The organism is Amycolatopsis alba DSM 44262, assembly GCF_000384215.1.
GTDB lineage: Bacteria > Actinomycetota > Actinomycetes > Mycobacteriales > Pseudonocardiaceae > Amycolatopsis > Amycolatopsis alba.
Genome location: NZ_KB913032.1, coordinates 2,187,665 through 2,243,085, shown reverse-complemented (window position 1 = coordinate 2,243,085; position 55,421 = coordinate 2,187,665). Strand labels below are relative to the sequence as shown.

At 68.9% G+C, this 55,421-nt stretch carries 55 protein-coding genes (1 of these 55 cut by a window edge); 28 read left to right on the top strand and 27 right to left on the bottom strand.

The genetic code is table 11. The features are described 5' to 3' along the window. Positions 1-417, top strand: partial view of an amidase gene (locus tag AMYAL_RS0110485; protein ID WP_020631261.1) — the 3' end only. The gene continues 960 nt to the left of window position 1, outside the view; the window shows 417 of its 1,377 coding nt (coding positions 961-1,377); its start codon lies off the left edge, out of view; its stop codon occupies positions 415-417. 42 nt (positions 418-459) lie between these two features. Here the strand turns inward: AMYAL_RS0110485 and AMYAL_RS0110480 are convergent, their stop codons facing one another. Next, positions 460-1,680, bottom strand: a complete 1,221-nt coding sequence (locus AMYAL_RS0110480) for an MFS transporter (protein WP_020631260.1) — start codon at positions 1,678-1,680, stop codon at positions 460-462. Next, entirely contained in the window at positions 1,677-2,195 is a 519-nt protein-coding gene (locus AMYAL_RS0110475; RefSeq protein ID WP_020631259.1) for a helix-turn-helix domain-containing protein, read from the bottom strand. The genes AMYAL_RS0110480 and AMYAL_RS0110475 overlap by 4 nt, the downstream gene beginning before the upstream one ends. A 109-nt stretch (positions 2,196-2,304) precedes the next feature. On the opposite strand from AMYAL_RS0110475, the gene AMYAL_RS0110470 reads away from it, so the two are divergent. Continuing rightward, positions 2,305-3,279 (top strand): aldo/keto reductase, encoded by a 975-nt coding sequence (locus AMYAL_RS0110470; protein ID WP_051137517.1) that lies wholly within the window; start codon positions 2,305-2,307, stop codon positions 3,277-3,279. Here the strand turns inward: AMYAL_RS0110470 and pqqB are convergent. From pqqB to pqqA, 5 genes are all read right to left on the bottom strand, one after another. Then, positions 3,276-4,139 carry a pyrroloquinoline quinone biosynthesis protein PqqB gene (gene pqqB / locus AMYAL_RS0110465; RefSeq protein ID WP_020631257.1) on the bottom strand — a complete coding sequence of 288 codons (864 nt, stop codon included), beginning with the start codon at positions 4,137-4,139 and terminating at the stop codon, positions 3,276-3,278. The genes AMYAL_RS0110470 and pqqB overlap by 4 nt on opposite strands. Beyond that, complete coding sequence (pqqE, locus tag AMYAL_RS0110460; RefSeq protein WP_020631256.1) at positions 4,136-5,224, bottom strand: pyrroloquinoline quinone biosynthesis protein PqqE; 1,089 nt, start codon at positions 5,222-5,224, stop codon at positions 4,136-4,138. Before pqqE ends, pqqB begins: the two co-directional genes overlap by 4 nt. Then, a complete protein-coding gene (gene pqqD / locus AMYAL_RS0110455) occupies positions 5,215-5,487 on the bottom strand; it encodes a pyrroloquinoline quinone biosynthesis peptide chaperone PqqD (RefSeq protein ID WP_020631255.1) in 273 nt (90 codons plus the stop codon). Before pqqD ends, pqqE begins: the two co-directional genes overlap by 10 nt. A gap of 2 nt (positions 5,488-5,489) precedes the next feature. Next, entirely contained in the window at positions 5,490-6,170 is a 681-nt protein-coding gene (pqqC, locus tag AMYAL_RS0110450) for a pyrroloquinoline-quinone synthase PqqC (RefSeq protein ID WP_020631254.1), read from the bottom strand. Between the two features lie 104 nt (positions 6,171-6,274). Further along, positions 6,275-6,370: a pyrroloquinoline quinone precursor peptide PqqA gene (pqqA, locus tag AMYAL_RS0110445; protein ID WP_007033797.1), complete on the bottom strand. Its 96-nt coding sequence runs from the start codon at positions 6,368-6,370 to the stop codon at positions 6,275-6,277. A 313-nt stretch (positions 6,371-6,683) separates the two neighbouring features. On the opposite strand from pqqA, the gene AMYAL_RS0110440 reads away from it, so the two are divergent. Then, positions 6,684-7,670: a PQQ-dependent sugar dehydrogenase gene (locus AMYAL_RS0110440; protein WP_020631253.1), complete on the top strand. Its 987-nt coding sequence runs from the start codon at positions 6,684-6,686 to the stop codon at positions 7,668-7,670. A 152-nt stretch (positions 7,671-7,822) separates the two neighbouring features. Here the strand turns inward: AMYAL_RS0110440 and AMYAL_RS0110435 are convergent, their stop codons facing one another. Next, positions 7,823-9,199, bottom strand: a complete 1,377-nt coding sequence (locus AMYAL_RS0110435; protein ID WP_020631252.1) for a WS/DGAT/MGAT family O-acyltransferase — start codon at positions 9,197-9,199, stop codon at positions 7,823-7,825. 96 nt (positions 9,200-9,295) lie between these two features. Here AMYAL_RS0110435 and AMYAL_RS0110430 point away from each other — a divergent pair, with 96 nt between their 5' ends. From AMYAL_RS0110430 to AMYAL_RS0110395, 8 genes are read left to right on the top strand one after another with little or no spacing between them, the layout of a single operon-like run. Continuing rightward, positions 9,296-10,309 (top strand): glutathione S-transferase family protein, encoded by a 1,014-nt coding sequence (locus AMYAL_RS0110430; RefSeq protein ID WP_020631251.1) that lies wholly within the window; start codon positions 9,296-9,298, stop codon positions 10,307-10,309. Further along, a complete protein-coding gene (locus tag AMYAL_RS0110425) occupies positions 10,293-11,450 on the top strand; it encodes an NAD(P)/FAD-dependent oxidoreductase (protein ID WP_020631250.1) in 1,158 nt (385 codons plus the stop codon). Before AMYAL_RS0110430 ends, AMYAL_RS0110425 begins: the two co-directional genes overlap by 17 nt. Further along, the gene (locus AMYAL_RS0110420) at positions 11,443-12,069 is read left to right on the top strand and encodes a pyridoxamine 5'-phosphate oxidase family protein (protein ID WP_020631249.1); all 627 of its coding nucleotides are present in this window, start codon (positions 11,443-11,445) and stop codon (positions 12,067-12,069) included. The genes AMYAL_RS0110425 and AMYAL_RS0110420 overlap by 8 nt, the downstream gene beginning before the upstream one ends. A 48-nt stretch (positions 12,070-12,117) precedes the next feature. Beyond that, complete coding sequence (locus AMYAL_RS0110415; RefSeq protein ID WP_020631248.1) at positions 12,118-13,749, top strand: thiamine pyrophosphate-binding protein; 1,632 nt, start codon at positions 12,118-12,120, stop codon at positions 13,747-13,749. Then, positions 13,746-15,806: a hydantoinase/oxoprolinase family protein gene (locus AMYAL_RS0110410; protein ID WP_020631247.1), complete on the top strand. Its 2,061-nt coding sequence runs from the start codon at positions 13,746-13,748 to the stop codon at positions 15,804-15,806. Before AMYAL_RS0110415 ends, AMYAL_RS0110410 begins: the two co-directional genes overlap by 4 nt. Further along, a complete protein-coding gene (locus AMYAL_RS0110405; protein WP_020631246.1) occupies positions 15,803-17,512 on the top strand; it encodes a hydantoinase B/oxoprolinase family protein in 1,710 nt (569 codons plus the stop codon). The genes AMYAL_RS0110410 and AMYAL_RS0110405 overlap by 4 nt, the downstream gene beginning before the upstream one ends. A 2-nt stretch (positions 17,513-17,514) precedes the next feature. After that, entirely contained in the window at positions 17,515-18,300 is a 786-nt protein-coding gene (locus tag AMYAL_RS0110400) for an SDR family NAD(P)-dependent oxidoreductase (RefSeq protein WP_020631245.1), read from the top strand. A 4-nt stretch (positions 18,301-18,304) separates the two neighbouring features. Next, a complete protein-coding gene (locus tag AMYAL_RS0110395; protein WP_020631244.1) occupies positions 18,305-19,000 on the top strand; it encodes a GntR family transcriptional regulator in 696 nt (231 codons plus the stop codon). Positions 19,001-19,165: 165 nt separating this feature from the next. Here AMYAL_RS0110395 and AMYAL_RS0110390 read toward each other — a convergent pair whose 3' ends face one another. Next, on the bottom strand, positions 19,166-21,118 hold the full coding sequence (locus AMYAL_RS0110390; protein WP_020631243.1) for an NPCBM/NEW2 domain-containing protein: 1,953 nt from the start codon (positions 21,116-21,118) through the stop codon (positions 19,166-19,168). 216 nt (positions 21,119-21,334) lie between these two features. Between AMYAL_RS0110390 and AMYAL_RS0110385 the strand changes: the two genes are divergently transcribed. Continuing rightward, positions 21,335-22,600, top strand: a complete 1,266-nt coding sequence (locus AMYAL_RS0110385; protein ID WP_020631242.1) for an aminotransferase family protein — start codon at positions 21,335-21,337, stop codon at positions 22,598-22,600. Here the strand turns inward: AMYAL_RS0110385 and AMYAL_RS0110380 are convergent. Further along, a complete protein-coding gene (locus tag AMYAL_RS0110380) occupies positions 22,597-23,778 on the bottom strand; it encodes an alpha/beta hydrolase fold domain-containing protein (RefSeq protein WP_020631241.1) in 1,182 nt (393 codons plus the stop codon). The genes AMYAL_RS0110385 and AMYAL_RS0110380 overlap by 4 nt on opposite strands. Positions 23,779-23,885: 107 nt before the next feature. On the opposite strand from AMYAL_RS0110380, the gene AMYAL_RS0110375 reads away from it, so the two are divergent. From AMYAL_RS0110375 to AMYAL_RS0110365, 3 genes are read left to right on the top strand one after another with little or no spacing between them, the layout of a single operon-like run. Continuing rightward, on the top strand, positions 23,886-24,296 hold the full coding sequence (locus AMYAL_RS0110375) for an alpha/beta hydrolase family protein (protein WP_039793915.1): 411 nt from the start codon (positions 23,886-23,888) through the stop codon (positions 24,294-24,296). Between the two features lies 1 nt (position 24,297). Beyond that, on the top strand, positions 24,298-24,918 hold the full coding sequence (locus tag AMYAL_RS0110370; RefSeq protein ID WP_020631239.1) for a dihydrofolate reductase family protein: 621 nt from the start codon (positions 24,298-24,300) through the stop codon (positions 24,916-24,918). Further along, positions 24,915-25,823, top strand: coding sequence for an NAD-dependent epimerase/dehydratase family protein (locus AMYAL_RS0110365; RefSeq protein WP_020631238.1), 909 nt, complete (start codon positions 24,915-24,917; stop codon positions 25,821-25,823). Before AMYAL_RS0110370 ends, AMYAL_RS0110365 begins: the two co-directional genes overlap by 4 nt. 159 nt (positions 25,824-25,982) lie before the next feature. On the opposite strand, the gene AMYAL_RS0110360 is transcribed toward AMYAL_RS0110365, so the two are convergent. The 4 genes from AMYAL_RS0110360 to AMYAL_RS0110345 form a co-directional block, all read right to left on the bottom strand. Beyond that, a complete protein-coding gene (locus tag AMYAL_RS0110360) occupies positions 25,983-26,405 on the bottom strand; it encodes a VOC family protein (protein WP_026466934.1) in 423 nt (140 codons plus the stop codon). Beyond that, the gene (locus AMYAL_RS0110355) at positions 26,384-26,578 is read right to left on the bottom strand and encodes a hypothetical protein (RefSeq protein ID WP_020631236.1); all 195 of its coding nucleotides are present in this window, start codon (positions 26,576-26,578) and stop codon (positions 26,384-26,386) included. The genes AMYAL_RS0110360 and AMYAL_RS0110355 overlap by 22 nt, the downstream gene beginning before the upstream one ends. 111 nt (positions 26,579-26,689) lie before the next feature. Then, on the bottom strand, positions 26,690-27,184 hold the full coding sequence (locus tag AMYAL_RS0110350; RefSeq protein ID WP_020631235.1) for a GNAT family N-acetyltransferase: 495 nt from the start codon (positions 27,182-27,184) through the stop codon (positions 26,690-26,692). Positions 27,185-27,225: 41 nt separating this feature from the next. Next, on the bottom strand, positions 27,226-28,005 hold the full coding sequence (locus AMYAL_RS0110345) for an IclR family transcriptional regulator (RefSeq protein WP_020631234.1): 780 nt from the start codon (positions 28,003-28,005) through the stop codon (positions 27,226-27,228). A gap of 112 nt (positions 28,006-28,117) precedes the next feature. Between AMYAL_RS0110345 and AMYAL_RS0110340 the strand changes: the two genes are divergently transcribed. Next, positions 28,118-29,026, top strand: a complete 909-nt coding sequence (locus AMYAL_RS0110340) for an SDR family oxidoreductase (RefSeq protein WP_026466933.1) — start codon at positions 28,118-28,120, stop codon at positions 29,024-29,026. On the opposite strand, the gene AMYAL_RS0110335 is transcribed toward AMYAL_RS0110340, so the two are convergent. Both AMYAL_RS0110335 and AMYAL_RS0110330 read right to left on the bottom strand, forming a co-directional pair. After that, the gene (locus tag AMYAL_RS0110335) at positions 29,017-30,540 is read right to left on the bottom strand and encodes a PH domain-containing protein (RefSeq protein ID WP_020631232.1); all 1,524 of its coding nucleotides are present in this window, start codon (positions 30,538-30,540) and stop codon (positions 29,017-29,019) included. The genes AMYAL_RS0110340 and AMYAL_RS0110335 overlap by 10 nt on opposite strands. Continuing rightward, positions 30,537-31,091: a PH domain-containing protein gene (locus tag AMYAL_RS0110330; RefSeq protein WP_020631231.1), complete on the bottom strand. Its 555-nt coding sequence runs from the start codon at positions 31,089-31,091 to the stop codon at positions 30,537-30,539. The genes AMYAL_RS0110335 and AMYAL_RS0110330 overlap by 4 nt, the downstream gene beginning before the upstream one ends. A 105-nt stretch (positions 31,092-31,196) precedes the next feature. On the opposite strand from AMYAL_RS0110330, the gene AMYAL_RS0110325 reads away from it, so the two are divergent. Beyond that, positions 31,197-32,117: a proteasome assembly chaperone family protein gene (locus AMYAL_RS0110325; RefSeq protein WP_020631230.1), complete on the top strand. Its 921-nt coding sequence runs from the start codon at positions 31,197-31,199 to the stop codon at positions 32,115-32,117. A gap of 79 nt (positions 32,118-32,196) precedes the next feature. Here AMYAL_RS0110325 and AMYAL_RS0110320 read toward each other — a convergent pair whose 3' ends face one another. Then, positions 32,197-33,408 carry a hypothetical protein gene (locus AMYAL_RS0110320; RefSeq protein ID WP_026466932.1) on the bottom strand — a complete coding sequence of 404 codons (1,212 nt, stop codon included), beginning with the start codon at positions 33,406-33,408 and terminating at the stop codon, positions 32,197-32,199. 71 nt (positions 33,409-33,479) lie between these two features. After that, positions 33,480-34,133, bottom strand: coding sequence for an NAD(P)-dependent oxidoreductase (locus AMYAL_RS0110315; RefSeq protein WP_020631228.1), 654 nt, complete (start codon positions 34,131-34,133; stop codon positions 33,480-33,482). Positions 34,134-34,272: 139 nt separating this feature from the next. Here AMYAL_RS0110315 and AMYAL_RS0110310 point away from each other — a divergent pair, with 139 nt between their 5' ends. Then, positions 34,273-35,100, top strand: coding sequence for a class I SAM-dependent methyltransferase (locus AMYAL_RS0110310; RefSeq protein WP_245192866.1), 828 nt, complete (start codon positions 34,273-34,275; stop codon positions 35,098-35,100). Here AMYAL_RS0110310 and AMYAL_RS45825 read toward each other — a convergent pair. After that, positions 35,097-35,303: a YciI family protein gene (locus tag AMYAL_RS45825; RefSeq protein WP_020631226.1), complete on the bottom strand. Its 207-nt coding sequence runs from the start codon at positions 35,301-35,303 to the stop codon at positions 35,097-35,099. The two genes, AMYAL_RS0110310 and AMYAL_RS45825, sit on opposite strands and share 4 nt — an antisense overlap. A 72-nt stretch (positions 35,304-35,375) precedes the next feature. Next, positions 35,376-35,810 carry a MarR family winged helix-turn-helix transcriptional regulator gene (locus tag AMYAL_RS0110300; protein WP_020631225.1) on the bottom strand — a complete coding sequence of 145 codons (435 nt, stop codon included), beginning with the start codon at positions 35,808-35,810 and terminating at the stop codon, positions 35,376-35,378. Positions 35,811-35,920: 110 nt separating this feature from the next. Here AMYAL_RS0110300 and AMYAL_RS0110295 point away from each other — a divergent pair, with 110 nt between their 5' ends. Further along, complete coding sequence (locus AMYAL_RS0110295) at positions 35,921-36,613, top strand: nitroreductase/quinone reductase family protein (RefSeq protein WP_020631224.1); 693 nt, start codon at positions 35,921-35,923, stop codon at positions 36,611-36,613. 163 nt (positions 36,614-36,776) lie between these two features. Continuing rightward, on the top strand, positions 36,777-37,604 hold the full coding sequence (locus tag AMYAL_RS0110290; protein WP_020631223.1) for a CARDB domain-containing protein: 828 nt from the start codon (positions 36,777-36,779) through the stop codon (positions 37,602-37,604). A gap of 58 nt (positions 37,605-37,662) precedes the next feature. Here the strand turns inward: AMYAL_RS0110290 and AMYAL_RS0110285 are convergent, their stop codons facing one another. The 3 genes from AMYAL_RS0110285 to AMYAL_RS0110275 form a co-directional block, all read right to left on the bottom strand. Next, a complete protein-coding gene (locus AMYAL_RS0110285) occupies positions 37,663-38,883 on the bottom strand; it encodes an RNA polymerase sigma factor (protein ID WP_020631222.1) in 1,221 nt (406 codons plus the stop codon). Beyond that, complete coding sequence (locus tag AMYAL_RS0110280; RefSeq protein WP_245193380.1) at positions 38,884-39,279, bottom strand: YciI family protein; 396 nt, start codon at positions 39,277-39,279, stop codon at positions 38,884-38,886. A 105-nt stretch (positions 39,280-39,384) separates the two neighbouring features. After that, positions 39,385-40,365 (bottom strand): isopenicillin N synthase family dioxygenase, encoded by a 981-nt coding sequence (locus AMYAL_RS0110275; protein WP_020631220.1) that lies wholly within the window; start codon positions 40,363-40,365, stop codon positions 39,385-39,387. 113 nt (positions 40,366-40,478) lie between these two features. On the opposite strand from AMYAL_RS0110275, the gene AMYAL_RS0110270 reads away from it, so the two are divergent. From AMYAL_RS0110270 to AMYAL_RS0110245, 6 genes are read left to right on the top strand one after another with little or no spacing between them, the layout of a single operon-like run. Then, complete coding sequence (locus AMYAL_RS0110270) at positions 40,479-41,219, top strand: class I SAM-dependent methyltransferase (RefSeq protein WP_020631219.1); 741 nt, start codon at positions 40,479-40,481, stop codon at positions 41,217-41,219. Continuing rightward, positions 41,200-42,294: a FecCD family ABC transporter permease gene (locus tag AMYAL_RS0110265; RefSeq protein ID WP_020631218.1), complete on the top strand. Its 1,095-nt coding sequence runs from the start codon at positions 41,200-41,202 to the stop codon at positions 42,292-42,294. Before AMYAL_RS0110270 ends, AMYAL_RS0110265 begins: the two co-directional genes overlap by 20 nt. Beyond that, positions 42,294-43,082 (top strand): ABC transporter ATP-binding protein, encoded by a 789-nt coding sequence (locus AMYAL_RS0110260; RefSeq protein WP_020631217.1) that lies wholly within the window; start codon positions 42,294-42,296, stop codon positions 43,080-43,082. Before AMYAL_RS0110265 ends, AMYAL_RS0110260 begins: the two co-directional genes overlap by 1 nt. Then, positions 43,079-44,062 carry an ABC transporter substrate-binding protein gene (locus AMYAL_RS0110255; RefSeq protein ID WP_020631216.1) on the top strand — a complete coding sequence of 328 codons (984 nt, stop codon included), beginning with the start codon at positions 43,079-43,081 and terminating at the stop codon, positions 44,060-44,062. Before AMYAL_RS0110260 ends, AMYAL_RS0110255 begins: the two co-directional genes overlap by 4 nt. Continuing rightward, positions 44,059-45,114 carry a cysteine synthase family protein gene (locus AMYAL_RS0110250; RefSeq protein WP_020631215.1) on the top strand — a complete coding sequence of 352 codons (1,056 nt, stop codon included), beginning with the start codon at positions 44,059-44,061 and terminating at the stop codon, positions 45,112-45,114. Before AMYAL_RS0110255 ends, AMYAL_RS0110250 begins: the two co-directional genes overlap by 4 nt. Beyond that, the gene (locus AMYAL_RS0110245) at positions 45,111-46,301 is read left to right on the top strand and encodes an ATP-grasp domain-containing protein (RefSeq protein WP_020631214.1); all 1,191 of its coding nucleotides are present in this window, start codon (positions 45,111-45,113) and stop codon (positions 46,299-46,301) included. Before AMYAL_RS0110250 ends, AMYAL_RS0110245 begins: the two co-directional genes overlap by 4 nt. A gap of 91 nt (positions 46,302-46,392) precedes the next feature. Here the strand turns inward: AMYAL_RS0110245 and AMYAL_RS0110240 are convergent, their stop codons facing one another. After that, positions 46,393-46,980 (bottom strand): hypothetical protein, encoded by a 588-nt coding sequence (locus AMYAL_RS0110240; RefSeq protein ID WP_020631213.1) that lies wholly within the window; start codon positions 46,978-46,980, stop codon positions 46,393-46,395. A 58-nt stretch (positions 46,981-47,038) separates the two neighbouring features. Further along, positions 47,039-47,644 (bottom strand): TetR/AcrR family transcriptional regulator, encoded by a 606-nt coding sequence (locus tag AMYAL_RS0110235; protein WP_020631212.1) that lies wholly within the window; start codon positions 47,642-47,644, stop codon positions 47,039-47,041. A 93-nt stretch (positions 47,645-47,737) separates the two neighbouring features. Between AMYAL_RS0110235 and AMYAL_RS0110230 the strand changes: the two genes are divergently transcribed. Then, a complete protein-coding gene (locus tag AMYAL_RS0110230; RefSeq protein ID WP_020631211.1) occupies positions 47,738-48,442 on the top strand; it encodes an SDR family NAD(P)-dependent oxidoreductase in 705 nt (234 codons plus the stop codon). Here the strand turns inward: AMYAL_RS0110230 and AMYAL_RS0110225 are convergent, their stop codons facing one another. Then, a complete protein-coding gene (locus AMYAL_RS0110225) occupies positions 48,443-48,820 on the bottom strand; it encodes a RidA family protein (RefSeq protein ID WP_245192862.1) in 378 nt (125 codons plus the stop codon). Between the two features lie 192 nt (positions 48,821-49,012). Here AMYAL_RS0110225 and AMYAL_RS0110220 point away from each other — a divergent pair, with 192 nt between their 5' ends. After that, positions 49,013-54,760 carry a DUF7927 domain-containing protein gene (locus tag AMYAL_RS0110220; RefSeq protein WP_026466927.1) on the top strand — a complete coding sequence of 1,916 codons (5,748 nt, stop codon included), beginning with the start codon at positions 49,013-49,015 and terminating at the stop codon, positions 54,758-54,760. Positions 54,761-54,835: 75 nt separating this feature from the next. On the opposite strand, the gene AMYAL_RS49855 is transcribed toward AMYAL_RS0110220, so the two are convergent. Continuing rightward, a partial coding sequence (locus tag AMYAL_RS49855; RefSeq protein WP_039793913.1) for a hypothetical protein occupies positions 54,836-55,421 on the bottom strand: 586 nt, incomplete at its 5' end.

Here is a 55,421-nt window from a genome sequence, read left to right as displayed (position 1 = left end):
GACACTTTCCCCGCCGGTTCGGAGACCAAGGTCGATCCGGGACTGCGGAAGGTGTGGGAGTCCGGCAAGACCTTCTCGGCGAGCGACTACCTCGGCGCCAACGCCGAACGGGCCGCGCTGGGCATCCTGATGGGTGAGTTCCACACGCGTTACGACGTGCTGATCACGCCGACCCTGCCGATCGCCGCCTTCGAGGCCGGGCACGAGGTGCCGCCGGGCAGCGGGCTGAGCGGCTGGCCGGACTGGACGCCGTTCACCTACCCGTTCAACATGACCCAGCAGCCCGCCATCAGCGTCCCGGCAGGCCGCACCTCCAGCGGGCTCCCGGTCGGTCTGCAGATCGTCGGCCCGCGGCACTCCGATGACCTCGTCCTCGCGGTCGCGAAGCTCCTCGAAGAGGTCCGTCCCTGGCCGTGACCAGCGGAAAGAGAGCAAGGGACCTTTGCTATCGCCTGGCGGTCAGGGGTGGGTGGCGTGGGTTTTCCGGACAAGGCCCCGCACCTGTCCGCTGCACAGGGCGAGACAGGTGGCGGCCACGACCAGCGCGGCGCAAGCGAGCAGGGTCGTGCTGACCCCGAAGTGCTGCGCGGCCGGCCCGGCCGCCATCTGGCCGAGGGGAAGGGCGATGAAGGAACCGAGCATGTCGTAGGAATAGACGCGCGCGAGTTTGTCCTCGGGCACGTTCTCCTGCAGCGAGACGTCCCAGGCCACCACGAACTGCTCGATCGCCAGGCCGGAGACGAACATGGCCGCCAGCAGCAGCGGCAGCCACGGCGCCTGGCCGAGGAGGATCAACGGCGGCGCTTCGAAAAGGATCACCGCGACCCCGACGAACAGCGCGCGCCGCGGCTGCCAGCGGGCAACGAGGATCCCGCCGACGAGCGAGCCGATCGTCTGCGCGGCGAGGGCGAATCCCCAGCCGGAGCGGCCGAAACTGCTGTCGGCGACGACGGGGCCGAGTACCGCGATCCCGCCCGCGATGACGGCGTTCACCACCATGAACTGCACGACCACGACCCACACCCAGGTCCGTGACCGGAACTCGCGCCAGCCTTCAGCGAGTTCCGCCAGCGGGCGGCTGCCGGGGAGCCGTTCGCGGCGGCTGAGCCGGATACGCCGGTAGGACAGGGCGGAGCCCAGGAACAGCAGCGCGTTCCCGCCGAGTGCCCAGCCGGGGCCGACCGCGGTGACCAGGATGCCGCCGAGTCCGGCGCCGGCGATCCTGCCGGAGTTCGAGAGCAGCCTGCCCAGTGCGTTGGCCTGCGCCAGCAGGGTGGCGGGCACCGTCAACGGGGTGAGCGAAGCCGAAGCGGGCGCGGAGATCGCGGCGACGGCGCCGTTGACCACGCTCAGGCCGACCAGCAGCGGGATCGACGCGAATCCGCAAAGGACACTCGCCGCGATGACCGCCTGGGTCAACGTGGCGGCGAGCTCGGTGCCCTGCAGGATCACCGACCGGGGCAGCCGGTCCGCCAGTACCCCGCCGAACAGCAGCAGGACCACGCTCGCCACCGAACGGGCGCCGACGACGATGCCGATGTCCACCGCCGAACCGGTCAGGTCGATCACCGCGAACGCCAGCGCGAGCGGGGCGACGGCGTTGCCGAACTCCCCGAACGTGCGGCCGCCGACCAGCCAGCGGAAGTTATGGTGACGCAGGGGTTCTCGCAGCGAGGTCACCGTCGCCTCATTTCGAACATCGAAACCGTCGCGCTGACCGGGATCGTGCCACGGGTGCGGGGTGGCTTCGCGGCCGAGTGCAGAAGCTCGCCCAGTTCACGAGCTTGCTCGAGCGCCTTCTCCCAGGTCTCGCGATCGACCCAGATCTCCGTGTCGGTCGTCGAACCCCGTTGACCGGGGACGCGGAACTCGCCGCGCCGCTTGAGCTCTTCGGCCATCGTCGCGAGGAGCAGCTGTTCCTCGTGCGGATTCGTCGACGTGAACCACGATCCCGACTCCGGATCGTGCCGGTAGCGTTTCGCCAGCCCGCCCCGGATCCGCACCTCTTCGACGATGTCGAGCAGTCCTGCCTCGTGCAGCCGTCGCAGGTGATAGCTGACATTCGCTTGTGTCTCACCGAGTTCGCGGGCGACCTCGGCCGCGCTCATCGCGACACCGGTCAAAAGCGACAGAACGCGCAACCGGATGGGATGGGCGAGGACGCGCAATCCGTCGAGGGCGGGGGACTCGGACATGCGGCCGAGTATCGACTGCCGGGACGACAACCGTCAAACAGTTATTTGGGGGTTTCGTTGGCCGGGAGATCCGGTGCAATGATCCGATGTCTGTGCTCTGCTGAGAGGTATGCGTACGACGACATTGGGCAGGAGCGGCCTCGAGGTGTCGAGGATCGCCTTCGGCACCTGGCAGCTCGGCGGGGGCTGGGGTTCGTTCGACGAGGACTCGGCGATCGCCGCGATCCACCACGCCCGCGAACTCGGGGCCACCTTCTTCGACACCGCTCAGGCCTACGGTTTCGGGAAATCCGAAGCGCTGCTCGGGAAGGCGTTGCGCGAGGAACTCAAGCGCGACCGCGACAACCTCGTCATTGCAACGAAAGGCGGCACCAAGCCGCGTTCCGAGCGCCCGCGTGACTCCCGCCGCGAATGGCTGACGCAGGGGATTGAGGACAGCCTCCGCTTCCTCGACGTCGACCACATCGACCTCTACCAGATCCACTGGCCCGATCCCGGCACGCCCGCGGAGGAGACCGCGGGCATCCTCCAGGAGTTCGTCGACGCCGGGAAGATCCGGCACATCGGTGTCTCGAACTACGACGCCGCGGCGCTGGCCGACTTCGACAAGACCCGTCCGGTGGAAACCCTCCAGCCGCCGTATCACCTGTTCCGCCGTGACATCGAGATCGACCCGCTGCCGTATGCGCGGGAGAACGACATTGGCGTGCTCGTGTACAGCCCGCTGGGCAGCGGCCTGCTGACCGGGTCCCTCACAGCGGAGACGACGTTCGAGAAGGCCGACTGGCGTTCGCAGTCTTCGGCGTTCACCGGCGAGACCTTCCGGCGCAACCTCGCCATCGTCGACAGGCTCAAGGAATTCGCCGCGGACAAGGGAATCTCGGTCAGCCAGCTCGCGATCGCCTGGACGCTCGCCCGGCCGGGTGTGCACGTCGCGATCGTGGGCGCGCGCAAGGCGGCCAACATCGAAGCCAGTCTCGCCGCCGCCGATATCGACCTGTCCGCGGACGAGCTCGCGGAGATCGACCGCCTCACCGCAGACGCCGTCCCCGTCGCGGGCGCGAGTCCCGAAGGCATCGCCTAGAGCTTGAATTCGCTGCCATCCAAGGGAAGTGAGGCGCCGCCGTCCAGTACGGCGGCGTGCTCCGGCGAAGACGGATCGACCACCGGATTCGTGTTGTTCAGGTGGGTGTACGCCCAACGCGGGCCGGGCCGGAGCTTCGCGAGGCTGCCGGTGATCGGCAAATGTCCCATGGCCAGCTGGGCACCGTCGCCGACCTTGGTCGCGGTGGCGCCCGACATCTCGTCCGGCGCGTAGAAGGTCCCGTCCAGCAACACTAGTCCGGCATCGCGAGTGAAGTCGTCGAATCCGTCCGGCCAGCTCTTCAGACAAGGCGCGTAGACGAGAACACCGCCGGTCTCGACGTCTTCGATCCGGTACGCCACCACCCATGGACCGTCCTCAGCGGACGAGCGCGCGTACTTCGGCCGCTTGTCACTCACGGGAAGCGCGCTCACCCGGAGCCCGTCGATGGAGACCTCCGACGACGGCAGCCAGTCCCAGCCGCCGTAGCCGTCGATGATCGACCGTGCGGGGAACTGCTCGGACAGTGCACCCAGAACGGCGTCCGGCGCCCACACCGGAAGCCCGCCCGCTTCCCGCAGCAGAAGCAGGCCGAGCGAATGATCGAGCTCGGCATCGGTGAGCAGCACCCCGCGCAGCGGGATCTCCCGCGGCCCCGGTCCCGCCCGCAGCGCGGGTGTGGCGAGGATCTGCGCGCGGATGTCCGGTGACGCGTTGAGCAGGTACCAGCCCTTGCCATCCGCGCTCACCGCGACACAGTCCTGCGTCCGCGGCGGCGCGTCCGAAACGCAGAGCGCGCAGGCGCAGTTCCATTGCGGGAATCCGCCGCCCGCCGCGGTGCCGAGCAGGATCACCCTCATCGCGGTCCCCGCATCACGAGCTCGTCCGCTTTCGGGGGTGTGGCGAGGATGAGATCGACGATGCCGCGATCCGGCGAACGTGAGCACACCGGGTCCGTCGCCGAGGCGTCACCGGTGAGCTGGAACGCCTGACACCGGCAGCCGCCGAAGTCGATCGCGCGCCTTTCACAGGTGCCGCAGGTGTCCGACATCCAGTCCTCGCTGCGATAGGCGTTGAAGGAACTGGACTCGTACCAGATCCGCGCCAGCGGCTTGTCCCGGATGTTGTCGAATTCCAGCGTCTCGATCGCCGTCGACGCGGGGCACGGCAGCACGTTCCCGTCGGGCGCCACGGTCAGTTGCCGCGCGCCCCAGCCGTACATGCACGGTTTCGGGTACTGCTCGTAGTAGTCGGCGACGACGTAGATGATCTCCATGCGGCCGCGCAGCCGTTCGGTGGCCGCCCGCACGATCGGCTCGGCCTCGTCGAGTTGCCTCCTGGTCGGCATCAAGGCGTCGCGGTTCCGCAGTGCCCAGCCGTAGTACTGCGTGTTCGCCAGTTCGAGCCGGTCCGCGCCCATCTTCTCGGCCAGGTCGATGATCCCGGCGAGCTGGTCGTGGTTCTGCCGGTGCAGCACGACATTCACCGAAAGCGGCAGGCCTGCCTTCTTGATCAGTCCGGCGACGACCAGCTTCCTGTCGTGGGCCCGTGCACCGGCGAGCCGGTCCGCGCGCTCCGCGGTCGCGCCCTGGACGGACAGCTGGATGTGCGCGATGCCCCGTTCGGCGAGATCGTCCAATCTGGACTCCGTCAGCCCGAGCCCGGACGTCACCAGGTTGACGTAGCAACCCAGTTTCGTGGCGTGCTCGACCAGGATGGGCAGATCCGGCCGGGCGAGCGGTTCGCCGCCGGACATGTGTACCTGAAGCACGCCGAGCTCCCGTGCCTGGGTGAGCACGGACAGCCATTCCTTTGTGGACAGTTCGCCGTCGCGGGCGATCAGCTCGACCGGGTTCGAGCAGTACGGGCAGTGCAGCGGGCAGCGATGGGTCAGTTCGGCCAGCATGCCCAACGGCGGCGCCGCGGTGGAGGTGTTCAGGTCCATTCGACGATCCGCCGATCTCCCAGCCGGGACAGGACATCCAGGATTTCTTCCTCGCGCACACCGGCGTAGCGCTTGCGCAAGGCCGAAGCGATCGCCGCGACGTCTTCGACACCGTCGCAGAGCGTGAGCACGGCCGCGGCGGTCGGATTCGGGACGAGCACGCCTTCGGGGAACAGGAGGACGTGCGTTTCCCTGGTCTGGTCATAGCTCAGCCGGACTCCGCGCCGCAGCCGCGGCACCGAGCCCATCTCGAGGGTGGTCATCGTTACTCCTTGGCCGCGGCGCGCTCGATGGCGTCGAGCATGGACCAGAGCACGTCGGTCTTGAACGACAGCGCGGCGATCGCCTTCTCCTGCTGTTCGCGGGTGACGGCGTGCCGTACGACGATGTCGAGCGTCCCCTTGCCCTCGCCGGAGACCTTGTCGATGCGATTGGTGAAGTAGTCGAGGTCTTCCCGCGCGATCCACGAGTAGTTCGCCAGCATGTCGGCGACCCGCCGCTGCATGAGATGGCCGGCGAACATTTCGGTCAGCCCCGAAGCGACCGCTTCGAGCCAAGGTCTCGTGCGGGCGAAATTCACGTAGGCGTCGACGGCGAACCGTACACCGGGGGCGACGTGCCGCTGATCGAGAACCTCTTCGCGGTCGAGGCCGACCGCGGCGCACAAGCGGAGCCACCGCTCGATTCCGCCGTCCCCGGCCTTCGCCCCGTCGTGATAGACGATGCGGTCGAGCCATTCCCGGCGGATTTCCGGCACCGGGCAGTTGCTGATGATCGCGGCGTCCTTCTGCGGGAGCACACACTGGTAGTACCAGCGGTTCGCGGCCCAGATCTTCAGTTCGTACTCGGACAGTCCGCCGTCGTGCATCCGCCGATGGAACGGATGAGTACCCCAATAGCGGTGGGAAAGTCCACGCAGGGCCGCGACGAATTCCGACGAGGACATCGGTTCGGCGGAAGGGGAAAGGGGCACGGTGCTGCCTCCGGCGGCTCGCTGATCGGGACGGCGGCACGGTGGTGGGGGGACGGCCCCCACCACCGGATGCGAAATCAGTCCTCCATACGGGCCGCGTAAGCGGTGACCTCCATGGGAGTTTCATACTCGACGAAGTCGGGCGTGGTCCAGACCTCGATGGTTTCGATCATTTCTGCTCCTAACGTCCACATGGGAACGAACCGGGACGAGCACCGTCACCCTAGAAGCGGACCGCCGATTCTGGCCAGATGTAAAGCCAGGTTCCCGTGGCATTTTGTAAAGTTTCCTACCTATGGCCGATCGAGCTGCCCCGATCGTCACGCTGGGCGCATATGGCGGTCGTGGGGGGTCGTCTGCGATAGCCCGTCCAGTGGTGTCCGTTTCGTTATTTCGTGTGTTTGTATCCAACTCGACGGGTGTACCCCGACCACCCGCCTATCGCCGCCATCCGAGCTCCAGGGGTGTAGCTGAAGGAGGCGTCCCATGTCCTTACGTCGTACTCTCGCCACCACGTTCGCCGCGGCGACGGCCGTTTCGATCGCGGCCGTTCCGGCGGCCGCCACCGAAGCGCCGTCCGTCCAGGCGATCAAACAGATCGCGAGCGGCCTCAACCAGGCCTGGTCGATCGATTTCCTGCCCGACGGCACCGGTCTCTTCACGCAGAAGGACGCCAAGACGATCAGCAAGATCGACAAGGCGGGCAAGGTCACCACGGTCCAGACCATCGCAGGGGTGAGCGTCACCCCGGAGGCCGGCCTGCTCGGCATCGCCGTCTCGCCGAAATACGCCACCGACCAGACGGTCTTCATCTACTACACGACCAGTTCCGACAACCGGATCGCCAAGCTGAAGCTGGGCCAGACGCCGAAGCCGATCGTCACCGGCATCCCTCGTGGCGCGAATTTCCACCACGGCGGGCGGATCAGGTTCGGCCCTGACGGCTACCTCTACGCGGGTACCGGCGACGGTCAGAACGGCGCCAACGCGCAGAACAAGAACTCACTCGGCGGCAAGGTCCTGCGCGTCACCACCGACGGCGCGCCCGCGCCGGGCAACCCGTTCAACAGCCGTGTCTACTCCTACGGCCACCGCAACGTCCAGGGCCTGACCTGGGTGAACGGGCAGCTGTACGTCTCCGACATCGGCGCGAACAAGCTCGACGAGCTGAACAAGGTCGAGCCCGGCAAGAACTACGGCTGGCCGACCTGCGAAGGCCCGTGCGACACGGCGGGGATGACCAACCCGGTCAAGGCGTGGCCGACGGCGGTGGCGACGCCGAGCGGGCTGGCGGCGTACAAGGGCTCGCTGTACATGGCCTCGCTCAAGGGCGGCACGTTCAAGCTGGACCTGAACGGCAACGGCGACAAGCTCTGGACCAACCTCGGCCGTACGCGCGACGCGACCGCCGGCCCGGACGGGCAGCTGTACACGATCACCCCTGGCGCCATCTACGTCTCCGACGGCAGCTAACGCTCAAGGGTCTCCCCAAGGGCGCTCTGCGCCCGACGGAGACTTCACCGGCGCAGCCCTCTTTTGGGCCGGAGGCCCACGAGAACATTTTGCAGGGCGCCTGCACGAGAACGTGACGTTCAAGTGTCCTGGCGCCCTGCAAAATGTTCTCGTCAGCTGCGCCCGATAGACACAGCGTGTTCCAGTTCGGCGAGCGCGGTGTCCAGGTGGGTCAGGATGCGCTGCAGATGCGGGACGCTCCGGCGACAGCCGGTGACGCCGAAGTCCAGGTTGTCCCCGTTGCTGGTCAGCGTGATGTTCAGCGCCTGCCCGTCGAGCAGCACGGACGCCGGGTAGATGCCGTCGAGCGACGCGCCGTTCCAGTACATCTGCTTGCGCGGCCCCGGCACGTTGGAGATCACCAGGTTGAATGGCGGTTTCGTGTTGTTCACGAAGCCGGGGATCGGCGAGACGCCGAGCTGGGCGACGTTGATCCCCGACAGCAGCAGGGTCTGCAGCGGGGTCAGCTCCGAGAAGAGCTTCTTGCCGTTGCGCATGGACGCGTTGATCGTCGCGAGCCGCGCGGCCGGGTCGGTCAGATGGGTGGCGAGGTTGCACAGCAGCGCGCCGATGTTGTTCCCCGCCGCGTCCACGCTGTCCTTGCGCCGCAGGGAAACCGGGACCATCGCGGTCAGCGGCGCGTCGGGGAGCGCGTTCTGTTCCATGAGGTAGTCCCGCAGCGCGCCCGAGCACATCGCGAGGACGACGTCGTTGCGTGACACCCCGGCGGCGGTCGCCACCTTCCGGACCCGGTCCAGCGACCAGGACTGCGCGGCGAACCGGCGGGCCCCGCCGATCGGCACGTTCAGCATCGTCTTCGGCGCCTGTGCCGGCAGCGTGAGCGTGTGCTCCTGGAACGCCTCGCGCGCCACCTTCATCGCGGCGGGCGCGATTCCGGCGAGCTGGTTGACCGTCTTGCCGAAGGTGCTGAGCACCGACGGTGACGCCTTGCCGTTGCGGCCGCCGTCCGGTTTGGGGCGGCGGCCCCACGGCGGCGGGCAGTCGAGGTCGGTGGGGTCGTCCGACAGCGTGCCCTGCAGATGCCGCAGCGCCGAGACGCCGTCCATCAGCGCGTGGTGGATCTTGCTGTAGATCGCGAACCGGCCGTCCTGCAGGCCTTCGACCAGGTGGATCTCCCACAGCGGGCGGTGCCTGTCGAGCAGGGTGCTGTGCCAGCGCCCGGTCAGTTCCAGCAGTTCGCGGATCCGCCCCGGCTGGGGCAGCGCCGAGTGGCGGAAGTGGTAGTCGAGTTCGAGGTCGTTGTCCGTCGCCCAGGCGACGTGGCCTGCGGTGTTGACCGGCCGGGCGGGACGCCGGCGGAACACGTCGCGCATGTTGTCGGAATCGAGCAGTTTCCGGCGAAGGTCCCGCAGGTAGTCCGGCCCGGCGTCCTCCGGTTTCTTGAACAACTGGAGTCCGCCGACGTGCATCGGATGTTCGCGCGTTTCCACGAGGAGGAACATCGAGTCGGTGACGGGCATGAACGGCATCGTGGGGACCACCTTCCGCGCGGCGGCGTGCGAGCACGCCGGGTGCCAGAGTCTACGCACACCGAAACCACCTTCTCACGCTTTAGGGTGGCTCACATGACGATCCCGACCGATCCGCAGACGGGTGAGTTCCGTCGGTCCGCCAACCATTTCGACGCGCGCATCACCGCGGACGGCCGAGACGGCTGGCCGGCGGAGGCGGGGAGGTACCGGCTGGTGGTCAGCCGGGCCTGTCCCTGGGCGAGCCGGGCGCTGGTCGTCCGGCGGCTGCTCGGTCTCGAGTCCGCGCTGGGCGTGGCCGTCGCCGACCCGATCCAGGACGACAAGAGCTGGCGGTTCACCCTCGATCCCGATGGCCGGGATCCGGTACTCGGCATCAAGTACCTGGCGGAGGCCTATCACGCGGCCGATCCGCACTATATGGGCGGGATCAGCGTCCCGGCCATTGTGGACATTCCGAGCAAACGGCTGGTGAGCAACGACTATCCCCGGATCACGCTGGATTTTTCCACCGAATGGACCAGCCTGCACCGGCCCGGCGCGCCCGATCTCTACCCAGAGCGGCTGCGCGGGGAGATCGACGACGTCAACATGGGCGTCTTCGCCGACGTGAACGCCGCCGTCTACCAGGCCGGGTTCGCGACCAAGCAGGCCGCGTACGACGACGCGTACCACCGGCTCTTCGCCATGCTGGACGCGCTTTCCGACCGGCTCGAGAGACAGCGCTACCTCGTCGGTGACACGATCACCGAAGCGGACATCCGGCTGTTCACCACGCTCGTCCGGTTCGATTCCGTCTATCACGGGCATTTCAAGTGCAACCGGAACAAACTGACCGAACAGCCGGTGCTGTGGGCCTACGCCCGTGACCTCTTCCAAACGCCGGGTTTCGGTGACACCGTCGATTTCGACCACATCAAGCGGCACTACCACGCGGTGCACGAACAGGTGAACCCGACGCGGATCGTCCCCTTGGGACCGGACCTGTCCGGCTGGACGACGCCGCACCACCGGGAACAGCTGGGCGGTCGCCCGTTCGGCGACGGCACACCGCCGGGACCGCCGCCCGAGGACGAACGGATCGGGGACACGGATGGAGCCACTTCCTGAACGCACCGACGTCGTCGTGATCGGCGGCGGCATCATCGGGGTCGCCTGCGCGTACCGGCTCGCCGCCGCCGGGGTCTCGGTGCTGTTGCTCGAACGCGACACCTTGGGCGCGGGCTCGACGGCGAAGGCGGCCGGCGGGATCCGGTCGTCGTTCACCACGCACGTCAACATCGAGATCGGGCTGCGCGGGCTGGCCGAGTACGCGTCCTTCGCGCAGACGTACGGGACCGAGATCGACTTCCGCCGCGACGGCTACCTGTATCTGGTCACCGATCCCGCGGACCTGCCCGAGTTCGAGCGCTGCGCCGAACTGCAGAACTCCTACGGCGTCCGCAGCCGGCTCGTCGAGCCCGCCGAGGCGCGGCGGTTCTCCCCGCTGATCGACACCGAAGGCGTGGTGGCGGCGCTCTGGTCGCCCGACGACGCCAAGGCCACCCCGGACTCGGCGGTCCAGGGCTACGCGCGGGCGGCCCGCGGGCACGGCGCGGTGCTGAAGACCGGCGTCGAGGTCGTCGGGATCGAACGCGACGGCGACGAGATCACCGGTGTCCGCACCACTGACGGGTTCGTGCGGACGAACGCGGTGGTCTGCGCGGCGGGCGCGTGGTCGGGGCGGATCGGCGAGTTCGCCGGTGTCGACCTCCCGGTGCGGCCGTTCCGGCGGCAGGTCGTGTTCACCGGCCCGGTCACGGACCTGCCCGCGTCCGTGCCGCTGACCATCGAGATGCCGTCGGCCTTCTACTTCCATCGCGAGGGCCTCGGCCTGGCGATGTCCTTCTGCGACGGTGACGGCGACCCCGGCTTCGACACCCGGTACCAGCCGGGCGACTGGCTGCCGAAGCTCGCCGAGATCGCCGCGCGTCGCGTCCCCGCCGTGCTCAACGCGGGGATCCGAAGCGGCTGGGCCGGGCTGTACGAGGTCACCCCCGACCGCAACCAGATCGTGGGGGAAAGCGTCCAGTTGTCGCGGTTCTTCTACGCGACCGGGTTTTCGGGACACGGGTTCCAGATGGGCCCGGCCGTGGGGGAGCTCGTACGGGACCTCTACCTGGGGCGGGTCCCGGCCATCGACATCACCGGGCTCGACGTCCGCCGGTTCGACGGCGACCGGGCCGCTACGAGGGAGCACAACATTGTCTGACGGGATCATCGAGGTCACCACCGAGGCGGAGCTGCGCGAGATCCTGCCGCCACCGCTGGAACGGACCGCGAACAAGGCGCGCCCGAAGTTGCACGAGCTGGACCGTCGGTGGCTCGCGGAGTCACCGTTCGTGCTGATCGCGACTTCGGCGGCGGACGGCACCTGCGACGTCTCGCCGAAGGGCGACCCGGCCGGGTTCACGCTGGTGCTGGACGACACGCGGATCGCGATCCCGGAGCGTCCCGGCAACCGGCGAGCCGACGGTTTCCACAACATCCTGTCGAATCCGCACGTCGGGCTGATCTACCTGATCCCCGGCCGCGGCGACACGCTGCGGATCAACGGCCGCGCGCGGCTGGTGCGGGAGGCGCCGTTCTTCGGCGACATGGTCGTGAACGGCAGCAGGCCGAAGCTCGCGCTGGTGGTCGACATCGACGAGATCTTCCACCACTGCCAGAAGGCGTTCATGCGGTCGAAGCTGTGGTCGCCCGAGAACTGGACGCCCGATGCGATGCCGTCCCGCGCGGCGATCGCGAAGACCTTCGAGCGGCCGGAGGAGAGCATGGCCGACCTCGAGGCGTATTACGAGCCGGGCCGGTACGCGGCAGGGCTTTATTGACGTCACGATGGTTGCTGGATCGTTGAACGATCTGGCACTATCGGCGGGGTGCCTGCACCCACCGGAGCCCAGCATCTCGTCGACGCGCTGACCGCTCTGGGGACCGAAGTCGTCTTCGGTCTCCCTGGGGTGCACAACCTGCCGTTATGGGAGGCACTGGCCGATACGGACATCCGGCTCGTCGGCGTCCGGCACGAGCAGACGGCCGGATACGCGGCCGACGGTTACGCCCGCGCGACGGGCAAGCTCGGGGTCGCGCTGGTGACCACGGGGCCCGGCGCGGCGAACACGCTCGCCGCCGTCGGCGAGGCCATGGCTTCGGCCGCGCCGGTGCTGATCATCGCGACCGACATCCCGTCCACGCTGCGGCGGCCCGGCGTGGTCCGCGGTGTGCTGCACGAGACGTCGGATCAGCAGGCGATGTTCGCGCCGGTCACGAAGGCCGGGTTCACCGTCCCGAGCGCGGACCAGGTCGCCGCCACCCTGCACCGCGCGGCCCGGCTCGCGCTCCAGCCGCAGAGCGGGCCGGTCTACCTCGGCATCCCCACCGACTTCCTGTCCGAGCGGACGCCCGCGCGCCGTCCGCCGCGGTCGCACGCCCGGCCGTCCGAGATCCCGGATCTCACCGAGGCCGAGGCGCTACTGGCCACTGCCGACAGGCCGCTGATCTGGGCGGGCGGCGGCGCGCTGCGCGCCGAGGCGGGCGAGGCGATCGGCAAGCTCGCCGAACGGCTGGCCGCGCCGGTGCTCACCACGTTCGGCGCGCGCGGGCTCCTTTCGGTCGACCATCCCTGTCTCGCCCCGAATCCGGTGCACGCGCCCGAGGTCGGCGCGCTGTGGGACGAGGCCGACGTCGTCCTCGCCATCGGCACCGACTTCGACGGGCTGATGACGCAGAACTGGCTGATGCCACAGCCGAAGAAGCTCATCGCGATCAACGTCGACCCGGACGACGCGGCCAAGAACTATCAGCCGGACATCACGCTGGTCGGCGACGCCAAGGTGCTCACCGAGGCGCTGAAAGTCGAGGAGCGGTCCGGGATCGCGGCGCTCGTCGGCAGGCTCGCCAAGGTCTCCGCCCGTGTCCGGCAGCGGATCAAGGAAGAGGAGCCGCAGGCCGCGGATCTTCTGTCCACTTTGGACGAGGTGCTGCCGCCGGACGCGGTCGTGGTCGCGGACATGTGCGTCGCCGGGTACTGGATCGGCGGGTTCCACCGTGTCCGCGCCCCGCGCAAACTCGCGTACCCGATGGGCTGGGGCACCCTCGGGTACGGCTTCCCCGCCGCGCTCGGCGCCGGTGCCGCGGGCACCGGCCGCGCGATCTGTATCAGCGGCGACGGCGGTTTCCTGTTCGGCTGCGGTGATCTTGCCACGCTGGCGCAGGAGCAGTTGCCGGTCACGGTGATCGTCGTCGACGACGGCGGTTACGGCATGCTTCGCTACGACCAGGACCGCGCCGGGCTGCCACGCCGGGGCGTCGACTGGGACAGCCCCGATTTCGTCGGACTGGCGAGGTCTTTCGGAGTGCACGCCGATCGCGTGTCCGGCTTCGGGCGCGCGTTCCGGCGGCTGCTCGGCGAGTTCGTCGAGTCCGACGAGCCGAACGTGCTGGTCGTCCGCGCGAAGATGGCGCCACCGCTCAACACCTCGCCGCGCTGGTATCGCAAGGGTTCTTCGTGACCGGGCTCCGTGTCGGCGTGGACATCGGCGGGACCTTCACCGATCTCTGCGTGCTCGACGAGACGGGTGTCGTCGCCGTCGGCAAGGTACTGACGACGCACGACGAGCCCGCTCGCGCTGTCGAGGAAGGTCTGAAAAGGACCCTCGCCGATGCCGGGCTGGACGCGGCGGACGTCGAGCAGTTCGTGCACGGCACCACCCTCGTCACGAACGCGCTGATCGAACGCAAGGGAGCCCGCACCGCGCTGCTGGCGACCGCCGGTTTCCGTGACATGCTGGAGATGCGGCGCGAACATCGGTACGAGCTGTACGACCTGCTCATCGAACTCCCCACGCCGCTGGTCCCGCGCCATCTGCGCTTCGACGTCCCGGAACGGATCCTCGCGGACGGTACCGTCCACACAGGACTGGACGAGGAGTACGTCGCGCGGCTCGGAGGCGAACTCGACGCCCGCGGGATCGACGCGGTCGCGATCTGTTTCCTGCACGCCTTCACGAATCCCGCGCACGAACGCCGGGCCGCCGAGGTGCTCCGCGACGTCGCGCCGAGGTTGCGGATCGCGCTGTCCAGCGAGGTCGTCCCGGAGATCCGTGAGTTCGAACGCGCGTCCACCACGGTCGCGAACGTGTACGTCCAGGACCTCACCGAACGGTATCTGCGCGATCTGGAACGGCGCCTGCACGAGGCCGGGGTGCGCCCGTCGCCGCACATCATGCTGTCCAACGGCGGCATCGCGACCGTCGACACGGCAGCGCGCCACCCCATCCGCATCCTCGAATCCGGTCCGGCGGGCGGGGCGCTGGCCGCGTCCGCGATCGGGCGCGCGGCCGGTGTCGAGGATCTGCTGGCCTTCGACATGGGCGGCACGACGGCGAAGCTGTGCATGATCTCCGGCGGCACGCCGCTGGTGACCCATGAGTTCGAAGTGGACCGGAAGTACCGGCTGCTGCCGGGATCCGGGCTGCCGGTCAAGGTCCCGGTCACCGACATGATCGAAATCGGTGTCGGTGGCGGTTCGATCGCCCGCATCGGCGCGCTCGGCCTGCTCACCGTCGGCCCGGATTCGGCGGGGTCCGAGCCCGGTCCGGTCTGCTACGGGCGAGGCGGCACCGAACCGACCGTGACCGACGCCGACCTCGTGCTCGGTTACCTGGATCCCGGATATTTCCTCGGCGGCGGAATGACTTTGGACGCCGAGGGCGCCCGCGAGGCGATCCGCTCGAAGATCGCCGGACCGCTCGGCGTCAGCGTCGAAGCGGCCGCTTGGGGCATCCACACCAGCGTCAACGAGGACATGGCCAACGCCGCCCGCGTCCACACCGTCGAGCGGGGCAAGGATCCGGCGAAGCTGCCGATGTTCACTTTCGGCGGCGCCGGTCCGGTGCACGGTGCCGGCGTGGCGCGGGCGCTCGGCGCCCCCGAGATGGTCGCCCCTCCGGCGGCCGGGGTGCTGAGCGCGGCGGGATTCCTCACCGCGCCGCTGGCCTTCGATTTCGTGCGCTCGGCGCGTTCGGCGGTCCTCGATCTCTCGTGGGACCAGGTCGACGCGCTGTTCACCGAGATGGAGGCCGAAGGCGGGGAGCTGCTGGAGAAGTCCGGTGTGGACGGTGCGAAGGTGACGCACCGCCGGATCGCCGAGATGCGGTATTCCGGGCAGGGCTACGAGATCCGTGTGCCGGTCGAGCCGGGGAACTGGCCGGAGTCACTGATCGGCGCGTTCACCGAGACCTATCGGACGCTGTACCGGCGGACCGGTCCGGACGTCGGGATCGAGGTGCTCAACTGGCGGGTCGTCTCCAGCGGCCCGGCACCCGAGGTCACACTGGAACTCGCGGGTGCCGAAGCCGAGGGCGACGCGCGCAAGGGATCTCGTCCGGCGTACTTTCCCGCCGAAGGTGGCTTTGTCGACACAGCGGTGTTCGACCGGTATCTGCTCAAGCCGGGTGATCGTGTCGAGGGCCCTGCCATCGTGGAGGAACGAGAGTCCACCGTGGTCGTTCCTCCGGGTGCGCGCTGCGTGGTCGGCGAAGACGCCAGCCTGGTGGTGACGGTGTGAGCGTCGACCCGATCTTGGTCGGTGTGCTGGGAAACCGGCTGCATTCGATCCTCGCGGAGCAGCAGAACGCGCTCGTCAACACCGCGTTCTCCTCCGTGGTGCGGGAATCGCTCGATCTCGCCTGCGCGGTGTTCGACTCGCGCGGTGAGATGATCGGCCAGTCCGTCGGCGGGACCCCCGGCCACATCAACGCGATGGCGACCGGGATGCGGCATTTCGTCGCCGCGTACCCGCCGGAGACCCTTGAGCCGGGCGACGTCCTGCTCACCAACGATCCGTGGCAGACGGCCGGGCAGATCAACGACATCACCGTCGCCACGCCGGTGTTCCTGCGGGGACGGCTGGTCGCGTGGTTCGCTTCCTGCTGTCACGCCCCGGACATCGGCGGCCGTCTGGTTTCCGCCGAAGCCACCGAGGTCTTCGAAGAGGGCCTGCGCCTGCCGATCATGAAGTTCCTCCGCGCGGGCGAGGTCAACGCGGATCTCGAACTGCTGATCCGCGCGAACGTCCGCACCCCGGAAGAGACCATCGGCGATCTGTACGCGCAGGTCACCGGGAACGAGGTCGGCGCCGCCAGTCTGGTGCGGCTGCTGGAGGAATTCGCCCTCGATTCGCTGGACGACGTCGCCGCGGAGATCATGAACCGTTCCGAGCGGGCGCTGCGTGACGCGCTGGCGAAACTGCCGGACGGCACGTACACCAGCGAGCTGGTGACCGACGGCTTCGAGGACGAGGAAGTCGTCCTCAAGGTCGCCGTGACCATCGACGGCGAGGAGATCCACCTCGATTTCGCCGGGTCGTCCCCGCAAAGCCGGCGCGGGATCAACGTCGTCCTGAACTACACCAGGGCGTATGCCTCGTTCGCGGTCAAGGCGGCCATTTCCCCGGAAGTGCCGCATAACGCGGGTTCCTTCCGGCCGGTGCACGTCACCGCGCCGGAGGGATCGGTGCTCAACTGCACGCCGCCGGCGCCGGTCGCGTCTCGTCACCTGATCGGGCACTTCCTGCCGTCGCTGCTGATCGCCGCCCTGCACGAAGCCCTGCCCGGCAACGCCTTGGCGCACAGCGCGGACGCGTTGTGGATGACGATCTGGCGCGGTACCGACGCCGAGGGCCGCGAGTTCATGCTCAACGTCTTCCAGACCGGCGGGATCGGTGCGAGGTCCACAAAGGACGGACTCACCACCACGGGATTCCCGAGCGGGCTCCGGTCCACGCCGACCGAGGTCATCGAGACGATGGCACCGCTGATCCAGCGTGAACGCGCGCTGCGTACGGACTCCGGAGGTGCCGGGCGGTGGCGCGGCGGCCTCGGCCAGTGCACCACGATGGCCGCACGCGGCGAGATCTCGTGGAGTGTCAACGGGAACGTCGATCGGCTCCGCCGCCCTGCGTCCGGTGTGGACTCGGGGCATGATGGTGCCGTCGGCCGGTTCGAGCTGACCAGTGGTGCCTTGCCGTCCAAGAGCCGGGTGAACCTGAGCCCGCACGACATGGTGAACGTGTTCCTGCCCGGTGGCGGTGGTTACGGTGACCCGTTCGAGCGGGATCCGGAAGCCGTGCTCGCCGACGTCGTCGAGGGATACGTCTCGCCGAGAGCGGCGCTCGAGCTGTACGGCGTCGAAGTCACCTATCACGGAGATCCCGAGGCGCTCGTGCGCCTTCCGGAGGACTACACGGCGGTTTCGTCGAGAGGGAGAAAATGAGCATGGGCCGGCTGGCAGGCAAGGTCGCGGTGGTCTTCGGTGGCGCGAGGGGCATCGGGGTCGCCACCGTGAAGGAGTTCGTCGCCGAAGGCGCGACCGTGTTCTCCAGCGACATCCGCGAACCCGCGGAAACCGTCGAAGGCGCGGCACACTCCCTTGTGGACGCCACCGACGAGGACCAGGTCGACGAGTTCGTGCGCGGCGTGCTCGCCGAAACCGGCCGGATCGACGTACTGTTCAACAACGTCGGCATCCACCTCGGCAAGCCGCTGGCCGACACCACCTTGGCGGAATTCGACAACATCTTCGCGCTGAACGTGCGCGCGGCCTTCCTCGGCACGCGCGCGGTGCTGCCGCACATGATCGCGAACAAGGCGGGCAGCATCATCACGACGTCGTCCAACGGCGGGATGATGGGCCGCCCCGCCGACCCGGTGTACAACGCCACCAAACACGCGCTGGTCGGCCTGACGAAGTCGATCGCCGTGGCGCACGCGCATCAGGGGATCCGCGCGAACACCGTCAACCCTGGTGCCATCGACACCGACATGCTGCGCGGTACCCTCGCGTCGCCGGAAGAGTTCGAAGCCAAGCAGCACCAGCTGACCGCGAGCACGCCCGCCGGACGGGTCGGCGAGGCGTGGGAGGTCGCGAAAGCCGTCGTCTTCCTGGCGAGCGACGAATCGCGGTTCATCAACGGGGTCGCGCTCCCGATCGACGGCGCCAAGGCCGCAGGCGCGATGCCGGGGAACCGGTACAGTCTCGATTTCGAACTCGGTGTCAGGTAACGCCATGTCCACTGTGGACGCGGAGAAGACGCTGGCCCGCGACAGACCCTTGCTGGAGCGGAGCGGGACCGCCGAACGGGTCGCCGAGATCCTGCGCCAGCGCATCTCCGAAGGCGTTTTCCCGCCGGGGTCGAGGCTTTCCGAGCCGTCGATCAGTGCCGCGCTGGGTGTTTCGCGCAACACCCTGCGCGAGTCCTTCCAGCTGCTGGCGCACGAGCGGCTCGCGGTGCACGAACTCAACCGCGGCGTGTTCGTGCGGGAACTGACCGCGCAGGACATCTCGGATCTCTACGTCATGCGGCGGGTCACCGAATGCGGTGCGCTGCGGCGCGCTTCGGAATTGTCCACTGTAGACCTTTCCGGCCTCGTGGCCGCCGTGCGGGAAGGCCGTGCGGCGGCCGACGAAGGCGACTGGCAGGCTGTCGGGACCGCGAGTATCGCGTTCCATCAGGCGGTGGGCGATCTGGCGGGCAGCGAGCGGGTCAGCACGACGATGCGGCAGGTGCTGGCGGAGACGCGGCTCTTCTTCGTGCTGACGGAGAACACGCGCGCGTTCTTCGAGCCGTTCCTGGAACGGCACGAGCGGATCGTGCGGGACCTGGAGCGAGGGCGGTTCGGGCCCGCGGAGACGGCACTGGAGAAGTACCTGCGGGATGCCGAAAGGCAGCTTCTGGCCGCTTACGAGCGCCGTGGCTCGTGAGTGGTAAGGACGGTTCTCGTCGGCCTTACCACTCACGAGACCCGCGATCCCCTGGGGTCCAGCGCGGTCTGGCGGGGAGGGCGCGTTGCGAAAGCCACTTTCGCAACGTTGAAGGTTGCGAAAGTGGCTTTCGCAACACGACCAGCGGGGCGCGTGCTTGGACCGTCAGCAGGTCAGGGCCGCACCGGCCCAGTCCGCGTGGTCGGAATCGACGCCGTCGCCGCCGTCCGTGACGACCAGGTCGAGCACCTGCACCCCGCTCAACGGCACGGAAAGCTTCTGCGCGGCTTGACCGCGCTTGAGCACGCCGGTGTGTGCCAGGGATTTGCCGTCACCGGCGACCTCGAAGGCCACGCTGCCCCCGGCCTTCTCGTCGTCGACCCCGACGGACGACGTGAACGACGTGCATCCGCCGCCGAGGTAGAGCCGGACCTTCGACGGCGCGTGGACGCCCAGCCCGTCGTCGTAGGTCACCCCGCCGATGCTCATCTTGTGGCCGTCACCGGCACTCGATTCACCGTTGCTGGTCCCGCGTTCCACCGGTCCGTAGCCGTTGTCCGCCATCATGAACGACGCCTTCGACAGCGCGCTCGTCCCGGCGGCCGGAGGCTTCACGAGGGGAGCGGTTCCGTCCGCGGTCAGCGATCGCGTGCCCCAGGACGTCCGGTAGCCGATCCGCCCGGAGATCTCGACGTGGCCGCCGCCGGGTGACGACGGGCGCACGGTCCAGCTCCGCTCCCACGACTTCCCCGGCGAGACAGCGGGAATCCGCACTTCGGTGGCACCGTCCGGTTTCCAGCCCGCGCCGACCGTCAGCTTCACCGTGCCCGAACGCACCGGTGTCCTGCCGTCGTTGAACACCCGCAGCGTCGTGGTGAACGGCTTGTCGGCGGCGACGTAGTCGGGAGAGCGCAAGGAAAGTGTCGTATGCGGCGCGGCCTCCGGCCGGTTCGACGGCCAGACCCGGTAGGTCGCCGAACCGTGGCTCGGCAGCCCGGCCCGCAGGGTTCCGGCGGACTCGGTCTCGGCGCCGGTCCACAGCTCCCGGACCCGGTATCCGGCCGAGGCCGGGGCACCGATCTCCGCGGCGGTGGCGGACAGTGTCGCGGGCGCGCCGCCGCGGTTGAACAGCACGACGACGTTCGAGCCGTCGGACATCGGTTTGGCCCAGACCTCGGTGTCGCCGTCGTCGCGGACCTTGTGCCCCTGCTTGCCGCCCCAGTCCTGGTTGACCGCGAGAAGATCCTTGTTGAGCAAGATCTTCTTGGTCGCGTCGGACATCGAGCGCAGGTCGTTCCCCGCCAGCAGCGGGGCGTTGAGCAGCGACCAGAGCGCGAAGTGGGACCGGTATTCCGTGTCGGTCATGCCGCCGTTGCCGACTTCGAGCATGTCCGGGTCGTTCCAGCCGCCAGGACCGGCATAGCCCTCCAGCCCGACCTGCTGGTCGAGGAGGCTCGTCATGCTGGCCCAGTTGTCGCTGATGTCACCGGTGGTGCGCCACAATTGCGCCCCCGCGCCCTTGCCCCAGCCCCAGGGCTTGTTCTCGCCCCATTCGCAGAGCGCGTAGACGATCGGGCGGCCGGTCTTCTTCAGCGCGTCGCCCATTTTCGTGTACCGCTCCAGCGCGGGACGGCCCTGGTTGTTGCAGTTGTCGTATTTGAGGTAATCCACGCCCCAGTCGGCGAAGGTCTGCGCGTCGACGTCTTCGTGGTCGAGCGAACCGGGCATGGTCCGCGCGCAGGTTTCCGTGCCCGCGCTGGTGTAGATGCCGAGTTTCAGGCCCTTTCCGTGCACGTAGTCGGCCAGCGCCTTGATCCCGCTGGGGAATCGTGTCCGATGTGGTTCGTATTTCCCGCCCGCGGTGCGGTTCTTCTCGGCCCAGCAGTCGTCGATGTTGACGTATTGGTAGCCCGCGGCCTTCATGCCGGACGAAACCATGGCGTCGGCCGATTCCCGGATCAGCTCTTCGGTGATGTCGCAGCCGAACTTGTTCCAGCTGTTCCAGCCCATCGGCGGGGTCGCGACCGGTGGTGGCGGGCTTTCGGCGGCTGTCGCCGGGACGACCCCGGCCAGAGAGAGCGTGCAGGCGGTCAGGAGTGCGCGGGCGAGAAGACGCATGGAGTTCCTCCAGAATGCTCAACTTTGAACAAACCCGCTCATAAAACAACAGGATCGCCCGGCGCCGGTCAAGGGCCGTTGGGATGATGTGGGAAATTCACCGGAGGTTGCGCAGACAGACCGGACAGAACCGGCGCGCGAACTGTGCACGATGGAGTGTTCGCGTCCCACCCGGATCCGGGTGAGGATGGGGACCCGAGCACGAGGAGGAAGAACATGATGTCGTCCGCGCACAATCCGCTGTGGCATCCCTTCGCGGACATGGGAGCGGTCGACGGCGATCGGCTGGTCATCACCCGCGGCGAGGGTTCCTACGTCTGGGACGACGAGGGGAAGCGGTACTTCGACGCGACTGCGTCGCTCTGGTACGCGAACTTCGGCCACGGCCGCGAGGAGATCGCGCAGGCCGTCGGGGACCAGCTGCGGACGCTCGATTCGTACAACCTGTTCGGCTACAACGCCAACGAACCCGCGCTCAAGCTCGCCGAACGGGTCTCCGCGCTCGCGCCGGAACCAGGTTCGAAGGTGTTCTTCGGTTCGGGCGGTGGCGACGTCATCGACACCGCGGTCAAGATCGCCCGCTCGTACTTCGCGCACACCGGACGACCGGAGAAAGTGCACGTCATCGGGCGAGTGCAGGGTTACCACGGCACGCACGGGTTCGGCACGGCCGTCGGCGGCATCGCGGCCAACGCCGCCGGTTTCGGGCCGCTGCCGGGCGACATCTCGCACGTGCCGTACGACAGCGCCGAAGCGCTCGAAGCCGAGATCCAGCGGGTCGGGCCGGAGCGGGTCGCGGCGTTCTTCTGCGAACCGGTGATCGGCGCGGGCGGGGTCCTGCTGCCGCCGGACGGCTATATCGAGACGGTCGCCGAGATCTGCCGCAAACACGGCGTGCTGTTCGTCGCGGACTGCGTGATCGCCGCGTTCGGGCGGCTGGGCACCTGGTTCGGGATCGACCGGTGGGCCGTGAAACCGGACATGATCACGACCGCGAAGGGCATCACCGGCGGGACGATCCCGCTGGGCGCGCTGATCGTCGCGCCGAGGGTGGCCGAGCCGTTCTTCACCGGCAAGCCGGGTGCGCCGGTGCTGCGGCACGGCGCGACCTACGCGGGGCATCCGGTCGCTTGCGCGGCGGGGAACGCGACGCTGGACCTCTACGAACGCGACGGGCTCATCCCGCGCGGGCGGGAACTGGAGAAGCCGCTGGCGGACGCGCTTTCCGGACTGGTCTCACATCCGCTCGTCGCCGAGGTCCGGGCAGGACTGGGCTTCCTTGCCGCGGTCGAACTGAAGGCCGACGTCGTCGCGGCGAACCCCGGCGCGGCGAACCGGTTGCAGCGGCTGGCGCGGGACGAAGGCGTCCTGGTGCGGAACCTGGCCAAGGGGATCGCGGTCTCGCCGCCGTTGATCGCCGGGGAAGCCGAACTGGACCAGCTCGCGACGGCCCTGCCGCGCGCACTGGACAAACTCGTCTAGCCGGCTTCGGCCGCGGAGCCGCTCTCGTTCTCGCCGAGGAAACCGGCGACCTGCTCGAGAGCGTCCGCGGCTTCGGGAAGGAACGACCAGAACAGGTGGAAGACGTGCGTGCTGACCGGGTACAGGTCGAAGCGCACGTCCAGCCCCTGCTCGCGGGCATGGTCGACGAAGCGGCGCGTCTCGGGCAGCGTCACGTCCTCGGTACCCGACTGGACGAGTAGCGGCGGCAGCCCGGACAGGTCGGCCTCGAAGACGTTCAGCAGGGGATCGGCAGGCGGGTGATCGCGGACGTAGAGCGAGAACCACTTCGCGACCGGTGTGCTGCCGTCCGGTGGATCCACCACGTCCACCAGCGGGCACAGCAGGACCGCTTTGCCGGGCTGGGGCAGCCCTTCCTCTTTCAGCTTGAGCAGCAGGGAGACGGCGAGGCCACCGCCCGCCGAGTCGCCGCTGACGGTGAGCCGCTCCGGGGCGGTGCCCTGGCCGAGCAGCCATCGGTAGGCGCGGAGCGCGTCCTCCAGCGCGGCGGGGAAGGGATGCTCCGGCGCGAGCCGGTAGTCCGGCACCAGCACGGCGGCGCCGGTGGCCGCCGCCAGCGCGCCGGTCAACGGGCGGTACCCGAAGGCCGAACCCGCGATGTACCCGCCGCCGTGCAGGTGGAGCACGCTCGGCCGGTGCCCCGGTCCGGGGGAGACGACCAGTGAGGACACGCCGTCCGTCTGGACCGGCCGCACCTCGGTGCCGTCCGGGACGGGAAGTTGTGCGTTAAGCGCTTCGAAGGCTTCGCGCATCGCCGCGAGACCGCTTCCGCCGTCTTCGACGACCGAATTCCACAGTTGCGTGACCCGCGCGTTCACCTCGCCACCGACCGAGCGGGTGAGGGTGATCGCGTCGTCCATGTCCGACAACAACGGGAGCGTGGCGCCGAGCAGTGCCTCACCGGCGAGGGTCAGCTCGACGCGGTGGGTCGATCGGCGCAGCAGCTGACAGCCGATCAGCTGTTCCAGTGCCTTGATCTGGCGGCTGAGGGCGGGCTGGGAGACGAACAGCCGGTTCGCGGCGCGGCTGAAGTTGAGTTCGTCGGCGACCGCGACGAACGCCCGCAGGTGCTTGAGCTCGATCGCGTCGGCGGCCGAAGGCATGCCCAGCAGCCGCGGCCCGGCGGGTCGTTCGGACATGGCGTCGAGTATCCCCGTCCGTGCCTGCCGGGGTGATGCGTTCCGCGCAAGAACGTGATGCGGGATCGGTCTTTCCCTTCCCCGTCTCGTCCGTGACAGGGTTGGCCATGGCCGAAACAGCAGGTCAGCGCGTTGCCGAGCTGCGGATGCGGGGCGGCGTCGCGCGGGTGCACTGGCCTTCCGGGCAGCATGCCGCGGCCCCGTTGGTGCTCTGGTTCGCGCCCGGTGGAGCCGGGGCCGAACGGGTCGCGGGTTGTGGCGCGGTGGTGATCGCCGCCGGGGTGCCCGCGTTCCCGGCGGCGCGGGCGGTCCTGGAGTGGGCGGCGGCGCATCCCCGGAGCCTGGGGGCAGGTTCGGGGCCGGTGCTCGTCGCGGGGGAGGGGCCGGGAGCCGAGCTCGCCGCGCGCGTCGCGAAGTACGCGAAGGAGCAGGGCTGGCCACCGGTCCGCGAGGTGGACGGCGGTCCTAGGGGTATCGCCGCCCACCTCGAACAAGCGAAACGAATCGTGGAGGAATGACATGAGCAAGGTCTTCACCGGCCTCGCCGTCTCGGTCGACGGCTACATCAGCGGGAAACTGCCCGAGGGCGCCGAAGAGTTCGGAAGCGGGCTCGGCGACGCGCCGACGCTGTTCGACTGGTACTTCGACGGCGACACCCCGAGCGAGGTGTTCGACGGCTTCAAACTGAGTGAACCGAGCGCGCGGTTCTTCGACACCATCGCGAGCCGGATCGGCGCGATCGTCGCCGGGCGCACCACCTACGAGCATTCCGGCCGGTTCGGCGGCGGGAGCCCGCACCCGACGGCGCCGATGGTCCTCCTCACCCGCCGTCCCGTGCCCGAAGCCGGTGACCGGCAGACCGTGATCACGACCGGAGTCGAGGACGCCATCGCCGCGGCACGCGAGATCGCCGGGAACAAGGACGTCGGCCTGATGGGCGGCGGGCTGGTCAGCTCCGCGCTGGCGGCGGGGCTGGTCGACGAGGTGATCCTCCACCAGGTGCCCATCCTGCTCGGCAAGGGCAGGAGGTTCTTCAACGAACTCCCGGAGCACGTGGAACTCCGTCTGCTGCAGGCGATCCCGGCTCCCGGCGTGACCCACCTGCACTATGGCGTCGAACGAGGGGGCGTTGGCCGATGATCCTCGTCACCGGCGGGCTGGGCATGATCGGCGCCCACACCGCCCGCGCGCTCACCGACCTCGGCCACGACGTCGTGGTCACGGCCCATCGCCGCACCGAGGTCCCGTCGTTCCTCGACGGCCGGGTGACCGTCGAACCCCTCGACGTCACCGACCGGGACGCCTTCCTGGCGCTCGCCGATCGCCACGACATCGGGGGAATCGTCCATCTCGCCGGATCCATCCCCGGCGAGGACCCGGTCGGATTCTTCCGCACGGACACCACCGCCCTGCTCAACGCGCTGGACGCCGCCCGCACCTGGGGTGTCCGCAGGTTCGCCGTCGCCAGCAGCCTCGGTGTCTACATCGGACAGCCGGTTTCGCCGTGGCACGAGGAACTCACCTTGCCCTCGGTGGAACCGCCGCATGCGATCATCGCCTTCAAGGAGGCCGTCGAGGCGATGACGGCGCACGCTCTCGCGGGCAGCGGAGTTCAGCCGGTCGTGCTCCGGATCGGGAGTGTCTGGGGTCCGTTGATGGATCCGGAATCGCCGTTCAATCCCATCCCGCCGTACATCAGCGCCGTCCTCCGTGGCGAGCGGCCGTCGCCGCTGCTCGCCGACGACGGGGGTGACAGCTGCTACGCGCCTGACGCCGGCCGCGCGATCGCCTTGCTCACGACCGCGGAAACCTTGCGGCACAACACTTACAACGTGTCCCACGGGCAGCCGCTCCTCCATCGGGAACTCGTGGGCGCGCTGGAGGAGCTGAAGCCGGGCCTCCGGCTCGACCTCCGGCCGGGAGGGCGGGCCGAACCCCATCTCGACATCACCCGGCTCGCCGAGGACACCGGTTTCAAACCGGGTTACGACGTCGCGGCGGCAGTCGCTGACTATGTCGCGTGGAGGGGGAGTAACTCGCGGTAAGAGTAAGGGCCTCGTGAGTGGTGATGACGGTTCCAACCATCCTCACCACTCACGAGGCCCTTGATGCGCACGAGGGCCGCGCGCTCGGTCATGAAGGGACAGCCGACGGGACCAGGTCCCTTCATGACACCCCCAGTGGCGGGCCCTCGTGGGCCCGCCTCAGGAGAGGCAGAGTTCGTTGCCTTCCGGGTCCGCGATCGTGATCCACTCGGCGGGCCCCTGCTTGCCGCGGTGCAGGAACGTCGCGCCGCGGGCGGTCAGCCGTTCGAGTTCGGCCTCGATCTTGTCCGCCCCCATCCGGATGTCGAGGTGCAGGCGGTTCTTCACCGTCTTCCCCTCGGGCACCAGCTGGAAGAGGAACCGCTGCCTGGTCTCGGGGTGGACGATCGCCGCGCCGTCCTTCCACACCAGGGTGCCCTTGTGCGTGGTCGTCGCCTCTTCCAGGGCGTACCCCTTCGCGATCATCTCGCGGATGAACTCCTCGTTGCTCCCCTCGACCTGCCAGCCGAGCATCTCGGCCCACCAGTCGGCGAGGTCATGGGGATGAGAGGAGTCCACGGTCACCTGGAAGTCATACGCCATACCGGCACATTAACGACGCGCCCCGACAATTCCGGGCGATCGTGCCCGCTGACCACGGTGAACCGCCATTTGTCGACCCCGCCGCCGATGATCTCGGCGTAGCGCCGGGCGCCGTCCGCGTTGGCGAAGCGCACCTGCTGGCCATTGGTGAGATGGGTGATCTTGACCGCCATCCGTGCCTCCTTGAAGTCCGGTGCCGGCCCGCGGAGCTTCCCCCTCCGGGGCCGGCGCGGACAGTAGAACACACGTTCGACTGCGACGGCGAATCCGACCCCCCGCGCGGGTCATCGCCGCATGGTCACCCGAGGCCAGGCGTCCAGCCCGCGGGCGATTTCGTGAGCCCGGACGGCGCGCAGGCCCTCGGTGAGGTCGTCCTCATTGAGGATCTCGAAGCCGAGCCGGGCGTAGTACGGCGCGTTCCACGGCACCTCGGCGTACGTCGTCAGCGTCAGTCCCGCGAGTCCTTCGCGCGAAGCCCACTCCCCGGCGTGCTCGATCAGCAGCCGTCCGAGGCCGCGCCGCGCGTGCTCCGGATGGACGGACACCTGCTCGATGTGGCCGTGGCCGTCGACGATCTCGGCGAGCAGGTATGCCACCGGGCCGTCGCCGGTGTCGTGCACCCAGGCCCGGCCCGCGTCCAGGTAGGCCGTGAGTTCCTCGATCGACGGCGGGTCGTCGTCGGCGATCGCGGCCATGCCGAGCGCACGGAACGGTTCGCCCGCCGCGCGCTCGATGTCCTGGAGCACGGGCAGGTCTTCGGGTGCGGCGAGTCGGATCACGTGTCGAGTTCTACCCGCCGCCGGGAGCGGGCGCGCGCGAATTAGAGGGAGAACGACGAGACGGCACGGTGGATCCTGCTCGCGTACGACTGGAGTGTGACGATGGCGGCCCGTTTCGCGTCGTCGCTGATCCGGGTCGCGGGGGCGGCCAGGGTCAGTACCGCGGGCCGGTGCCCGGTGCTCGGGATCGGCACCGAACACGACCAGACGCCTTCGTCCAGTTCGCCCCAGCTGACCGCGTACCGGTTCGCCCCGGCGCGTTTGACCTCTTCCCGCACGCTCGGGCCGCGACGCTGGACGATCGAGGAAAGCCGTCTTTCGCGTTCGCCCTCCGGCAGCATGGCGAGCAGCATCTTGCCCGACGCGCCGGCCCCGAGCGGGACGGAATGGCCCGGCTGGAAGGTGAAACGCATCGCGCGTTCGCATTCGACCCGGTCCGCGCAGACCGCGGAATCGCCGAAATGCTGGAACAGCAGGACCGTTTCGCCGAGGTCTCGGGCCGCCTCCTCCATCGCCGGACGCGCCAGCCGGGCGAGGTCGTTGGCCAGCTGCGCCGCCCTGGCGAGCGGCATCACCTGGCTCGTCACGTGATAACGCCCTGTCTTTCCCTCCTCCAGGAGTTGGAGTTCCTTCAGCAGTGCGACATATCGGTACGTCGTGGCGACGGGGGTGCCGATCCTCGCGGCGAGTTCGGCGACACTCGCGTCCCAGCGGCGTTCGGAAAAGGAGAGCAGCAGCTGCAGTACCTTGCGTGAGCTGCTGGCGCCGGGGGTGCGCTTCGGGGGAGCTGTGGTGTCCAGGGATCGTGCGGCAGGTGTCATCTCGACCTCTCGCCGGGGCAATCACAAAGAGTCAAGAACGTAGCACATTGTGTGAATTGCGGGCCAGGGACTTTGGTCCACGAACAAGCGGACTTCTTGCTAGGTTCGGACGATGGAAAAGCCATTGGCCGGCAAGATCGCGTTGGTCGCCGGGGCGACTCGCGGGGCCGGACGGGGAATAGCGGTCCAGCTGGGTGCCGCCGGTGCGACCGTTTACGTGACCGGTCGCAGCACCGGTTCCCGGCGATCGGAAATGAATCGCCCGGAGACGATCGAGGGGACCGCGGCGCTCGTCGACGAAGCGGGCGGGCGCGGGATCGCTGTCGCCGTGGACCATTTGGTGGCCGACGAGGTCCGCGAACTGGTGGAACGGATCGACGCCGAACAGGGTGCGCTGCACCTGCTGGTCAACGATATCTACGGTGCGCCCATCGAATGGGGCAAAACCGTCTGGGAGTCCACTTTGGACACCGGATTGCGGACGCTGCGGCTCGCCATCGAAACCCATGCCATCACCAGCCATTTCGCGCTCCCGGTCATGATCAGGACGCCGGGGGCGCTGGTCGTCGAGGTCAACGACGGGACCACCGAGTACAACTCGGAAAACTACCGCGTTTCCTTCTTCTACGACCTTGCCAAGACCGCGGTGAACAGGATGGCGTTCGCGCTCGCCCGCGAATTGGAACCGCACGGCGGTACCGCGGTCGCGGTCACGCCGGGCTGGTTGCGTTCCGAAGCGATGCTCGACGCTTATCGGGTCACCGAAGAGAATTGGCGGGACGCGACGAAGGTGCAGCCCCATTTCGCCATTTCTGAAAGCCCCGCGTTCGTCGGGAGAGCGGTCGCGGCGCTGGCCTGCGACCCGGAAGTCGCGCGCTGGAACGGGAAATCGATGTCCAGTGGTGAATTGGCGAAGGAATACGGATTCACCGACCTCGACGGTAGCCGTCCCGACAGCTGGCGCTATCTCGTCGAGGTCCAGGATCGCGGCAAGCCGGCGGACGTCACCGGCTACCGCTGAGCCTCCCGTCGCAGGAACGGCGTGAGCAGACCGGGCGCGGTCTGTTCCGCCACCGCCAGCCCGGCCGATTCGCCGACGTCGACCACCCGATAGCCGCCGATGCCCGCCGCGATCGGGGCGGTCACGGTGATCAGGCCGGCGCGGCGCTGGAAGAACGAGCGGCTGACGACGATCCCGGTGACCCCTTCACGCCGGATCGCCACCGTCGAGCGCGCCAGCGAACCGGAGCGGCTGACCAGGTAGCGCCCGACGATCGCGTGCCCGAGATTGCGGTACCGGTCCCAGCCCACGAGCGCGGCGAACGGCACCAGGCCGAGCGCGACCTGCCACATCCACGCCGGCAGGAAGTCGATCCAGTACAGGCCGAACAGCGCCGCCGCCAGGAACAGCACGCCGCCGATCGCCCTGGTGAGCCGCCGGGTCAGCGCCCGTCGCGGATGCCGGTCCAGCGGCACGGTGGCTGGGTCGAAGTTCTCCCGCAGCACCTCGGCCGCGACCTCGTGGACCCGGCCGACGGGCGCGGGCGGCAGCAGGAGCCCGCCGCCCTTGTCCCCGCCCTTGCCCTCGCGCAGGCCGCCCGCGATCGCGGTGAGCCGCGCTCCGCCCGCGATCCGCAGCGGCAGCGTTTCCTTCACCTCGACGCCGCGAAGCCGTTCCTCTTCGATGGACACCGAACGCGTGGTGATCAGCCCGCGCCGGATGTGCAGCGTGCCCTCGGTCTCGCGGGTGAGCTTGAAGTTCCAGAACGAGAGCAGGTAGCCGCCGACGGAAAGCAGCGAGACGACCACCAGCAGGGCGACCGCCGCGACGACCACGATCAGCCACACCGCGGTGTTCGCCAGATCGTCCATGAGGTCCCGCAGCGGCCCGACGTTCTCCGGGTCGATGTCCAGCTGGTGCGCGAAATGCCAGACGGCGGCGAACACCGCGCCCACCACGGCGAGCCCGGACAGCGTGAACGGCGCGTACCGCACCCACTTCCGGTCGACCTCGGCCACGACCTGCTCCGGCGGCGGCGCGGCCTCGGCTTCGGCGGTGACTTCCTTGCGGTGCAGGAGAACAGTGCGCAGCCGGTGCGCCTCGGTCTCGCTGATCGCGTCGAGCACCAGCTGGTCGCTGCCCGCGCCCTGGCCGGGTGAATGCCGTCCGGTGCCGATGCGCACGGCGCTGAGGGAGAACAGGCGGTGCTTCGGTTCCGAGGTGACGTCGACCGTGCGGATCCGGTCCAGCGGGATCGCGCGGTGCTTGCGCAGCAACAGGCCCGTGGACCATTCGACCTGGCCTTCGGCGATGCGGTACCGCGACGTGAGGACGTGCGAGACGCCGACGCATACGGTCAGCGCCGTGACGCCCAGCCCGATCCACTCCCAGCCGTTGCCCTTGCCGAGGAGCACCGTCCCGATCAGCACCGGCAGCGATTTGACGATGTCGAGCACCGGCCGGATCAGCAGCATCCGGCGGTCGAGGCGGTGCCACTGGCCGAGGTCCGCGTCCGGAAGCGTTTCGGTGCTCATGTCGCGTCACCGGGCGTGGCCTGCGTGGTCTTCGTGAGTTCCGCGGCCAGCGCCAGCGCGTCGGCGTGGTCGAGACCGGAGATCTTGACCGGGCCCGCGGCCGACGCCGTCGTCACGGTGAGTTTCGCCAGCTTGAACAGCTGCTCGACCGGGTCACGTTCGATGTCGACGGTCTGGATCCGCGAGATCGGCGCGATCCGCCAGTCCTGCTTGAGCCAGCCCTCCTGGGTGTACACGGCCTCTCCGGTGACTTCCCAGCGGTGGATCCGGTACCGCCACTGCGGCATGACCAGCAGATGCAGCGGCGCGAGCACGCACGAGATCGTCAAGGTCACCACGAGCCATGTCGGCGCGTCGTCGCTGGTGAACACGAAGGCCGCCTGGCCGCCGACGAGGATCACCCAGCCGACCGCGGCCCACACCGCCCAGTAGCCCATGGCCCGGCGGCTGACCCGGTTGGCGGGCGGGCGCAGGGTGAGCCGTTCCGCCGTCGCTGTCTCTTCAGTCACCCCTTCAGCCTGCACCACCTCGGTACGGACCGCCCACGACACCTGTCACGGGCCGATAGGATTCCTGCCACGGTCGGCGGAATGGATACCCCCTATCGGGGCGTTGCCACCCGTAGACGGTTGTAAGCACGAAACCTGGAGGATCTGGTGGCGCTGGACCCGGAAGACCTGTACGAGGTGGACTCGGACGTCCCTGACCTCGGCGGGGCCGTGCTCCTGCACTACTTCGACGGGTTCATGGACGCGGGTTCGGCGGGCAAGCTCGTCGCCGAGCACCTCCTGAACTCCTCCGAGCACCGCGTGATCGCGCGTTTCGACGTCGATCGCCTCATCGACTACCGCTCGCGACGTCCCACGATGACCTACTCCATCGACCACTGGGAGGCCTACGACGCCCCCGAACTGGTCGTCCACCTGCTGCACGACGCCGACGGCGTGCCGTTCCTGCTGCTGACCGGGCCGGAACCGGACCACGACTGGGAACGGTTCTGCGCGGCCGTGCGAAGCCTGGTCGAACGCTGGGACGTCCGGCTCACCACCGGTTTCCACGGCATCCCGATGGGCGCGCCGCACACCCGCCCGCTCGGCGTGACCGCGCACGCGACGCGGGACGATCTGGTCGGCGAGCACCGGCCGCTGCCCAACCGGATGCAGGTGCCGGGCAGCGTCGCCGGGCTGCTGGAGTTCCGCTTCGGCGAATGGGGGCACGACGCGTCCGGATTCGCCGCGCATGTGCCGCACTACCTGGCGGACTCGACGTACCCGAGCGCCGCGCTGCACCTGCTCGAGGCCATCGCCGAGGCGACCGGGCTGAACCTGCCGGACGGCGATCTGCGGGAAGCCTCGCAGGAGGCGGAAGCCGAGATCGCCCGCCAGGTCGCCGGGTCGGAGAAGGTCGCCGACGTCGTGCGCGCGCTGGAGCAGCAGTACGACACCTTCATGGAGGCGTCCAGCAAGGAAAGCCTGCTCGCGGAGTCGGTCGAGCACATGCCGACCGCCGAGGAACTGGGCAGCCAGTTCGAGCGGTTCCTGGCCGAGCAGAACGGCGGCGACACCCCCGAGCGCTGAGGCGGCCCCGGTCCGTGAAGGCTTCCTTGAGGGACTCTGAGTCCCTCAAGGAAGCCTTCACGGACTAGGGAGCAGAGCGTCAGCGCAGGCCGAGGGAGGCGATCACGCCCCAGGTGCTCTGCAGCCCGCCCGAGCTGCCGAGCCCCGCGGCCAGCACGCCCGGTGTCCCAGGAACGGCGGCGAAGCCGAGGATCGAACTGCCGTCGGCCGTCTTGGCCACCTCCGGCGGAAGCTCGTCCTTCCGCCATTCCGTCCCGGTCCACGCGGCCATCAGGATGTGACCGCCACCGGGCAGCCAGCCCGCGGTCCACAGCTTCCCGGAGCCGTCGAGCGCGGCCGCGTTGATCTCGTCGAACGGGCTCGGCGCCACGGGAGCCCACTTCCGCCCGTCCCAGCGCGTGACGAACGCCGGGATGCCGGTCGGGTTCCACTCGTTCACCCGGCCGACGACGTAGGCCGAGCCGCGGCCGTCGGGGACGACGTGGTTGACCAGCCACCCGGTGGGGTGATCGGACGGCACGGGGACCTCGGCCTGCCGCCAGCTCCTGCCGTCCCAGTGCAGCAGGAACGGGGTCTCCTTGCCGTCCGTCGTGGCGGCCGCGGAGACCCACAGGTCGTCGTCCGCGGTGCCGCTGACCCTGGTCGGCTGGAGCGGGCGGGCGCCGACCTGCGGGATCTCGACCGGCTCCCACACTTTCCCGGTCCAGTGTTCGAGGTGGTAGGCCGAAGTGCCCGTCTTCGGATCGAAGTCGGAGGCGACCAGCCAGACCGAACGCGGCGAGAACGCGGCGATGTCGACCGGGAAGCCGTCCAGCCCCGCCGGCGGTTTCGGGTGATCGACGTCGGTCCACGCCTTGCCGTCCCATCGCTGGATCACGGTGGACGTCGACGCGGCGGCCAGCGGGCCCGTCGCCTGTGGCAGGCGCGCGGGCCGCCGCGTGCCCGCTTGGGTGGTGCGGTCACCGGCGGCCCAGACGTTGTCCGGTGCCGAGGCGGAGACGTCGGTGAGCCGGGTGCCGGGGACACCGGCGGTGATGGTGTCCGCCCATTTCGTGCCGTCCCACCGGAGGGCGACCGGGACTTCGGCGCTGCCGGTCCAAGCGCTGCCGACGGTCCAGGCGTCGTTCGCGCCGGTGGCCGTGACGCCGAAGTAGATCCGGTTCACCGCGCCGTCCAGTGGTTGTTCCAGCCGCCAGCCCTCGCTCGCCGAGGCCGTACTCGTGAGCAGGCCGGACAGTCCGAGGATCAGCCCGGACATCGTCAGCGCGGATCGTCTTGCTACGCCTCGCATCTGGGACCCTTCCAGTTGTCGCGGGGTGTTCGTGAACTCTTTACGGACAACCGCGCCGGAAGGTTGTCCGGTCAGTGGTCGATGGCGACCATTTCCCTCGAATGCTTCGGCCGTTCGATCTCGTCGACCAGCGCGACCGCGAGATCCGCGTAGGAGAACGGCCCCGCGTCCTCGGCGCGCGGCAGCACCCGGTGGTCCCCGCTGCGGTATTCGCCCGTGCGGGCGGCGTGTTCGTCGAGCATCACGGGCGGCGGCGCGACGATCACCCAGTCGAGGCCGTCGCCGGACGCACGGAAGACCTCCAGTTCCGCCGTGTGCCCGAGTGAGAATTCCCGGTGCTCGGGCGGCCAGCCGGGCTGGTCGTGGAACGCGACGCCCGGCGAGATCTCCAGCGCCGATCCGACGCCGACGACGACCAGCCGCGTGACACCGGCCCGGCCGAGGCCGTCGATCAGCGCGTGCGCGGCGGCCGGGTAGTACTCCCGCGACGGGAGATCCGCGCGGTAGAGGGAACTGATCGCGGCGTCGTGCCCGGCGGCCGCCTTCGCGACGTCGTCCGCGACCGTGGCGTCGGCGGCGGTCAAGGTGACGCCGTCCCCGGCGAGATCCGCGTGCCGCCGGGGATCCCGGACGGCCGCGGTGACCTGATGCCCGCGGCTCACGGCTTCGGCGACGGCGCGGCGTCCTCCGCGTCCGCCCGCCCCGAAAATGACGATCCTGCTCATCGTGCTCCTTTTTCCGCGCCGGTCTCCGATCACCGGCGGCGAACGCGAGGCTAGGACCGGACCCCTCGGTTACCGCAACGAAACCGGCCCCGGCGTTCTGGTTCCGTTCACCCGAATGGTGCTGGTGTATCTTCCCGGAATGCTTCACCTGGTACGCCATTCAGCCCTGAAGACCTTGGGCCGATCGGCCCGCGGCACCGTCGGCCGGGGCCTGCACAGGCTCGCCCGGCGATTCCATGATCCTTATCCGGCGGAACTGGAACGGATCGCCGCGGACCTGCGCGCGGAGATAATCAGGCAGGGGGATCGCTGTTTCGATCGCGTCATCGAGTTCGAAATCCGGAGCCGCCGCGACATCATCTACGCCGGTGATCAGGACGCCGCGCGGGACAGCAACCGCTTCGCCCGTGAGTATCTGACCGGGACCAAGCACTTCGCGCGTCCACAAGAGACTCTGGCGTACGCGCTTTCCCTTGCCCCGTCAGGGGGAATGGCCCTCGAATTCGGTGTCGCCAGCGGGAACACGCTGCGCGTGATCGCCAAGGCGCGTGGCGGAGCCGAGACCTACGGGTTCGACTGGTTCCAGGGCCTGCCGGAGAACTGGCTCAACGGGATGCCCGCCGGCGCGTTCGCGCGCGACGATCTGCCGGACGTCCCCGGCGCCGAACTCGTCGTCGGACTCTTCGCCGACACGCTTCCCGGCTTTCTGGAGCGACACGAAGGCGTCGTCGATTTCCTTCACGTGGACGGCGATCTGTACAGCTCGGCGAAAACCGTGCTGGATCTGGCGGGCCCGCGGCTGCGGCCGGGCAGCATCGTGCACTTCGACGAGTTCTTCAATTACCCCGGCTGGCAGCGGCACGAACACAAGGCCTGGCTGGAATACGTCGAACGCACCGGCGTCGAATTCGAATACGTGGCCTACACCTACGCCGACAATCAGGTCACCGTGCGGATCACCGGCTAGAGCAGCTCGCGGATCCCGATCGTCCCGATGGCCGCCCAAAGGTGACTTCCCGCCGACTTGACAGCTTGTTCACGGTTTTCGCATTCGAGGACGACGACGCCGCCGATCTGTTCCTTCGTCTCGGCGAACGGGCCGTCCGTGAGCAGGGCCTTGCCGTCGCGGACGCGGACGGTCGTCGCCGATTCGGGTGCGTGCAGGCCCATCGTGCTGACGCGCCTGCCGCGCCGGATCGCCGACGGTTCCGCCGAGCATGAGTAAGGACCGCGCCGGTCCTCCTAGTCGGTGAGCCCGTCCTCGTAGGCCCGCAGGGTGGTGATGAACAGCCGTCGCTCGGCCGGGGTCAGCGGCGAGAGCGCCTTTTGCCAGGCGCGGGCGCCCTGCGCGAGCCAGCCGTCGATCGCGGGCCGCATCCGTTCGGTGATGGCGACGATCCGCCGCCGCCGGTCCGCCTCGTCCTCGCGCCGGTCGAGCACGTCCTTCTTGCTCAGTTCGCCGACCATCAGGCTCACCGTGGTCGGGGCGACCTCGAGCCGTTCGGCCAGTTCGTTCACCGTCATCGGCCCGTCGAAGAGCAGGTACGACAACAGCGACAGATGACGTGGCGCCAGCGACAACGACTGGAGCTCGTCGGGGATCTTGATCCGCTTCGCGCGGCCGACCATCCGTGGCATGAGCAGCAGCAAGGCCCGCACGGCGTCGTCGACTTCCATGTCCTCGGTTGACACCGGCCACCCTCCTGGATACCTTTGCAAGCAAAGAGGCTTTGCTTGCAAAGCAAAATAGCTTTCAGGACGATGTTACCTGGGGAGTCCCGTTGCTGATGACCACCGCCGACGCCGGAACAGGGCGTCCCCGCACCACCTCCGTCGACTGCCGCCGGTCCGGGAGCAGGTATCTGGCGTACGCGCCGGACGTCGATTCGCCTTGGTACGCGGACCTTCTCGTCAGTCCACAAGCGACACTCGAAATCGACGGGCGGCCGCACGCCGCGTATGCCGTGCCGCTCGAAGGCGGGGAGCGGGGGTTCACGCTGCACCTGCTGGAAGTCGACGCCGCTCGGGCCAGGGCGATCGCCGGTCAGTTGCTCGTCCACCACGGCGAACTCCGCAAGGCGCTGGCGGCCGCGCGGGCCGAACTCGACGGCGCGCCGGTTTCGGGCCGGTCCGGATTGCGGCGCGAACTGCTCGGCCATTGCGTGACTTTCTGCAACGGCCTGCGCATGCACCACCTCCGCGAGGACGGCGCGTTCACCGCGATGGAAAAGGCCCTTCCCGGACTCGCGCCGGTCCTCGACCGGCTGCGCGCGGAGCATGAAACCGTGTCGCGCGCGTTGCTCGATCTCGACGAGTTACTGCAGGGCAACGGAGAACTCGAAAGCGCCGCGTTACGCGAGGAGTTCGAGCGGGTCGCGAATGGCCTCGAGGACCATTTCGCCTACGAGGAGGCGAAACTGCTCCCGGCGCTCCGCGGTGATTTGTCACAGCTCGAAAAGGTGCGACCTGCGGACATGTGAGGGGACTACTCCGAGTGGGTGAGATCGTCAGGCCACCTGGCGGGAGACACCGGTAACGAATGTCCGTTCCGGGGCGACTGATCTTTGTCCGCACCGATCGGCTCGACGCCCCCGACCGGAATAGTGAGAACCGATGAAGCTTCGAAGAGCCTCCCTGCTGTCCATGGTGGCCGCGGTGGCCACGATCATGCTCGTCGCGCCGGCCTCCGCCGTCGCCGCCCCGCCGACCAGCGCGGTGGAGATCTCGCCGACAACTGTCCAACGTGGACAGACATTCACCGTCTCGCAGACCGTCTACAACGCCGACGCGACGTCCACCATCGAAGGTGGCAAAGCGACGCTGTACGGCAAAGAATCCTCGTTGCCCGCCATCGTCGACCTGGTGTCCTGCCCCGGCGCGTTCGCCTGCGACATGCTCGGTGGCAGCATCCGCGGCGGGGTCGGCTCGGTGGCCCCCGGCCAGAGCAAGACCGTGGTGTTCACCTTCCGGGTCAAGGACGACGCCCCGCTGGGCAGTGTCACGACGCAGCACCAGTTCGTCGGTGACAACTACAGCTTCGAGATCCTCGACGGCCCGGTGCTGACCGTCACGGGCACGCCGAGCGCCGCCGACCTCGGTGTCACGCTCACGGCGTCTCCGCGCGGGATCCTGACGTCGTCGATCGACTACACGGTCAAGGTCACGAACGCGGGCCCGGCGACGGCTTCCGGCGTCCGGGTGGTGTCGACCCTCGGAAACGGGCTGAACTTCACCGGCTCCGCCACGTGTTCGAACCCGAGCGGTACGAAGACCGTCAACTGTGACTTCTCGTCGCTCGCGTCCGGAGCCAGCGCCACGGCCAAGTTCTCGGTGGGCGCCGGACTGCTGACCCTCGGGCCGGTCAAGACGACCGCGAAGATCACGCAGAGTTCGGTCGCCGACCCGAACGCGGCCAACAACACCGCGTCGTCGACCTGCACGGCGATCACCGGCCTTCTGCTCAGCTGCTAGAAAACCACGATTCGGCGCCTGCCTGCGATGAGTGATCGCAGGCAGGCGCCGAATCGTGTCAGCGCAGGCGGGCGGCGCGTGAGTGCAGATAGCGTTGGTGCGGAAGGCTTGTAGCGCGCCGCGCCGCCTCCTCGTAGGACTCGACGGCTTCGGCCGCTTCCCCCGCCATCTCCAGCAGATGCGCACGGGCGGCGTGGAACCGGTGGTCTCCGGAGATCCGGTCGCCGAGCTTTCCCAAGGCAGCCAGGCCTTCTCTCGGTCCACGAGCCATCCCGACGGCGACGGCGTGGTTCAGCGCCACCACGGGATTGTCGGAAAGCCGCAGCAGAAGTCCGTAGAGTGCCTCGATCTGCGGCCAATCGGTTTCGGCTGCGCTCGGCGCCTCGTCGTGCAGCGCGGCGATCGCCGCCTGGATCTGGAACTGCCCGGTCGGCCCCCGCGGAAGTGCTTCGGACAGCAGCGCGATGCCTTCCTTGACGTACTCGCTGTCCCACCGGCTCCGGTCCTGTTCGGACATGGGGATCGGCCCGCCGTCCGGCCCCGTCCTCGCCGGACGGCGGGCGTCGGTGAGCAGCATCAGCGCGAGCAGCCCGGTGACCTCGCTGTCGTCCGGCAGCAGCCGGTGGACGATTCTGGCCAGCCGGATGGCCTCGGCGGAAAGCCCGCTCCGCACCAGTTCGGGGCCCGACGTGCTGGCATAGCCCTCGTTGAAGATCAGGTACAGCACGTGGAGCACCGCGTCGAGCCTGCCGTCCTCCTTCGGCATGCCGAAAGGGACACCACTGGCCTTGATACCGGTCTTCGCGCGGCTGATCCGCCGCGTCATCGTCGACTCGGGGACCAGGAACGCGCGGGCGATCTCCGCCGTGGTGAGACCGCCGACGGCCCGCAGTGTCAGCGCGATCTGCGACGCGGGCGACAGCGACGGGTGGCAGCACAGGAAGAGCAGGATGAGCGTGTCGTCCGAGTCGGCGGCACGCCGGTCCGCCGCGGGCGCGAGGTGTTCCTCCGGCAAGGTCCGGTGCACGACGGCGTCCTCGCGACGGCGCCGTGCCTGCTCGGCGCGCAGCAGATCGGTCAGCCGCCGCGAGGCGACGGTGATCAGCCACGCGCGCGGGTTGTCCGGACGACCCTCGGCCGGCCATTGCGTCGCGGCCGCGAGAAGCGCCTCCTGGGTCGCGTCCTCCGCCAGGTCGAAATGACCGTACCGGCGGACGACGGCGCCGAGGACCTGCGGAGCCAGCTCGCGCAGCAGGTCCTCGACACCGGTGTCCGGCATCTAGAGTTCCAGTTCTTCGAAGCTGTCGGCGCACGGCCGGATGTCGACGTACCACTCGCGATCGAGGCCGTTGTCCTCCGGGAACGGGGTGTTCGCCAGCTGGGCCGCGATCTCGGTCGCGCGGTCGTAGCTCGCGCAGTCGACGACCGTGTAGCCGACCAGGACCTCCTGCGTCTCGGCGTACGGCCCGTCGGTCACCACCGGGGCCCCGTCGCGCAGGGAGATGCGGCGCGCGTGCGCGGGCTGGGAGAGGCCCTGCGCGTCGACGAACTCACCGGTCTCGACCAGGTCGTTGTTCCATTTGCCCATGAACTCGTGCAGAGCCGTGGCGTCGTCGGCGCTCCAGGTGCCTGCCATGGTTTCGAGATCCTTCTGCGACCCCATCATCATGATCATGTACTTCACGGTTGTCTCCTCTCGGCGGGCACCGCCCCGGTGCCTTCTGCCGGGGACGTCGGAGCCGCCGGACCGGACCGGACATCGTTCGACGGCGATTCTTCCTCAGTTCCGGCCGGCGGCCGTGTTCATCGCGTCGGCCGGTTCGAGAGTTCGCCCGCCGGTGATCTTCGCGTAGAGGTGCGCGCCGCCGAGGACCGGCGGATACTTCGGCGGGTTTCCGGGAGAATGGCAGGTCGGAAGGCATTCGAACCGGGCATCGTGGTCGCCGTCGAAGAAGAACGCCACGCTCCGCCGTCGTGAGGAACCCGGCACGACGCGGTGCAGCGTGGAGCGCCAGCGGTCGTTGGTCCACTGCGCGGTGAGGTCGCCGAGGTTCACCACCAGCGCGCCTTCGTCGGGGATGACGTCGTGCCAGGTGCCGTCGGGGCCGTGGATCTGCAGGCCGGGGACGGGATCGGCGTAGAGGACGGTGACGATGCCGTAGTCGGTGTGCGCGCCGAGCCGCATCTGGCCCGGCAGCGGTTCGGGCGCTCCCGCGCGGCGCTCGAAGTGATTGACCCGCAAGGTGCGCGTCGGATGCCGGGTGTACGCGCCGAGGTGGCCGTCCGGGAGCCCGAGTGCCTTTTCGAAGATCTCCAGCAGCACCCGCGCGACACGGTGCGCTTCGGCCTCGTACTCGGTGAGCGCGGGCTTCAGGCTCTCCGGCAGGCCCGGCCAGATGTTGGGGGCGAAGAAACCATACGGATCCTCGCCGTCGATTTCTTCCGCGCCGATGACGAAGGACTCTGACAGGTCGGGCGGCGTCGTCTCGCCGAGGCTGTACGCCAGTCCTTCGGTGCCTTCGGCCGCGTACCCGCGATCCGAGGCGCGGTCGGCGGGCGCGCAGCGGAGCTTCTCCTCGACAGGGAGCGCGAAGAAGGCGGCGGTCGCTTCGCGCATGTCGTCGATCGTCGCCCGCGGGATTCCGTGCCCGATGACCTGCAGGAACCCGACACGTTTCAAAGCCTCGTCGACGGCGTGCGCGAGCTTCGCGCGATCGCCGTCGGCCCAGGTGCTCAGGTCGACCGTCGGTACGAGAGTCATACGCCGACGGTAGTCAGTGATCACTCCACGAGAAAGGCGGGAACACCGGGAACCGAAGACGATCCTCCGACGACTTGTGGGGCTGAATCGTGCGGCCCGGCGAGCGGAGAGAGATGCACTGGTACGAGGACGACGACCTGTGGGTCGGCTTCGCGGACGTGATGTTCCCGCCCAGCCGGGCCGAAGAGGCCGAACGCCTGACGGCCACATCACCGCTGCTGGAGGTCGCCGACGGCGCGAAGGTGCTGGATCTGGCGTGCGGACCGGCGATCCACGTCGTGCCGCTGGCGAGGAAGGGCGCCGACGTGACCGGTGTCGACCTCAGCCCGGCCATGCTCGAACGCGCGCGCGAGGCCTGCGAAAGCGCGGGAGTCGCGGTGAAGCTGGTCCAGGCCGACATGCTCGAATACGTCGAGCCCGGCGCGTACGACCTGATCATCAACATGTACACGTCGTTCGGCTACTTCACCGAGCCAGGTGACAACCTCACCGTGCTGCGGAACGCCTACGCCAGCCTCGCGCCCGGTGGAAGGCTGCTCATCGACGTCCTCGGCAAGGAGGTGCTGGCCGGCTGGGTCGGCCGCCCGAAAGCGGTCGACGTCGACGGCGGGACGGTGTTCATGCGCGACACCATCCTCGACGACTGGACCCGCCTCAAGACCGAGTGGACCCTGGTCCGCGACGGTGTCGCCAGGCAGGCGTCGATCCTGTCCTTCCTCTACAGCGCCGCGGAGCTGAAGGCACTGTTCGAGTCGGCGGGCTTCAGCGGCGTCGAATGCTTCGGCGATTTCGACGGCTCGCCTTACGACAACCACGCGCGTCGCCTGATCGTGCGTGGTGAACGTGACGGCTGAACCGCTCCGCCTGTTCGCGGAACCGGACGACGACACCGCCCGCCCGCTCCGGCTGACCGGCCCGGTGCTCCTGCTGTCGGGGGCGCTCGTGATCTCGCTGATCGCGGGCGTCGCGCTCGGCCCGACCACGGTCGCACTCCCGGATGTCCTGCGCTACCTGGGAAAGGCCATCACCGGCGGCACCATCACCGGCGACGAGGTCACCGGGTACTCGATCGTCTGGCAGGTCCGCACCCCGCGGGTCCTGCTCGCGGCCGTGGTCGGCGCCGGGCTCGCGGTGGTCGGGGTCGCGGTGCAGGCCCTGGTCCGCAACGCCCTCGCCGATCCGTTCGTGCTCGGTATCTCCTCGGGTGCCTCGGTCGGAGCCGCCGCCGTCGTGGTGTTCGGCCTGTTCGCCGGGCTCGGCGTGCTGGCGCTGTCGACAGCCGCGTTCCTCGGCGCGCTCGGCGCGACGGCGCTCGTCTATCTGGCCGCCCGCAGCAAATTCGGCCTGACGCCGTTGCGTCTCGTGCTCACCGGGGTCGCGCTCACCTACGCCTTCCAGGCCGTGATGAGCGTGCTCGTCTACCTCTCGCCGAACGGCCAGGCCGCGCAGACCGTGCTCTTCTGGCTGCTCGGCAGCCTCGGGGCGGCGACCTGGGCGTCCTTGCCGCTGGCCGCGTTCGGGGTGGCCGTCGCGATCGTGGTCCTGCTGCGCTACGGCACCGCACTCGACGTCCTGTCCATGGGTGACGAGACCGCGATGAGCCTCGGCACCGACGCGGCCGCGTTGCGCCGCTGGCTGTTCCTGCTCACCGCGGTCGTCACCGGGCTGCTGGTGGCGGTGAGCGGGTCGATCGGGTTCGTCGGGCTGGTCCTGCCGCATGTGGTGCGGATGGTCGCCGGTTCGGGGCATCGCCGCGTGCTGGCGCTCGCGCCGCTGGTGGGCGCGGTTTTCCTGGTGTGGGTCGATCTGCTCGCCCGCACCCTCGTCGCGCCGGAGGAGCTGCCGCTCGGCGTGATCACCGCGTTGATCGGTGTGCCGGTGTTCCTCGTCGTGATGCGGCGCCGCGGCTACGCGTTCGGGGGGCGCTGATGCTGTCCCTGAACGAACTTTCCGTCGAGGTGGCCGGATCGACGCTGATCCGCGAACTGTGCCTGGACGTCGGCGCGGGCGAGGTCGTCGGCCTCCTCGGCCCGAACGGCAGCGGCAAGTCGACCGCGTTGCGCTGTGTCTACCGGGCGTTGACGCCGTCGGGCGGCGCGGTGCTGCTCGACGGCACCGACCTCGCCGAGCAGGGCCTGCGCGACACCGCCCGCCGGATCGCCGCGCTCACCCAGGACAGCCGGGCGGATCTGGACTTCACCGTCGAGGAGGTCGTCGCGCTCGGCCGGTCGCCGCATCAGCGCGGCAACCTCCGGCTTTCGGCCCGCGAGCGCGCGCTGTGCCGGGACGCGTTGCGACGGCTGGACATCACGCACCTCGCCCAGCGCAGTGTCCTGACGCTTTCGGGTGGCGAACGGCAGCGGGTCCTGGTGGCGAGGGCGCTCGTGCAGGAACCCGAGGTGCTGGTCCTCGACGAGCCGACCAACCACCTCGACGTCCGGCACCAGGTGGAACTGCTGAAATTCCTGCGGGACTGCGGGCTCACCGTGCTCGTCGCCCTGCACGACCTCAATCTCGCCGCCGCCGTCTGTCACCGGATCGCGTTGCTGCGCGGCGGATCGCTCGCCGCCTGCGGCACCCCGGCCGAAGTGCTCACGCCCGGAACGGTCCGCGCCGTGTTCGGCGTCGAGGTCACCAGGGTGACCCATCCCGTGACCGGTGCGCTCCAGCTGCTTTACGACCTTCCCGCCGATGAAACCGAGGGGATCTCACGATGAAGCCGTCCAGGGTGACCGCGCTCTTCGCCGCGGCACTGCTCCTGAGTGCCTGCGGTGCCCAGGTCGAGGCCGGACCGGCCGCACCGGCACAGGCCACGGTGACCAACTGCGGCGCGCAGGTCACCTTCCCGGCGCCGCAGCGTCCGGTGGCCTACGACGTCTCCGGTGCCGAGAAGATGTTCGCGCTCGGGCTCGCCGGCCGGATGCGCGGGTACGTGATGAACTCGCTCGGCGATCCGTCGATCGCGGGTTCGCCGTGGAAGGACGACTACGCCAAGGTCGAACGGCTCGGCACCTCGCGGGTCACGCGCGAGATCCTGGTCGACGCCAAGGCGGACTGGGTGATCGCGGGCTGGAACTCCGGCTTCAGCGAGGAACGCGGGATCACCCCGAAGCTGCTGGACCAGGTCGGCATCGCGAGCTACCTGCACACCGAGACCTGCTGGGAGTATCCGGCCGCGAAGGCCGAGGTGACCCCGCTAGAGGCGCTCTACACCGACCTGCGCAACCTCGGCGACATCTTCGGCGTCCGCCAGCGCGCCGACGAACTGGTCTCGGAACTCAAGGGACGCTTCGACAAGGTCCGCGCCGGTGCGCCGAAGACGCCTCCCGCCAAGGTGTTCGTCTACGACTCCGGCACCGACCAGCCCTTCACCTCCGGGAAGCACGCCGCTCCCAACGACATCATCGACGCCGCAGGCGGGACGAACGTCTTCCGTGATCTCCAGGACGGCTGGGGCAGCGTCGGCTGGGAGGCGGTGGTGAAGGCCGAACCCGAGGTGATCGTCGTGGTGGACTACGCCGATCAGCCCGCGAAGGACAAGATCGCGTTCGTCAAAGCCGCGCCACAGCTGAAGAACACGCCGGCCGTGCGCGACAACCGGTTCCACGTCGTCTCCTACGGGGACCTCGTGAGTGGCCCGCGCAACGCGGCCGGCGCCGAATCCCTGGCCGCGTACCTGCGCTCGATCGGCCGGTGACCGCGATGTCCGTGCCGGTCCACGAACACGTCACCGACGCGATCAAGACACCGGCGCTGATCCGGCTGAAGCCGAACGTCGTGCTGATCCGCTTCGAGACTCTGAAGGTCTACGCGGCACTCGGCGCGGTCCGGTCACTGCTCGCCGACGGAACTGTCCGAAAAGGACAGACGCTGATCGACAGCTCCAGCGGGATCTACGCGCTCGCGCTGGCGATGGCCTGCCATCGCTACGACCTGCGCTGCCACATCGTCGCGTCCACCACCGTCGATCTCACCATGCGTTCGCAGTTGGAGATCCTGGGCGCGACGGTGGACCAGATGCCGCCGTCCGAAGACCTCCGCCTCGACCAGCGGCGCCGGGTCGCGCGCGTGCACGAACTCCTGGAACGGAATCCGGGGATGCACTGGATGCGCCAGTACCACGATCCCGTGCACTACCTGGGGTACGGCGAGGTCGCCGAGATCGTCGCCCGCGCGCTGCCCGCAGGGCCGCTGACCGTCGTCGGCAGCGTGGGCACCGGCGCGTCGACCGGCGGGATCGCACGGTCGCTGCGCGAACGCGATCCGGACGTCCGCCTGACCGGGGTCCAGCCGTTCGGCAGCGTCACCTTCGGCAGCGAGCGGTTCACCGATCCGGACGCGATCATCGCGGGCATCGGCTCCGCGATCCCGTTCGGCAACGTCGATCACGAACTGTACGACCGGATCCACTGGCTGGACTTCGTGCACGCCATGGCCGCGACCATCGGCCTCATGCGCGAGCACGCCGTCTTCGCAGGGCTTTCCACCGGCGCCGCGTACCTCGTCGCGGGCTGGGAAGCGGTGCGGAATCCGGAGCGGACGCACGTCGTGATCGGTGCCGATACCGGGCATCGTTACACGGCAAGGGTTTTCGCCCGCCATCGGGAGGCTGTCGATCCGGCGGGGCTCGCGCCACGGGAAATCACCTCACTGGACGACCTCGCTCTACCGTGGGCCGCGATGGAGTGGCGTCGTCGTCGCTTCGGGGTACCCGCACAGCCGTTGTACGGGAAGGAAAGGGCATCGTGACCATCGTCCTGCTGGAAGCACTCACCTTCGGCCTCGGCAGGCTGGCCGACGCGGCGGCGGAAGCCGGGCGGAAACTGGTGCTGTTCACCGGAAACCGCGACATCTACCGCTACGAACTCGGCATCCTCGCGCCGGACAGGGTCGAGGTCGTCGACATCGACACCACCGACATCGCGGCCTGCGAAACCGCGTTACGGGCCATCCCGGATCTCGCCGGGATCGTCAACTCGACCGACACCTGGGCGCTGCCGGGCGCGGAGCTCACCGCCAGGCTCGGCCTGCCCGGCCCGGACGCGGCGGCGGTCCGGGTGCTGCGGGACAAGGGTGCGGTGCGCGACCTGCTGTACGACCACGGGCTGACCCGCGGCAGGCCGGTGCCCGTCATGGTCGCCGAAGAACTCGGTTTCCCTTTGGTGGTCAAGGATTCTTCGGGAACGTCGTCACGCGGCGTATGGCTGGTCCGCGACGAGGCCGAACTCGAACGGGCCAGGCAGGAGGCGAAGGACACGCCGCTCAAGGGGCATCTGATCGCCGAACCGTACTTCGCAGGCCCGCTCTACAGCGCGGAAACCGTCACCTGGCAGGGAAGGACCCGGCTGCTCGGGATCCTCTCCCGCCAGTTGTCGCCCGAGCCCGTGCGGCGCGAGGAAGCCGCCGCGTTCCCGGTGGCCTTCCCCGAGGCCGAACTTGCCGGGCTGGCCGAGTGGATCGGCCAGGTGCTCAAAGCCGCCGGACACGAGCAGGGCTTCGCGCACACCGAGTTCGTGCTCACCGCCGACGGGCCGGAAGTGGTCGAGATCAACATCCGGATCGGCGGGGCGATGCTCGGCGAGGCGCTGTGCCGGTCGTTGGGCACCAACGTCTACTCCGCGATGATCTCCCTGGCGCTGGGCGAGGAGCCCGCCCTGCTCACCCAGGAGATCGGCGGGGGACCGGGGATCGGGTTCGTCCTGGCGTACCCGGCCGAGGAAGGCGTGCTCGAAGGCTGGTCCGGGCTCGACAGGCTGCCCGGCCTGCCCGGTGCGCCGGAGTGGTATCCGACGGCGAGCCCCGGCGACGAGATCCGGCACCTCACGGATCAGCGATCCTGCACCGGGATCGTGCTGGCCGAAGGGCCGACGGCCGAACTCGCGCTGCATCGCGCGCTCGCCGCGGCGGGCGGGATCACGCCGTTGATCGCTTCTTGAGTGGCAAGTCCGTGAAGGCCTCCTTGAGGGACTCAGAGTCCCTCAAGGAGGCCTTCACGGACTTCCGAACGGACCCCGCGCGGGGATTCGATTACTGGGGAGACGAGCAGTTCTTGGCTTCGGCCGCGGCGGCCATCAGCGCCGGTGTCTCGATTTTGAGCGAGGGAAGGAGATCCGGGGTTTCCGTGATCGGCTTCTGCGTGGCGTCCATCGCCTGGATCGCCGCGTCCATGGCGGCGCTGTTCCCGGACTTCTCCAGGCGCTGCTTCCCGGCGGCCGCAGCGTCCCTTGCCGTGGTGAACCGGTCCACAAGGGACTTCTTCACCTCGTCACCGCCGGAAATCGGCGACGGCGGTAGCGCGGTCAAGTCGTCGACAGCCTTCCCCGCGAATCCCGCGCGGATCCCGAGTTCCTCCTTCATGGAACCTCGGGTCACTTCGGTTCCCGACGGCTGTTTACGCGAGTATTCGTCGGCGGCCTTCATATAGCCGTACACCGCTCCGCAGACTCCGTCGAGCCACGCGACGGTCTTCGCGTCCGGCCCGGACGGAGGTGCCGGCGTCGTGGACGTCGGCGTGGCGGTGACCGTCACCGGCGGCGGGGGAGCCGCCTCACCCGAACAGGCCGTCGTTACGAACAGGGCCCCCACCAGGGCAGCGAACAGAAGCTTCGTCTTCATAGGACCATCCCCTCCGGGGAGAACACGCCTCGGAAGGGGCCTGGGTTGCCTGACGGCCTCAGCCGCAGTCCCCCATGATCCGAGCCAGCTCTTCGGGCAGCATCGGCGGCTCCGGCAACGGGTTCGCGGCGGGCGTCCGCATCCCGTCGAACAGCAGGGCGAGATGGCGCCGCCAGACCTCCGGCCGGACGGCCGCGGTGGCCTCCACCGTGCGCGCGATCCCCCAGGTCACGAAGGCCATGTCCTCGAGGGTGAAGTCGGCGCGCAAGGCCCCGCACTCCTTGGCGCGTTCGACGACACGGGTCATGAGCTCGTATCCGCGTTCGAGATCCTCGGTCTGCGGCGGCCGCGTCGAGGCCAGTTCGTTGTAGCCGCGATCGGCGGCCTGCAGTTCGCAGACCCGTTCGATGAACGACGTCAATCCGGCCCAGGCGTCTTCGAGGGACAGCGCGTGTTCGGCCAGCTGCGCGACGGTCTCGGTCCGGTCGGCGAACACGGCGTTCACCAGATCCGCGCGCTGGGGGAAGTGGTTGTACAGCGTGCCGATGCTGACGCCCGCCGTCTTGGCGATCTCTTCGAGCGCGACGTCGAGGCCGCGCGCCGCGTAGAGCCCCCTGGCGGCCTCGATCAGCAGGTCGCGGTTGCGCTGAGCGTCCTTCCTCATGACGACAGCCTAGTCAAGTTGAAGGTGGCCTCAAGTTGTGTGTACCTTCGAGGAAGTTGAGGACGTCCTCAACTTAACTTCTGGGAGGACCACATGACCCGAACGCTCGCGATCTTCGGCGCCGGGCCGGTGCTGGGGCTGTCGCTCGCCCGCCGCTTCGGCCGCGAAGGGTTCCGGATCGCCCTCGTCGCACGTACCAGCGGAAACCTCGACGCGCTCGTCGCCGAATTGGACGGCGACGGCATCGAGGCGAGCGGATTCGTCGCGGATGTCTACGAACCGGACCAGATCGCGGCCGCCGTCACCGCCATCGGCCGGATCGACGCGGTCGCCTTCAACCCCGGCGGCGGGAACATGGGCGAGGGCATCGCGCCGGTACTCGACGTCGATCCGGAGAACTTGAGGCTCGTCCTGGACCGGTTCCTGGTGTCCGCGGTGGCGCTGGTCCGGGCGGTGCTGCCGGACATGACCGAACGCGGCGACGGCGCGATCCTGTTCACCGCCGGTCAGTCCGGCCTGCACCCGGCGCCGTTCCTCGGGAACATGGGGATGGCACAGGCCGCGCTGCGGAACTACTTCCACAATCTGAACGCCGTGCTCGCCGAGAAGGGCGTCTACGCCGGAGCCGTCAACGTCGGCGCGCTGATCGAGGGCAGCGTCCCGCATCAGGTGCTCACCTCGAGCCCGCTGGACTTCGAGCCCGAGGTGATCCACCCGGATGTCTTCGCCGACGCCTTCTGGAAGCTCTACGCGACGCGTGAGGCTCCCGAAGCGCTGGTCGGGGCCTTCGGGAAGTAACTACTTCTCGATCGCGTAGGCCTCGATCTCGACCTTCATCTTCGGGTCGAGCAAAGCCGTCACCTCGACCATGGTGGCCGCGGGCAGCACGTCACCGAAGGCCTCGCGGTGCGCCCGCGCCACCAGGTCGGCGTCCTTGATGTCGGTCACGTAGGTGACCGTCCGCACCACCGCGGCCAGGCTCGAACCGGCCTCCCGCAGCGCCGTCTCGATGATCGAAAGCACGGCCGAGGTCTGTTCGTACGCGTCCCCCGAACGGAACGGCTCACGCGCCGTCGTCCCGGAAACATGGATGTGGTCGCCGACGCGCACCGCCCGGCTGTAGCCGAAGATCTTTTCGAAGTCCCCGCCGGAGGAGATGTTCACCCGCTCAGTCATGACCCGAACAGAAGCACAGCCGCGGCCGGAGCGGAACCGATTTCGGCTCACCCATGATCGAACACGTTCAGGTGGCGCCCCGGCTTTCGAGTTGAGTGTCGCGGTGCGGCTTGTAGCGTCGGGCTGAGTTCACTCGCCACCGGGAGGCTCTTCGTGGTCGTCGCTCATCGTCGGCGCCGTGTCCTGAAATCGTTGTCACGCCGGGTTTTGTCGGCAGGCATGGTGGCGGCCGTCCTTTTCGGAGCCTTCGTCTCGACGGGGACGGCGCAGGCGGCGACCTGGCCGGTGCAGGGCGAGAACGACCCGTCGACGTTCGACTGCGACCACCTGTACTACAGCAACTTCCGGTCCGGCATGCAGTTCCGCGCGGGAGCCTCGGGTGACGCGGAGATCCAGAACACGGTGATCAGCAAGCGGGCGGGCGCGGCCCCGCCGGACTACTGGTCGACGAACATGGCGCTGGGCAAGGACCCGGACACCGGCCGGGTCGCCGCCTTCTACTCCAGCTACACCACCGGGAATCTCACGCTCTACAAGCATGTGTCCGGGACGAACACCGTCACCGACGAGATCGCCGGGGGAGAGACCCGCAAGCTTCCCGCCGGGGTCAACTGGGGCGGGCTCGGCTCCGATCCCGCCACCGGGATGCTTTACGGCGCGCAGAACGGCGGGGCGCCGGTGCTGTTCGCGATGAACCTCGCCAGCGGCGCCACGAAGACCTTCTCCCGCGGATCCACCCTGAAGCCCGTCCCGGCCAACGACCCCGTGTTCGCCGGCGGATCGCTCGTCCCGGACCTGTTCGTCGACTCCTCCGGAGGGGTCTACTACGGCATCGTCTACGGCGGGCAGAGCTACATCTACCGGTTCGATCCGGACACCGGCGAGACCACCCAGGCGGTGAAGGTCACCGGCCCCGGATCGTCCAACGGTTTCAACAACTACGGCATGGCCTTCCTGAACGGCTCGATCTACCTCGGCTACTACGGTGGCGCGCTGTACAAGGTCGACCCGCGCACCGGCGTGTCCCAGCAGGTCCCCGGCGGCAACGCGCACACCAACCAGGTCGGCCGGATCACCTCCGAATCGGGCGGGACCTGGCCGATCACCGACCTGGCCAGCTGCTCGATCGCCCCGGATCTGACGAAACGGCTCGTGGTCGCCAAGAAAGCGGACAAGACCGACGCGAAGCCGGGCGACAAGGTCACCTACACCGTCACCGTCGCCAACGAGGGAACGGCGACCGCGCCTGGGACGGTCGTCACCGACGATCTGTCCGGCGTGCTGGACGACGCCGCCTACAACGACGACGCGAAGGCCCTGTCCGGCGGCGCCGAGCTCGCGAAACCCCGGTACGACGCCGCGGGAAAGCGCCTGACCTGGACCGGCGACCTCGGCGCCGGCGCGACCGTGACGATCACCTATTCGGTGACGGTCGGTTCGCCGCCAGACGGCGACAAGAAGCTCGACAACGTCGTGACCGTGCCGGACAGCAACTGTGCCGAAGGCGGGAAAGACCCGGACTGCGCCGCGCACGTCGGCGTGGCGACGTTGAAGATCGTCAAGACGAGCGCGCCCGAGAAGCCCATGCCCGGCCAGAAGGTCACCTACACGGTCAAGCTCACCAACGACGGCACGGCTGACTGGGCGGACGCAACCGCCGTCGACGATCTGTCCGATGTGGTCGACGACGCGGCGTACAACGGCGACGCCACCGCGACCACCGGCGCCGTGACCTACACCGGTGGTGACAAGACCCTGCGCTGGGCCGGTGCCGTCGGGAAGGGCGCGACGGTCACGATCACCTATTCGGTGACCGTCGCGAACCCGCCGGGCGGGAACAAACGGCTGACCAACGCGGTCGTCGGACCGGACGGTTCCACCTGCACCGAAGGCAGCACGGACCCGGATTGCGGTACCGACGAGCCGATCAGCGGCGTCGTCATCACGAAATCGGCCGCCCCGGCCACCGCCAAACCCGGCGACGTCGTGACCTACACCTTGACCGCCCGCACCATCGACGGTTCGGCCGCGGCCGGTGTCACGCTCACCGACGATCTGTCCGGGGTCCTCGACGACGCCACCTACAACGGTGACGCCGCCGCCACCGCAGATGGAACGCCCACTCCGGCGCAACCCGGCTACGACAGCCCGACGTTGACGTGGACCGGGGACATCCCGGCCGGGAAGACCGTCACCATCACCTATTCGGTGAAGGTCGGCACGCCGCCCGCCGGGGACAAGGTGCTGCGCAACGCGGTCACCGGCCCGGACGGCTCGACGTGCCCGCCGGGAAGCACGGACCCGGCTTGCGCCACGGTGACCCCGATCGGCGCCTTGGAGATCAAGAAGACGGCGAGCCCGGCCTCGGCCATGCCAGGGGACAAGGTCACCTACACCGTGAAGGTGACCAACGTCGGCCCGGCCGCTTATCCGGGTGCCTCGTTCACCGACGATCTGTCCGGGGTCCTCGACGACGCCGCCTGGAACGGTGACGCCGCCGCGACCACGGGCGCCACCACCTTCGACGAGCCGGGCCGGAAACTCACCTGGACCGGCGACGTCGCCGCGGGAAGCACGGTGACGGTCACCTACTCGGTCACCGTCGGCAAACCGCCGTCCGGGGACCGCAGACTGACCAACGTCGTCGTCGGTCCGGACGGCTCCACCTGCCCGGAAAACGGTTCGGACCCCGACTGCGCGACCGAAACCCCGCTCGGTGCGCTGGTGCTGGCCAAGACCGCAGCACCGGCGAGCGCGAAACCGGGCCAGGTCGTCACCTACACCGTGACCGCGAGCAATCCCGGAACCGGCGTCTACCGCGACGCCCGGTTCACCGACGATCTGAGCGGAGCGCTGGACGACGCGACCTACAACCAGGACGCGCGGGCCACCGCGGGCACCGTCGCGTACACGGCGCCGAAGCTGACCTGGGCGGCGGATCTCCCGGCGGGCGCCACGGTAACCATCACCTATTCGGTGACGGTGAACAAGCCGCCCACCGGGGACCGGACGTTGCGCAACTCTGTGACCGGCACCGACGATTCGACCTGTCCGCCGGGAAGTACGGACCCGGCGTGCGGCACGGTGACCCCGGTCGGGGTGCTGGTGCTGGCCAAGACCGCGGCCCCGGCGAGCGCCAAGCCCGGCGACGTCGTGACCTACACCGTGACCGCGAGCAACTCCGGCACCGGTGTCTACCGTGACGCTCGGTTCACCGACGATCTGAGTGGTGTCCTGGACGACGCGACGTACAACGGGGACGCTCGGGCGACCGCGGGCACCGTCGAGTACACGGAACCGCGACTGACCTGGACAGCGGACCTTCCGGCCGGCACCACGGTGACCATCACCTATTCGGTGAAGGTCGGCACGCCGCCGGCGGGGGACAAGGTGCTGCGCAACGCCGTCACCGGCCCGGACGGCTCCACCTGCCCGCCGGGGAGCACGGATCCGGCTTGCGGCGCCGTGACCCCGATCGGCGTCCTGGAGATCAAGAAGACGGCGAGCCCAGCCTCGGCCATGCCCGGCGACAAGGTCACCTACACCGTGAAGGTGAACAATGTCGGCTCGGCGGCCTACCCTGGGGCCTCGTTCACCGACGACCTGACCGGTGTCCTCGATGATGCCGCCTACAACGGTGACGCCTCCGCCACCTCGGGCGCGGCCACGTTCGACGAGCCAGGTCGGAAACTCACCTGGTTCGGTGATGTCGCCGCCGGCGGCGAGGTGACCGTCACCTATTCGGTCACCGTGGGGAAGCCGCCCGCCGGGGACCGGCGGCTGGCCAACGTCGTCGTCGGCCCGGAAGGCTCCACCTGTCCGCCGGGAAGTACGGACCCGGCGTGCGGCACGGTGACCCCGGTCGGGGTGCTGGTGCTGGCCAAGACCGCGGCACCATCCACCGCCAAGCCCGGCGACGTCGTGACCTACACCGTGACCGCGAGCAATCCCGGCACCGGCGTCTACCGTGACGCCCGGTTCACCGACGATCTGAGCGGTGTCCTGGACGACGCGACCTACAACCAGGACGCGCGGGCCACCGCGGGCACCGTCGCGTACACGGCGCCGAAGCTGACCTGGACCGCGGACCTTCCGGCCGGCGCCTCGGTCACCATCACCTATTCGGTGACCGTGAACAAGCCGCCCACCGGGGACCGGACGCTGCGCAACTCTGTGACCGGCACCGACGATTCGACCTGCCCGCCTGGCTCGACGGATCCGGACTGCTCCGCCGTCACCCCTGTCGCGGCCCTGCGGATCACCAAGACCGCCGCACCATCCGCTCCCCGGCCCGGCGAGCGCGTCACCTACACGGTGCGCGTCCAGAACACCGGAACCGCGGCGTATCCGGGAGCACGGGTCACCGACGACCTGACCGGCGTCCTCGATGACGCGACGTACAACGACGACGCCACGGCGACCGGCGGCACCGCCGGCTACGAGGCCCCGGTGGTGACCTGGACCGGTGATGTCGCGCCTGGCGCCACCGTCACCATCACCTACTCCGTCACCGTGAACCGCCCGCCCGGCGGTGACAAGAAGCTCTCCAACGCCGTCACCGGCACCCCGGACGGCAACTGCCCGCCGGGTTCGGTGGATCCGGACTGCGGGACGGTCACTCCGGTGCCGTCGCTGAAGATCCGCAAAACGGCCACGCCTGCGGAGGTCAAGACCGGCGACACGATCACCTACACGGTGACGGTCGAAAACGTCGGCGCGGCAACGGATCCCGCCGCGTCGTTCACCGACGACCTCACCGGTGTGCTGGACGACGCCACCTACAACGGCGACGCGAAAGCGAGCACCGGCACGGTGACGGTCGCCGTCACCCCGCCGACCTTGACCTGGACCGGCTCTCTCGCCCCCGGTGACAAGGCCACCGTCACCTATTCCGTCGTCGTGACCAACAAGGGCGACAAACGGCTGGTCAACGTGGTCACCGGTGCGGGCTCCAACTGCGAAGAGGGCTCAGAGGACCCCGACTGCCGCAACGAACTGCCCACACCCGCGTTGCGCATCACGAAGTCGGCCGCCCCGGCGGTGGCCGCGCCTGGCGGCAAGGTCACGTACACGGTGGTGGTGCGCAACACCGGTCAAGCGCCGTATCCCGGTGCCGCGTTCACGGACGATCTGACCAAGGTCCTCGACGACGCGACCTACAACGGGGACGCGAAGGCCACCGCCGGCACCGTCGCGTACACGGAACCGAAACTGACCTGGACGGGCACTGTCGCTCCCGGAGCCACGGCGACCGTCACCTACTCGGTCACCGTGGCGAAACCCTTGCGCGGGGACCACTTCCTGGACAACGCGGTCGCAGGTGACGAGGGGACCAACTGCCCGCCGTCCGGGCAGCGGGATCCCGCGTGTTCCACCCGCACCCCGGTGCTCTCGATGGTCATCGCGAAGTCGGCTTCGCCGTCGGGCAGCGTCGCCCAGGGCGGCAAGGTCACCTACACGCTGTCCATCACCAATACCGGCACCGGTGCCTACGACGACGCCGTCGTGACCGACGACCTGGGCAATGTCCTCAGTGGAGCGACATACAACGGTGACGCGAAAGCCACGGGCGGATCGGTGGCGCTGAACGGAAAGCTGCTCCGCTGGCACGGCAAGCTCGCCGTCGGGCAGAAGGTCGTCGTGACGTATTCGGTCACCGCCGGTTCCGGGGAGGGGAAGCTGCGCAACGCGGTCACTTCCACCACGCCCGGCGCCAACTGCCGCACCCCGGACGAACCCGGCTGCTCGACCGAAACCTCGGTCACCCCAAGCGAACCGCCGGTCGATCCGACACCGCCGGTCGACCCGACGCCCCCGGTTCACCCGTCCGGACCTTTGGCTTCCACCGGTTCGCACACCGGTGATCTGCTGGCGCTGGCTTTCGCCACGTTGCTGGCGGGGGTCTGGCTGCTGAGGTACGCCCGTCGCCGGGTTCGTTGAGAGGCGGCAAGAAGAAGCCCGGTGCGAGTGTCCTGTGTGGACACCCACACCGGGCTCGGTCAGTTCTCGCTCGGATCAGGGAGCGTTTTTCCCGCGCGACTCATCGGGGAAGGCTCCTCCGGCCGCCGCGCCGGGGAGTACGGCCCCACGGATCATGTCGATCGCGCTCTTCACGGCGAGCGCCGTAGGGCTGTGGTTCGGGTCGGTGAACGTCTTGATGATGTTCGTCATCTTGTCGACGCCCGCCTCATCGAAGCCCATCGCCTTGAGACCTGCGGGAGTTCCGTCCGTGTACTTCATGAACTTGGCCAGCTTGTCCTCGAACTGCTGAAGTTCGCCAGGCTTGATCGCACCAGGGTGATCGAGATCGTACTTCTTCGCGCTTTCGAGGAACTGCTCGTGGATCTTTTCCTTGCTGCCGAACAGCCAGCCTTTGTCCTTGCCGGGGTCGGCGTTGTTGGTGCCGCCGGTACCGCCGGTACCGCCGTTGCCGTCGGCGTTGTTGGTACCGCCCGTGCCACTCCCGGATCCGGAGCCGCTGTCGGTACCGGAACCGGAACCACTACCGGAGCCACTGCCCGAGCCGCTGTCGGTGCCGGAACCGGAGCCGCTGCCGGAGCCCGATCCGCTGCCGCTGTCGGTGCCTGAGCCGCTACCCGAA

What these genes read in the sequence shown, in the direction of transcription:
- AMYAL_RS0110340 (WP_026466933.1), top strand. Translation starts at nt 28,118, where the DNA reads ATGGAAAAGCCATTGGCCGGCAAGATCGCGTTGGTCGCCGGGGCGACT.
- AMYAL_RS0110235 (WP_020631212.1), bottom strand. Translation starts at nt 47,644, where the DNA reads ATGAGGAAGGACGCTCAGCGCAACCGCGACCTGCTGATCGAGGCCGCC.
- AMYAL_RS0110320 (WP_026466932.1), bottom strand. Translation starts at nt 33,408, where the DNA reads ATGCGAGGCGTAGCAAGACGATCCGCGCTGACGATGTCCGGGCTGATC.
- AMYAL_RS0110360 (WP_026466934.1), bottom strand. Translation starts at nt 26,405, where the DNA reads ATGGCGTATGACTTCCAGGTGACCGTGGACTCCTCTCATCCCCATGAC.
- AMYAL_RS0110295 (WP_020631224.1), top strand. Translation starts at nt 35,921, where the DNA reads ATGACCACCGCCGACGCCGGAACAGGGCGTCCCCGCACCACCTCCGTC.
- AMYAL_RS0110230 (WP_020631211.1), top strand. Translation starts at nt 47,738, where the DNA reads ATGACCCGAACGCTCGCGATCTTCGGCGCCGGGCCGGTGCTGGGGCTG.
- AMYAL_RS0110475 (WP_020631259.1), bottom strand. Translation starts at nt 2,195, where the DNA reads ATGTCCGAGTCCCCCGCCCTCGACGGATTGCGCGTCCTCGCCCATCCC.
- AMYAL_RS0110315 (WP_020631228.1), bottom strand. Translation starts at nt 34,133, where the DNA reads ATGAGCAGGATCGTCATTTTCGGGGCGGGCGGACGCGGAGGACGCCGC.
- AMYAL_RS0110280 (WP_245193380.1), bottom strand. Translation starts at nt 39,279, where the DNA reads ATGATCATGATGATGGGGTCGCAGAAGGATCTCGAAACCATGGCAGGC.
- AMYAL_RS0110430 (WP_020631251.1), top strand. Translation starts at nt 9,296, where the DNA reads ATGACGATCCCGACCGATCCGCAGACGGGTGAGTTCCGTCGGTCCGCC.
- AMYAL_RS0110290 (WP_020631223.1), top strand. Translation starts at nt 36,777, where the DNA reads ATGGTGGCCGCGGTGGCCACGATCATGCTCGTCGCGCCGGCCTCCGCC.
- AMYAL_RS0110380 (WP_020631241.1), bottom strand. Translation starts at nt 23,778, where the DNA reads ATGTCCGAACGACCCGCCGGGCCGCGGCTGCTGGGCATGCCTTCGGCC.
- AMYAL_RS0110255 (WP_020631216.1), top strand. Translation starts at nt 43,079, where the DNA reads ATGAAGCCGTCCAGGGTGACCGCGCTCTTCGCCGCGGCACTGCTCCTG.
- AMYAL_RS0110385 (WP_020631242.1), top strand. Translation starts at nt 21,335, where the DNA reads ATGATGTCGTCCGCGCACAATCCGCTGTGGCATCCCTTCGCGGACATG.
- pqqB (WP_020631257.1), bottom strand. Translation starts at nt 4,139, where the DNA reads ATGAGGGTGATCCTGCTCGGCACCGCGGCGGGCGGCGGATTCCCGCAA.
- AMYAL_RS0110225 (WP_245192862.1), bottom strand. Translation starts at nt 48,820, where the DNA reads ATGACTGAGCGGGTGAACATCTCCTCCGGCGGGGACTTCGAAAAGATC.
- AMYAL_RS0110440 (WP_020631253.1), top strand. Translation starts at nt 6,684, where the DNA reads ATGTCCTTACGTCGTACTCTCGCCACCACGTTCGCCGCGGCGACGGCC.
- AMYAL_RS0110345 (WP_020631234.1), bottom strand. Translation starts at nt 28,005, where the DNA reads ATGACACCTGCCGCACGATCCCTGGACACCACAGCTCCCCCGAAGCGC.
- AMYAL_RS0110390 (WP_020631243.1), bottom strand. Translation starts at nt 21,118, where the DNA reads ATGCGTCTTCTCGCCCGCGCACTCCTGACCGCCTGCACGCTCTCTCTG.
- AMYAL_RS0110270 (WP_020631219.1), top strand. Translation starts at nt 40,479, where the DNA reads ATGCACTGGTACGAGGACGACGACCTGTGGGTCGGCTTCGCGGACGTG.
- AMYAL_RS0110335 (WP_020631232.1), bottom strand. Translation starts at nt 30,540, where the DNA reads ATGAGCACCGAAACGCTTCCGGACGCGGACCTCGGCCAGTGGCACCGC.
- AMYAL_RS0110470 (WP_051137517.1), top strand. Translation starts at nt 2,305, where the DNA reads ATGCGTACGACGACATTGGGCAGGAGCGGCCTCGAGGTGTCGAGGATC.
- AMYAL_RS0110310 (WP_245192866.1), top strand. Translation starts at nt 34,273, where the DNA reads ATGCTTCACCTGGTACGCCATTCAGCCCTGAAGACCTTGGGCCGATCG.
- AMYAL_RS45825 (WP_020631226.1), bottom strand. Translation starts at nt 35,303, where the DNA reads ATGGGCCTGCACGCACCCGAATCGGCGACGACCGTCCGCGTCCGCGAC.
- AMYAL_RS0110240 (WP_020631213.1), bottom strand. Translation starts at nt 46,980, where the DNA reads ATGAAGACGAAGCTTCTGTTCGCTGCCCTGGTGGGGGCCCTGTTCGTA.
- AMYAL_RS0110370 (WP_020631239.1), top strand. Translation starts at nt 24,298, where the DNA reads ATGAGCAAGGTCTTCACCGGCCTCGCCGTCTCGGTCGACGGCTACATC.
- AMYAL_RS0110395 (WP_020631244.1), top strand. Translation starts at nt 18,305, where the DNA reads ATGTCCACTGTGGACGCGGAGAAGACGCTGGCCCGCGACAGACCCTTG.
- AMYAL_RS0110435 (WP_020631252.1), bottom strand. Translation starts at nt 9,199, where the DNA reads ATGCCGTTCATGCCCGTCACCGACTCGATGTTCCTCCTCGTGGAAACG.
- AMYAL_RS0110285 (WP_020631222.1), bottom strand. Translation starts at nt 38,883, where the DNA reads ATGCCGGACACCGGTGTCGAGGACCTGCTGCGCGAGCTGGCTCCGCAG.
- AMYAL_RS0110375 (WP_039793915.1), top strand. Translation starts at nt 23,886, where the DNA reads ATGGCCGAAACAGCAGGTCAGCGCGTTGCCGAGCTGCGGATGCGGGGC.
- pqqD (WP_020631255.1), bottom strand. Translation starts at nt 5,487, where the DNA reads ATGACCACCCTCGAGATGGGCTCGGTGCCGCGGCTGCGGCGCGGAGTC.
- AMYAL_RS0110275 (WP_020631220.1), bottom strand. Translation starts at nt 40,365, where the DNA reads ATGACTCTCGTACCGACGGTCGACCTGAGCACCTGGGCCGACGGCGAT.
- AMYAL_RS0110300 (WP_020631225.1), bottom strand. Translation starts at nt 35,810, where the DNA reads ATGGAAGTCGACGACGCCGTGCGGGCCTTGCTGCTGCTCATGCCACGG.
- pqqA (WP_007033797.1), bottom strand. Translation starts at nt 6,370, where the DNA reads ATGATCGAAACCATCGAGGTCTGGACCACGCCCGACTTCGTCGAGTAT.
- AMYAL_RS0110365 (WP_020631238.1), top strand. Translation starts at nt 24,915, where the DNA reads ATGATCCTCGTCACCGGCGGGCTGGGCATGATCGGCGCCCACACCGCC.
- AMYAL_RS0110355 (WP_020631236.1), bottom strand. Translation starts at nt 26,578, where the DNA reads ATGGCGGTCAAGATCACCCATCTCACCAATGGCCAGCAGGTGCGCTTC.
- AMYAL_RS0110260 (WP_020631217.1), top strand. Translation starts at nt 42,294, where the DNA reads ATGCTGTCCCTGAACGAACTTTCCGTCGAGGTGGCCGGATCGACGCTG.
- pqqE (WP_020631256.1), bottom strand. Translation starts at nt 5,224, where the DNA reads ATGGACCTGAACACCTCCACCGCGGCGCCGCCGTTGGGCATGCTGGCC.
- pqqC (WP_020631254.1), bottom strand. Translation starts at nt 6,170, where the DNA reads ATGTCCTCGTCGGAATTCGTCGCGGCCCTGCGTGGACTTTCCCACCGC.
- AMYAL_RS0110400 (WP_020631245.1), top strand. Translation starts at nt 17,515, where the DNA reads ATGGGCCGGCTGGCAGGCAAGGTCGCGGTGGTCTTCGGTGGCGCGAGG.
- AMYAL_RS0110425 (WP_020631250.1), top strand. Translation starts at nt 10,293, where the DNA reads ATGGAGCCACTTCCTGAACGCACCGACGTCGTCGTGATCGGCGGCGGC.